The sequence below is a fragment of the Streptomyces sp. BV286 genome, assembly GCF_019090165.1.
Classification (GTDB): Bacteria; Actinomycetota; Actinomycetes; order Streptomycetales; family Streptomycetaceae; genus Streptomyces.
On the sequence record NZ_JAHRIB010000130.1, the window covers coordinates 1 to 55,341 of the forward strand.

The 55,341-nt window shown below is 69.3% G+C and carries 58 protein-coding genes and 1 pseudogene (1 of these 59 only partly in view); 24 read left to right on the plus strand and 35 right to left on the minus strand.

The window, feature by feature from the left end:
* Window positions 1-563: pseudogene (locus tag KUF83_RS17505) on the minus strand (hypothetical protein); the annotation flags it as partial.
* A 332-nt stretch (window positions 564-895) separates the two neighbouring features.
* Between KUF83_RS17505 and KUF83_RS17510 the strand changes: the two are divergent.
* From KUF83_RS17510 to KUF83_RS17525, 4 genes are all read left to right on the plus strand, one after another.
* Window positions 896-1,543, plus strand: a complete 648-nt coding sequence (locus KUF83_RS17510) for a hypothetical protein (protein ID WP_217455639.1) — start codon at window positions 896-898, stop codon at window positions 1,541-1,543.
* Window positions 1,540-2,607: a hypothetical protein gene (locus KUF83_RS17515; RefSeq protein ID WP_374106088.1), complete on the plus strand. Its 1,068-nt coding sequence runs from the start codon at window positions 1,540-1,542 to the stop codon at window positions 2,605-2,607. Before KUF83_RS17510 ends, KUF83_RS17515 begins: the two co-directional genes overlap by 4 nt.
* Before the next feature lie 115 nt (window positions 2,608-2,722).
* Window positions 2,723-3,742, plus strand: a complete 1,020-nt coding sequence (locus KUF83_RS17520) for a hypothetical protein (RefSeq protein ID WP_217455640.1) — start codon at window positions 2,723-2,725, stop codon at window positions 3,740-3,742.
* Window positions 3,743-3,998: 256 nt separating this feature from the next.
* On the plus strand, window positions 3,999-4,337 hold the full coding sequence (locus KUF83_RS17525) for a hypothetical protein (protein WP_217455641.1): 339 nt from the start codon (window positions 3,999-4,001) through the stop codon (window positions 4,335-4,337).
* Window positions 4,338-4,448: 111 nt separating this feature from the next.
* On the opposite strand, the gene KUF83_RS17530 is transcribed toward KUF83_RS17525, so the two are convergent.
* The 9 genes from KUF83_RS17530 to KUF83_RS17570 form a co-directional block, all read right to left on the minus strand.
* Window positions 4,449-4,931 carry a pilus assembly protein TadG-related protein gene (locus tag KUF83_RS17530; protein ID WP_254643996.1) on the minus strand — a complete coding sequence of 161 codons (483 nt, stop codon included), beginning with the start codon at window positions 4,929-4,931 and terminating at the stop codon, window positions 4,449-4,451.
* 8 nt (window positions 4,932-4,939) lie between these two features.
* Window positions 4,940-5,389, minus strand: a complete 450-nt coding sequence (locus tag KUF83_RS17535) for a TadE/TadG family type IV pilus assembly protein (protein ID WP_217455751.1) — start codon at window positions 5,387-5,389, stop codon at window positions 4,940-4,942.
* Between the two features lie 12 nt (window positions 5,390-5,401).
* On the minus strand, window positions 5,402-5,782 hold the full coding sequence (locus tag KUF83_RS17540; protein ID WP_254644009.1) for a TadE family protein: 381 nt from the start codon (window positions 5,780-5,782) through the stop codon (window positions 5,402-5,404).
* A gap of 139 nt (window positions 5,783-5,921) precedes the next feature.
* Entirely contained in the window at window positions 5,922-6,173 is a 252-nt protein-coding gene (locus KUF83_RS17545; RefSeq protein WP_217455642.1) for a hypothetical protein, read from the minus strand.
* A gap of 104 nt (window positions 6,174-6,277) precedes the next feature.
* The gene (locus KUF83_RS17550; RefSeq protein WP_217455643.1) at window positions 6,278-7,204 is read right to left on the minus strand and encodes a type II secretion system F family protein; all 927 of its coding nucleotides are present in this window, start codon (window positions 7,202-7,204) and stop codon (window positions 6,278-6,280) included.
* On the minus strand, window positions 7,201-8,181 hold the full coding sequence (locus KUF83_RS17555; RefSeq protein ID WP_254643997.1) for a type II secretion system F family protein: 981 nt from the start codon (window positions 8,179-8,181) through the stop codon (window positions 7,201-7,203). The genes KUF83_RS17550 and KUF83_RS17555 overlap by 4 nt, the downstream gene beginning before the upstream one ends.
* Before the next feature lie 7 nt (window positions 8,182-8,188).
* Window positions 8,189-9,499, minus strand: a complete 1,311-nt coding sequence (locus KUF83_RS17560; RefSeq protein WP_217455644.1) for a CpaF family protein — start codon at window positions 9,497-9,499, stop codon at window positions 8,189-8,191.
* Window positions 9,496-10,347: a hypothetical protein gene (locus KUF83_RS17565; protein WP_217455645.1), complete on the minus strand. Its 852-nt coding sequence runs from the start codon at window positions 10,345-10,347 to the stop codon at window positions 9,496-9,498. Before KUF83_RS17565 ends, KUF83_RS17560 begins: the two co-directional genes overlap by 4 nt.
* 22 nt (window positions 10,348-10,369) lie before the next feature.
* Window positions 10,370-11,107: a hypothetical protein gene (locus tag KUF83_RS17570; RefSeq protein ID WP_217455646.1), complete on the minus strand. Its 738-nt coding sequence runs from the start codon at window positions 11,105-11,107 to the stop codon at window positions 10,370-10,372.
* A gap of 505 nt (window positions 11,108-11,612) precedes the next feature.
* On the opposite strand from KUF83_RS17570, the gene KUF83_RS17575 reads away from it, so the two are divergent.
* Entirely contained in the window at window positions 11,613-12,350 is a 738-nt protein-coding gene (locus tag KUF83_RS17575) for a hypothetical protein (protein WP_217455647.1), read from the plus strand.
* Window positions 12,351-12,441: 91 nt separating this feature from the next.
* On the opposite strand, the gene KUF83_RS17580 is transcribed toward KUF83_RS17575, so the two are convergent.
* The 9 genes from KUF83_RS17580 to KUF83_RS17620 all read right to left on the minus strand — a co-directional run bounded on the left by KUF83_RS17580 (window position 12,442) and on the right by KUF83_RS17620 (window position 22,362).
* Window positions 12,442-13,041 carry a hypothetical protein gene (locus tag KUF83_RS17580; RefSeq protein ID WP_217455648.1) on the minus strand — a complete coding sequence of 200 codons (600 nt, stop codon included), beginning with the start codon at window positions 13,039-13,041 and terminating at the stop codon, window positions 12,442-12,444.
* 191 nt (window positions 13,042-13,232) lie between these two features.
* Window positions 13,233-13,775: an SMI1/KNR4 family protein gene (locus tag KUF83_RS17585; RefSeq protein ID WP_217455649.1), complete on the minus strand. Its 543-nt coding sequence runs from the start codon at window positions 13,773-13,775 to the stop codon at window positions 13,233-13,235.
* A 46-nt stretch (window positions 13,776-13,821) separates the two neighbouring features.
* Window positions 13,822-14,025 carry a hypothetical protein gene (locus KUF83_RS17590; RefSeq protein WP_217455650.1) on the minus strand — a complete coding sequence of 68 codons (204 nt, stop codon included), beginning with the start codon at window positions 14,023-14,025 and terminating at the stop codon, window positions 13,822-13,824.
* Window positions 14,026-14,114: 89 nt separating this feature from the next.
* Window positions 14,115-14,720: a hypothetical protein gene (locus tag KUF83_RS17595; protein ID WP_217455651.1), complete on the minus strand. Its 606-nt coding sequence runs from the start codon at window positions 14,718-14,720 to the stop codon at window positions 14,115-14,117.
* Entirely contained in the window at window positions 14,717-19,258 is a 4,542-nt protein-coding gene (locus KUF83_RS17600) for a DUF6531 domain-containing protein (protein WP_217455652.1), read from the minus strand. Before KUF83_RS17600 ends, KUF83_RS17595 begins: the two co-directional genes overlap by 4 nt.
* A gap of 198 nt (window positions 19,259-19,456) precedes the next feature.
* Window positions 19,457-20,458: a hypothetical protein gene (locus KUF83_RS17605; protein ID WP_217455653.1), complete on the minus strand. Its 1,002-nt coding sequence runs from the start codon at window positions 20,456-20,458 to the stop codon at window positions 19,457-19,459.
* A gap of 82 nt (window positions 20,459-20,540) precedes the next feature.
* Entirely contained in the window at window positions 20,541-21,080 is a 540-nt protein-coding gene (locus tag KUF83_RS17610; protein ID WP_254643998.1) for a hypothetical protein, read from the minus strand.
* Between the two features lie 166 nt (window positions 21,081-21,246).
* Window positions 21,247-21,894 (minus strand): hypothetical protein, encoded by a 648-nt coding sequence (locus KUF83_RS17615; protein WP_217455655.1) that lies wholly within the window; start codon window positions 21,892-21,894, stop codon window positions 21,247-21,249.
* Between the two features lie 177 nt (window positions 21,895-22,071).
* Window positions 22,072-22,362 (minus strand): GntR family transcriptional regulator, encoded by a 291-nt coding sequence (locus KUF83_RS17620; protein ID WP_217455656.1) that lies wholly within the window; start codon window positions 22,360-22,362, stop codon window positions 22,072-22,074.
* 168 nt (window positions 22,363-22,530) lie between these two features.
* Between KUF83_RS17620 and KUF83_RS17625 the strand changes: the two genes are divergently transcribed.
* The 10 genes from KUF83_RS17625 (at window position 22,531) to KUF83_RS17670 (ending at window position 29,596) form a co-directional block, all read left to right on the plus strand.
* A complete protein-coding gene (locus tag KUF83_RS17625; RefSeq protein ID WP_217455762.1) occupies window positions 22,531-22,821 on the plus strand; it encodes a hypothetical protein in 291 nt (96 codons plus the stop codon).
* The gene (locus tag KUF83_RS17630) at window positions 22,818-23,039 is read left to right on the plus strand and encodes a hypothetical protein (protein ID WP_254643999.1); all 222 of its coding nucleotides are present in this window, start codon (window positions 22,818-22,820) and stop codon (window positions 23,037-23,039) included. Before KUF83_RS17625 ends, KUF83_RS17630 begins: the two co-directional genes overlap by 4 nt.
* A gap of 223 nt (window positions 23,040-23,262) precedes the next feature.
* Window positions 23,263-23,937 carry a hypothetical protein gene (locus KUF83_RS17635; protein WP_217455657.1) on the plus strand — a complete coding sequence of 225 codons (675 nt, stop codon included), beginning with the start codon at window positions 23,263-23,265 and terminating at the stop codon, window positions 23,935-23,937.
* Window positions 23,934-25,019 carry a hypothetical protein gene (locus tag KUF83_RS17640; protein ID WP_217455658.1) on the plus strand — a complete coding sequence of 362 codons (1,086 nt, stop codon included), beginning with the start codon at window positions 23,934-23,936 and terminating at the stop codon, window positions 25,017-25,019. The genes KUF83_RS17635 and KUF83_RS17640 overlap by 4 nt, the downstream gene beginning before the upstream one ends.
* Window positions 25,020-25,242: 223 nt before the next feature.
* A complete protein-coding gene (locus tag KUF83_RS17645) occupies window positions 25,243-25,818 on the plus strand; it encodes a hypothetical protein (RefSeq protein WP_217455659.1) in 576 nt (191 codons plus the stop codon).
* Window positions 25,819-25,874: 56 nt separating this feature from the next.
* Window positions 25,875-26,522 carry a hypothetical protein gene (locus KUF83_RS17650; RefSeq protein ID WP_217455660.1) on the plus strand — a complete coding sequence of 216 codons (648 nt, stop codon included), beginning with the start codon at window positions 25,875-25,877 and terminating at the stop codon, window positions 26,520-26,522.
* A gap of 72 nt (window positions 26,523-26,594) precedes the next feature.
* Entirely contained in the window at window positions 26,595-27,275 is a 681-nt protein-coding gene (locus KUF83_RS17655) for a hypothetical protein (RefSeq protein WP_217455661.1), read from the plus strand.
* Window positions 27,272-27,604: a hypothetical protein gene (locus tag KUF83_RS17660; protein WP_217455662.1), complete on the plus strand. Its 333-nt coding sequence runs from the start codon at window positions 27,272-27,274 to the stop codon at window positions 27,602-27,604. Before KUF83_RS17655 ends, KUF83_RS17660 begins: the two co-directional genes overlap by 4 nt.
* Window positions 27,601-28,989, plus strand: coding sequence for a hypothetical protein (locus tag KUF83_RS17665; protein ID WP_217455663.1), 1,389 nt, complete (start codon window positions 27,601-27,603; stop codon window positions 28,987-28,989). Before KUF83_RS17660 ends, KUF83_RS17665 begins: the two co-directional genes overlap by 4 nt.
* Window positions 28,990-28,996: 7 nt before the next feature.
* Window positions 28,997-29,596, plus strand: a complete 600-nt coding sequence (locus tag KUF83_RS17670; RefSeq protein ID WP_217455664.1) for a hypothetical protein — start codon at window positions 28,997-28,999, stop codon at window positions 29,594-29,596.
* On the opposite strand, the gene KUF83_RS17675 is transcribed toward KUF83_RS17670, so the two are convergent.
* The 4 genes from KUF83_RS17675 to KUF83_RS42615 form a co-directional block, all read right to left on the minus strand.
* Entirely contained in the window at window positions 29,579-30,130 is a 552-nt protein-coding gene (locus KUF83_RS17675; protein WP_217455665.1) for a hypothetical protein, read from the minus strand. The two genes, KUF83_RS17670 and KUF83_RS17675, sit on opposite strands and share 18 nt — an antisense overlap.
* A gap of 186 nt (window positions 30,131-30,316) precedes the next feature.
* On the minus strand, window positions 30,317-30,709 hold the full coding sequence (locus KUF83_RS17680; RefSeq protein WP_254644001.1) for a hypothetical protein: 393 nt from the start codon (window positions 30,707-30,709) through the stop codon (window positions 30,317-30,319).
* Window positions 30,706-30,987, minus strand: coding sequence for an Arc family DNA-binding protein (locus KUF83_RS17685; RefSeq protein ID WP_217455666.1), 282 nt, complete (start codon window positions 30,985-30,987; stop codon window positions 30,706-30,708). The genes KUF83_RS17680 and KUF83_RS17685 overlap by 4 nt, the downstream gene beginning before the upstream one ends.
* Before the next feature lie 312 nt (window positions 30,988-31,299).
* On the minus strand, window positions 31,300-31,422 hold the full coding sequence (locus KUF83_RS42615) for a hypothetical protein (RefSeq protein WP_302828522.1): 123 nt from the start codon (window positions 31,420-31,422) through the stop codon (window positions 31,300-31,302).
* A 190-nt stretch (window positions 31,423-31,612) separates the two neighbouring features.
* On the opposite strand from KUF83_RS42615, the gene KUF83_RS17690 reads away from it, so the two are divergent.
* The 5 genes from KUF83_RS17690 to KUF83_RS17710 all read left to right on the plus strand — a co-directional run bounded on the left by KUF83_RS17690 (window position 31,613) and on the right by KUF83_RS17710 (window position 34,999).
* Window positions 31,613-31,906 (plus strand): hypothetical protein, encoded by a 294-nt coding sequence (locus KUF83_RS17690; RefSeq protein WP_217455667.1) that lies wholly within the window; start codon window positions 31,613-31,615, stop codon window positions 31,904-31,906.
* Window positions 31,907-32,049: 143 nt separating this feature from the next.
* A complete protein-coding gene (locus KUF83_RS17695; protein WP_254644002.1) occupies window positions 32,050-33,300 on the plus strand; it encodes a hypothetical protein in 1,251 nt (416 codons plus the stop codon).
* Between the two features lie 13 nt (window positions 33,301-33,313).
* Complete coding sequence (locus KUF83_RS17700; protein ID WP_217455669.1) at window positions 33,314-33,733, plus strand: hypothetical protein; 420 nt, start codon at window positions 33,314-33,316, stop codon at window positions 33,731-33,733.
* 46 nt (window positions 33,734-33,779) lie between these two features.
* Window positions 33,780-34,388, plus strand: a complete 609-nt coding sequence (locus KUF83_RS17705; RefSeq protein WP_217455670.1) for a hypothetical protein — start codon at window positions 33,780-33,782, stop codon at window positions 34,386-34,388.
* Window positions 34,385-34,999 (plus strand): hypothetical protein, encoded by a 615-nt coding sequence (locus tag KUF83_RS17710; RefSeq protein ID WP_217455671.1) that lies wholly within the window; start codon window positions 34,385-34,387, stop codon window positions 34,997-34,999. Before KUF83_RS17705 ends, KUF83_RS17710 begins: the two co-directional genes overlap by 4 nt.
* 264 nt (window positions 35,000-35,263) lie before the next feature.
* On the opposite strand, the gene KUF83_RS17715 is transcribed toward KUF83_RS17710, so the two are convergent.
* Window positions 35,264-35,569 (minus strand): WXG100 family type VII secretion target, encoded by a 306-nt coding sequence (locus KUF83_RS17715; RefSeq protein ID WP_217455672.1) that lies wholly within the window; start codon window positions 35,567-35,569, stop codon window positions 35,264-35,266.
* 399 nt (window positions 35,570-35,968) lie between these two features.
* Between KUF83_RS17715 and KUF83_RS17720 the strand changes: the two genes are divergently transcribed.
* A complete protein-coding gene (locus KUF83_RS17720; RefSeq protein ID WP_217455673.1) occupies window positions 35,969-40,564 on the plus strand; it encodes an FtsK/SpoIIIE domain-containing protein in 4,596 nt (1,531 codons plus the stop codon).
* A 143-nt stretch (window positions 40,565-40,707) separates the two neighbouring features.
* On the opposite strand, the gene KUF83_RS17725 is transcribed toward KUF83_RS17720, so the two are convergent.
* Window positions 40,708-42,654, minus strand: coding sequence for a serine/threonine-protein kinase (locus KUF83_RS17725; RefSeq protein ID WP_217455674.1), 1,947 nt, complete (start codon window positions 42,652-42,654; stop codon window positions 40,708-40,710).
* 349 nt (window positions 42,655-43,003) lie between these two features.
* Window positions 43,004-43,876: a menaquinone biosynthetic enzyme MqnA/MqnD family protein gene (locus tag KUF83_RS17730; RefSeq protein ID WP_217455675.1), complete on the minus strand. Its 873-nt coding sequence runs from the start codon at window positions 43,874-43,876 to the stop codon at window positions 43,004-43,006.
* A 357-nt stretch (window positions 43,877-44,233) separates the two neighbouring features.
* On the opposite strand from KUF83_RS17730, the gene KUF83_RS17735 reads away from it, so the two are divergent.
* On the plus strand, window positions 44,234-44,437 hold the full coding sequence (locus KUF83_RS17735; RefSeq protein WP_033319512.1) for a cold-shock protein: 204 nt from the start codon (window positions 44,234-44,236) through the stop codon (window positions 44,435-44,437).
* A 197-nt stretch (window positions 44,438-44,634) separates the two neighbouring features.
* Here KUF83_RS17735 and KUF83_RS17740 read toward each other — a convergent pair whose 3' ends face one another.
* Together KUF83_RS17740 and KUF83_RS17745 are read right to left on the minus strand one after the other, a co-directional pair.
* Complete coding sequence (locus tag KUF83_RS17740) at window positions 44,635-46,551, minus strand: long-chain fatty acid--CoA ligase (protein ID WP_217455676.1); 1,917 nt, start codon at window positions 46,549-46,551, stop codon at window positions 44,635-44,637.
* A 216-nt stretch (window positions 46,552-46,767) separates the two neighbouring features.
* Window positions 46,768-48,087: an acetyl-CoA C-acetyltransferase gene (locus KUF83_RS17745; RefSeq protein ID WP_217455677.1), complete on the minus strand. Its 1,320-nt coding sequence runs from the start codon at window positions 48,085-48,087 to the stop codon at window positions 46,768-46,770.
* A 122-nt stretch (window positions 48,088-48,209) separates the two neighbouring features.
* Between KUF83_RS17745 and KUF83_RS17750 the strand changes: the two genes are divergently transcribed.
* A complete protein-coding gene (locus KUF83_RS17750; protein ID WP_217455756.1) occupies window positions 48,210-49,511 on the plus strand; it encodes a 3-oxoacyl-ACP reductase in 1,302 nt (433 codons plus the stop codon).
* Window positions 49,512-49,649: 138 nt separating this feature from the next.
* Entirely contained in the window at window positions 49,650-50,528 is an 879-nt protein-coding gene (locus tag KUF83_RS17755) for a MaoC/PaaZ C-terminal domain-containing protein (protein ID WP_254644004.1), read from the plus strand.
* Window positions 50,529-50,542: 14 nt separating this feature from the next.
* On the opposite strand, the gene KUF83_RS17760 is transcribed toward KUF83_RS17755, so the two are convergent.
* From KUF83_RS17760 to mqnP, 7 genes are all read right to left on the minus strand, one after another.
* Window positions 50,543-51,202, minus strand: coding sequence for a TetR/AcrR family transcriptional regulator (locus tag KUF83_RS17760; RefSeq protein ID WP_217455678.1), 660 nt, complete (start codon window positions 51,200-51,202; stop codon window positions 50,543-50,545).
* A gap of 72 nt (window positions 51,203-51,274) precedes the next feature.
* A complete protein-coding gene (locus KUF83_RS17765; protein ID WP_217455679.1) occupies window positions 51,275-51,577 on the minus strand; it encodes a DUF4229 domain-containing protein in 303 nt (100 codons plus the stop codon).
* A gap of 123 nt (window positions 51,578-51,700) precedes the next feature.
* Complete coding sequence (locus KUF83_RS17770) at window positions 51,701-52,234, minus strand: GNAT family N-acetyltransferase (RefSeq protein WP_217455680.1); 534 nt, start codon at window positions 52,232-52,234, stop codon at window positions 51,701-51,703.
* Window positions 52,235-52,306: 72 nt separating this feature from the next.
* Window positions 52,307-53,470: an aminofutalosine synthase MqnE gene (gene mqnE / locus KUF83_RS17775; RefSeq protein WP_217455681.1), complete on the minus strand. Its 1,164-nt coding sequence runs from the start codon at window positions 53,468-53,470 to the stop codon at window positions 52,307-52,309.
* 41 nt (window positions 53,471-53,511) lie between these two features.
* Window positions 53,512-53,976, minus strand: a complete 465-nt coding sequence (locus KUF83_RS17780; protein WP_217455682.1) for an Lrp/AsnC family transcriptional regulator — start codon at window positions 53,974-53,976, stop codon at window positions 53,512-53,514.
* Between the two features lie 73 nt (window positions 53,977-54,049).
* Window positions 54,050-54,724, minus strand: coding sequence for a UbiX family flavin prenyltransferase (locus KUF83_RS17785; protein ID WP_217455683.1), 675 nt, complete (start codon window positions 54,722-54,724; stop codon window positions 54,050-54,052).
* 128 nt (window positions 54,725-54,852) lie between these two features.
* Window positions 54,853-55,341, minus strand: the 3' portion of a protein-coding gene (gene mqnP, locus KUF83_RS17790; protein WP_217455684.1) for a menaquinone biosynthesis prenyltransferase MqnP. Its footprint extends 414 nt past the window's final position; only the last 489 of its 903 coding nucleotides appear in the window; its start codon lies beyond the right edge, outside the window; it ends in the stop codon at window positions 54,853-54,855.

Sequence of the window (55,341 nt, forward strand, 5' to 3'; positions counted from 1 at the left end):
GCCGCGGCGCTCGCGGCGGCCTGCTCCTGCTGCTGCCCCAGCAGCCCGCCCGGTGTCTGCTGCGCCGCCGCGGCGGCCGGCCGCTGGTTCCCCTCCAGCTGCTGCCCGAGCTGCGACAGACCCGGGGTGAAGCTCGCGGCGGTCGCGCCGACCAGCAGCAACGCGGCGACGAGCTGTCGTGCGAGCAGTTGGCTGGGCCCGGCCCCGGGCACCCGGTTCGGCAGCCCGACGCCCGACAGCGCGGCCTTCACCTCGACGAGCACACAGGCGGTGAACTGGGCCCAGGCGAGCCAGACGACGACGGTCAGCGTGTTGATGAACGTGTCGACGCTGATCTCTTTCTGGAGCCAGTCCAGACTCGGCGCGCCGCCCGGCAGCGGCCATCCGATCAGCACGGCCAGCGCCCCGGGCACCCCGATCAGCAGCACGAGCAGGGCGACGAAGGCGAGGAGCGCCTTCAGGAAGTCCCCGAACGAACGGCGGCGCCGGGGCAGGGGCTGCGGCGTCCGATTCCTCGGACCCGGCGAGCTTCCCGTCGAGTTGGAAGTGGTACGTCGCGCCATGGCGGGTGTCCTGATGTCGTGTGTGGAGGGAGGGACAGCGGGGGTGCACTGAGCCTACTTAGATCCTATTCAGCGTGTCGAAGGGCTTGGAGGGACGGAGTGCCTTCGGCGCCACCACTTACGCACCGTCCATCCCGTAAGCCGGAGTTGTCCGTCCTGGCGCAGGTCTCGGCGGACGCGGGAACGGGCCCGTTCGCAACTGTCACGCACGGACCTCACGATCCCCACACAATCCCCCATCGCCCCACCGAGGCCCTCTACTCCCCCCTGATAGCTTCGTTCCCTGTTGCACACATGCCTCATACACACATGTCTTACAGGGGAGTACACCCGTGGCCCGCCGCACCGTCACCACCGCCGCCGCGTTCGCCGCCACCGCGGCACTGCTGCTCACCGCTTGCGGCGGGAGTGACACGTCGTCCCCGGACGACATCGAAGGGGCGGGCAAGGGATCGGGCGGCAGCCCGTCGGCCTCCGCGTCCTCGCCGGCCGGTGCGGACCGCCCGACGACCAGGCTCCCGAAGAACTTCCGGCTGACCTTCGAGGACTGGACGAGCGACGACCCGCAGACCCGGGCCGTCCTCACCGACGCCAGAGAGCAGCTCCGCGCGGGTTACGCGGCGATCATCGCGAACGAGCCCGACGGCGGTGAGGCCCTCGCCTTCTACGACACCAGGACCGGCCTGTCCCAGGACCGTCAGTGGATCAGGAGCTACACGGACAAGAACCTCACGGTGTTCGGCAAGCTGCCCGCGTTCGACCCCGAGGTCTCCTTCACCGGAAACAAGAAGGCGGCGTCCCTCACCTACTGCACCGACGAGAGCAAGGCGTACTCCAGGAACCGCGAGACCGGCGAGGTCGCGGGGAACCCGGCGGGCACGGACCCCCGGATCCGCTACACCGTCAGCCTCGCCAAGAACGCCCGGGGTGTCTGGCAGAACCTGTCGACCCGCTCGGAGAGGGGCGCCTGCACGCGATGAGGTATCCCCGCGGATGGTCGTCGCCGGTGGTCGCCTCGCTGGCGGTCGCGTCGCTCGCTCCGGTACTTCCCGCCTCCGTACCGGCCCACGCCGTCGGGCACGGCGGGGTCAACGGGGCGGCCGACGACGACCGGAACATCTCCGCCGCGGCCGACCGGTCGCGGATCCGGGTCACCCAGGTGAGCGGCCCCACCGGCGGGGAACGGGGCGCCCTCGCACCGACGGACGTGAACTGGAAACCGCCGCCCTGCTGGTACGAGCCCGTCTTCACCCCCGCCCAGCTGAAGGGCTTCTCGGAGACCGACGGCAGCGGTGACGTCAGCCTCCGCCAGGGCTGGATCGGATCACGCCTGTGGACCGACCACTTCAAGGACGAGAAGGACGCCCGCAACTACTTCGCCACGCCGTCGACCGCGCAGGGCTACAAGAACTACAACCTCGGCAAGGACGGCTACTTCTGGCGCGGGGTCGCGCCTGACGTGAGCTCCGTCGACGACACGTCGAAATGCGGTCGGCTGATGTTCTGGCAGGACGCCGGTGAGATCCCCGACGTCCCGGACGCCCCCACGCCGGAGACCCTCGCCGACTACGCGTACGACAAGGTCAAGGTCCCCGAGACCGAGGTCGAGCTGAGGCCGGCGGCCAAGTCCACGGTCAACCTGCCCACTTGGGTGTGGCTCGACAAGGGGACCTTCCAGGACGTCAGGGTCCGGGCCGAGTTGCCCGGCACCGGCCTGTGGGCCGAGACGACGGCGAAGCCCGTCGCCCTGCACCTGGAACCCGGCACCGAGAACGCGGAGACCTACCCCGCCGGCAGTGACTGCGAGATCGACGAGGACGGCTCGATCGGCACCCCGTACAAGAAGGGGGACGCCGGCGGCACCCCGCCCTGCGGCATCAAGTACCTGCGTGCCACCGGCGGCGATCCCTACCGGCTCGCCGCCTCCGTCACCTGGCAGATCACCTGGGAGGGATCGGGCGGCGCGGGCGGCGACCTCCCCGACGGCACCTTCGAGACCGCCCAGGACGTGAACGTCCAGGAGATCCAGTCGATCAACCGCTGACGCGTGACCGCCGCGCGGCAACGGCCGTTCCCCTTCCCGAACACCCTCAAGGCCCCGCCAGAACACCCGACTGCACCCAACAACACCCGACAACAGAAGAAGAGACGCGCACACCATGGCATCCCCGCACCCGGCCCGCGCCGCACGTACGACCGGCCTGACCCTGCTCGTACTCGGCGTGACCTCCGCCGTCGCCCTCACGGGATGCGGCGGCGGCACCACGGACGAGAAGGGCGACGCCGGCACGGACACCCCGGCCTCCGCCTCACCCAGGGGCGCCGTGACGCGCGCACAGGCGGCGAAGATCGTCGACAACTACGCGGCGGTCAACAGCAAGGCGAACAGGACGCGGAACACCAGGCTGCTGAGCACGGTCGAAGGCGGCCAGCTCCACGAGCAGAGCAAGGCGGACCACAAGACCTTCGGCACCTGGACGAAGGAGGACCAGAGCGCCTACGCGAAGCCCTTCTCCTACCGGGACCGGACGTACTACATCCCCGCGGGCGAGGACTGGTTCGCGGTCAGGGCCATGGCTGACGGCTCGAAGACACCGGCCCTGCTGGTCTTCGACAAGGAGGGCGGCGCGTGGAAGCTGATGTCGGCGGTCCGCACCGACACCCCGATCCCGGCCGTCGACACCGGCAACTCCGGTCTCGCCACCGCCGTGAGCCCTGCCACCCGCGTCGGAAAGCTGGCTCCGAACGACGTGAGCGCGGCGTTCGAGGACCTCTACGAGACCGGCGGCACGAAGGCCGGCGCCGGCATCTCCCACACCACGGCCCCGGCCGAGGCCGCCCTCAAGCTCCACAAGGAGCGCGACAAGGGCGGCCTGAGCAAGTGGGCGACGAAGAAGTACTTCGCCAAGAAACCGGCGCACACCACGACATACGCGCTGCGACTGGCCGACGGCGGTGTCCTGGCTGTCGTCCCGACCGCCCACACCCAGGAAACACTGCTCAAGCCGCAGTACATGAGCAGCTTCCAGATCACCCCGAACAAGGAGGAGTCCGTCTACAACCCCGAGAAGCGCCCCCTCGTCACGGACACGTTCCAGGGCACGACACTCACCACGCTCCCCAAATCCGGCAAGCCTTCGGTGATCGCGTCTGCGTACCGGATGACGGACTCGGAGTAGGGGGGTCGGGGGCGGTCGGCACGGACCACCCCCGCACCCGATACGTGACCTTCCGGACGGCGCCGCCTCCGCCTCCGCGAGGTGTCCCCGGAACCACCGACCAGGTCGTGCTCGTCTCTGGTGCCAGTCCCGTCCTTGATCCGGCCGAGGCGTTCCACGACATCTTCGACGCCGTGACGGGTACCTTCCGTTTCGTGTAGGCATCACTCGTACGGACATGGGCCGCCGAGCCACGGACACCACAGGGGGATCGCACATGGGCAAGCCCGACCTCGCGCTGCCGCTCAGTGAGCTGGAGGACTACGGCACCCGGCTGCGTGACATCAAGTCGCGGATGAACCACACCAAGAAGCTCTTCGAGTCCTACCGGGACGACATCGGTGACGGCGGTGTCTACGACAAGCTGGAGGACTTCGAGTCCAACTGGGAGGACGGCCGCGAGGACATCAACCAGCAGCTCGAGGCCTTGGCCCAGATGTCCGAGGCGGTCGTCCGTGAGTTCAAGAAGCTGGACGACGACCTGGCGAAGCAGGTCTCCGAGGGTGTGAAGTCCGACGGCGGCAAGCAGGAAGGCGGCAAGGGCGGCAACAAGTAGCCGCCCGGAGGATGTCTCGGTCGGCCCACGACTGCCGACTCGGGACTGCCGGCCCGCGACTGCCGGCCCGGTCCGCCGGGCCGCCGCCCGGCCGCCCCGCGAGGGGCCGCCTCAGCCGACCTCGTTCTCCGCCACCGCCCGGCCCCGGACCGTCACGTCACCGCCGTAGAACATGCCCGTGAAGACCGGCGAGTAGGTGAGCTGGACCTCCACCTCGACCTGGTCGGCGGTCGCGGCGACACAGTGCGTCGCCGCGATGTCCGGGCCGGTCATGCCCATCTCCTGGGCGAAGGCCTTCACGCGGGCGCCGCAGTTCTCGAAGAGGATCGGCGCGCCGCCGCCCTCGTTCTGGTACAGCTCCTCGAGGTCGACGTCCTGGGCTGCGTAACGGGCGGCCTGTTCTGCGATGTCGGCGGCGCGTTCGCGCTTGGAGATGGACAGCCCGCCGTCGATGACGAACGCCGACAGGGACAGGAACACGAGCGCGAAGATGATCACCGCGCCGGCGCCCGAGCCCCGGTCGTCGAGGCGTGCGCGCCTCGCGTCCACCCACGTACGTACGACGGCTCCGCGGAGCCGCATGCGTCCGGCCATCGCCGTCCTCACGCCTTCCTCTTGAAGGGGTCCAGCGGCGAGGTGAACGACGCCGTCAGCCGGGTCGGTACGTCCAGGCCGAGCATGGCCAGACCCCGCACCTCGCAGCTGACCTCCACGGTGAACAGGTCCGCGTCCTCGAAGCCGGCACTGGTCTTGTCCACCGAGACCGGGCCCGAGCAGACGTCCGCCAGGTCGGCGTCCGCGGCCTTCTGGGCCTCGGCCATCGCGGTCCCCTCGTCCCGCTGGAGCGACCCGGAGCGCGCCGCGTCCCTGGCCGCCCCGTCCATCGCCCCCCGCCCGTCGACCAGTTGCCCGAAGGCCACCAGCACCAGGATGAAGAGGATCATCACCGGGGCGAGGATCACCACCTCGACGGTGGACAGCCCGCGGTCACCGGCCGCCGCGAGGGCCCGCTCCCGGACCCGGCGGCTCACCGGGCGCAGAGCGCCGCGCATGAGAGGGCGCATCTAGTTCCCGTCCTCCTCGACGAACCGCTCCACCGGTCCCACCGACTGCGCGTGCACCGTCAGATCCAGTCCGGGGAACACCGACGGCACCTTCGCCGTGATCTCCACTCCGACCGTGTTCTGGTCCGGCTGGAGCATCGTCACGTCCGGGCCGAGCACCAACTGCGGCCCCAGCTGCGCGATGTAGCTGTCGACGACGTCCTGCGCCTCGCCACGCCACGCGCCCGGCGACTCGTCGGCCGTGGCACGGGCCTTGCGGGCGCCGGCCTGGGCCGCCGCCTGGGCCACGTGGTCGGCGAAGAAGTACAGCGCGAACTGCACCGTCGCGAAGATCATGAAGAAGAGCACGGGCGTGAGCAGCACGAACTCGATCGCGGTCATGCCGGAGTCGCCGCGGGCGGAGGCGGCCTCCACCCGGCGGCGTATCCAGCGTCGTACGCTCACCAGTTTCCCCGTATGCGAGAGATGCGAGAGATGCGAGAGTTATGAGAGGTGCGGGAGAGAGAGGGCAGGGACCGGATCAGCAGGTGCTGCCCGCGTCCGCGCCCTTGATGCACTCGCCGACCTTGTTGGCACCGTCGCTGAGCGCGGCGTTGATGATCGCGGCGACCACCCCGACGATCGCCACGACGACCGCCGAGATGATGACCCACTCCACCGCGGACGCACCGCGGTCGAGTTCGCCGGAGCGGGCGCGCTGCACCCGGCCCTGGAGGAAGGTGATCAGAAAGTCCACCCCCGGGATCCCGGTGCTGTAGTTCCGTCCGTTCATGGTGAGTTGTCCTCTCGAGACTGTTCGGAGCAGTCGGTGCGGTTGGTTTCGGTTCGCTTCGAAGATGCAGTTGTGGTGGCCGGTTCCGGTGCCGTTGCCGTCGCTCAGACCTGGAACACGCGCATCGCCGCCGGGAAGATCAGGAAGACGAGGAACCCGGCGCAGAGCAGCAGCTGTGCCACGAGCATCGACTGCGACTTCTCGCCGGCGCTGCCCTCGATCTCGGCGAGTTCGCGGTGCCGCATCGTCTCGGCGCGCGAGGCCAGCGACTCGCGCACCTTCGCGCCGTCGTCCGCGACGAGCGCCAACGACGCCGACAGGTCCTTGAGTTCCTCGACGCCGAGGTCCTCGCCGAGCGAGCCGAGGGCCTGCCACTGGCTGATGCCGGTGATCCGGGCGTCGGCGAGGGCGTTGCGGATGCGCTGGGTGGCCCAGCCGTCGGAGACCTCGGCGGCCGCCATCAGGGCCTCGGGGAGGCCGCGGCCGCCCGCCAGGCTCATCGACACGAGGTCGAGGTACGCGCCGATCACGCGCCGCAGGTCGCGCCGCTTCTCGGCCGCGTCCCGCCGCACCTCCAGATCGGGCAGGAAGAAGAAGACGAGCGCGAAGAGCAGCGCCAGCCACACCGGGACGACCGGGCTGCTGCCGAAGCCGAGCGTCCAGACCACGGCGAACATGAACGGCCCGAAGAACAGTCCCGCGGCGCCCAGCAGCACCTTCGTCGCGAGGAAGTTCTCCCAACTCCGGTCGAGGACCGCGAGGTCGGCCCGCAGCGACCGCTGTTCCCAGCCCTGCTGCAGGTAGAACTCGGCGACCCGCCGGCCCACCTGGGCCCGTACGCTGCCGAGCCGCCCGGCGTCGGCGGTGCGGTGCGCGGACTCGTACGCCGCTCCCCGCGCGCGCATCGCGTCGATGCGGGCGACCTGGGCGACCGCGCTGCGCTTGGACGGCATCAGGGCGCGGACGAGGGCGAAGATGCCCAGGCCCAGGACGGCGCCGACCAGGACGGGCATGGTCAGGGTGGAGTTCATCGGCGTACCCCCTCCTCCGGCAGCGACTGGGACTGTGACGGCGACGGCATGCGCGGGCGTACGAACTGGACCGCCGACTCGTCCCGTACGAGGAACCGCTCCGGTGTCTCGATGGTGGACAGCTTGCGCAGCCACAGGAAGCCGAGCGCGAACAGGCCGCACACACAGGCGAGTACGAGCTGGCCGACCGCCGTGCCGTACGGCTCGACGAAGTCGCGGTTGAAGATCGACAGGCCGAGGACGAAGGCGACCGAGACCGCGACGACGATCTGCACCGAGCGGCGGGTCGACGCCCGCTGGGCCATGACGCGCTGACGCATGTCGACCTCTTCGCGCGCCGACTTCGCGAGCGCGCCCAGGACCTGGCGCAGACCCGGGCCGCGCAGGCGGGCGTTGAGGATGAGGGCGGCCACGATGATGTCGGCGGACGCGTCGTTGATCTCGTCGGCGAGCTGCTGGAGTGCTTCCGGCAGCGGTGTGCGGGAGCGCAGGCGGTCGACGAGGGCGTCGAGGTGCGGGCGCAGCACGGGGGCCGAGGCACGTGCGGAGGCGGGGATGGCCTGTTCGAGGCCGACCGCGCCCGCGATGGTGTCGCGCAGCGACTCGGTCCAGGAGGCGAGGGCCTCCACGCGGCGCATGGCGGCCTTCTCCTCGGAGGCGCCGCCGAAGAGCTTGTCCCAGAAGAAGACGAGGATGGCGGTCGCGATACCGGCGACGGCCCACCGGGTGAGCAGCAGGACGACGATGCCGGCGCCTGCCGCGATCGAGCCGCGCCGGCCGGCGAACCGGACGATTTCGGAGGCCCGTTCGCTCGCCTTCTGCTTCTCGTGGTCGGGCTTGGCGGGCAGTCCGCGGACCGCCACGGCGAACAGGGCGAGGCCGCCGCCGACGGCGATGCCGCACGCGAGCGCGTACAGGACCGTCGTGGAGAACAGCCCGCCCATGGAGCCGAGCGAGTCGAGAGCGGCGAGAGTCATGGTCGGTTCACCCCCAGTTCCCGCCGGGCAGGCGATAGCCGTGCTGGATCAGGTCTTCGAGGCAGGCGAGGGGTGCGTGCGGCAGCACACGGCCGTCCGGAGCCTCGGCGAACACCTCGCTGGACAGGACGCGTCCGTCGACGCCGTTGACCTCGCGGATCGAGGTGACGACGCGCTGAAGGCGGCCGCCCGACTCGAAGTTGTTGCGCCGCTGGACGAAGACGACGAAGTTCACCGCGCCCGCGACGAGCATCTGGCTGGCCTCGATGGGGAGGCGTTCGGTGGCCTGGAGCGCGTAGGTGGAAATACGGTTGAACACCTCGTGGGAGCTGTTGGCGTGGATCGTGGACAGCGAGCCGTCGTTGCCCTGCGACATCGCGTTGAGCATGGTCACGATCTCGTCGCCGAGGACCTCACCGACGATGACGCGGGAGGGGTTCATACGCAGGGACCGGCGGACCAGCTCCGCCATCGAGATCATGCCCTGGCCCTCGGAGTTGGGCAGCCGCTCCTCGAACGCCACGACGTTCGGGTGCAGGTCGGCGAAGGTGTCGAGGCCGAGCTCCAGTGCGCGCTCGACGGTGATGAGGCGCTCCTGCGGCGGGATCTCGTTGGCGAGCGCGCGCAGCAGGGTCGTCTTGCCGGCGTTGGTCGCGCCCGCGATCATGATGTTCTTGCGGGCGCGGACCGCGCAGGCGAGGAAGTGTCCGACCTCGGGGGTCAGCGTCCCGTTCCCCACCAGGTCCGACATGAAGACCTTGCCCATGCGCGCGCGGCGGATGGACAGGGCGGGCCTGCGCGTCACGTCCATGACGGCGGACAATCGCGAACCGTCCGGCAGCCGCAGGTCGAGCTGCGGGTTCGCGGAGTCGAAGGGCCGGGAGGAGAGGCCGGAGTACGCGCCGAGGATCTGGATCAGCTCGATGAGCTCCTCGTCGGTCTCGGCGACGGGATCGCCCTTGACCTCCTCGCCGTTGGCGTAGCCGACGAAGACCTGGTCGTACCCGTTGATGTCGATGTTCTCGACCTCGGGGTTGTCGAGCAGCGGCTGCAGCCGCCCCACGCCGAAGAGCGCGGCGTGCACGGCGGCGGCGTACTGCTCCTCGGTCTCGGCGTCCAGGGGCGTACGGCCGGAGTTGATCTCCGTCCGGGCGTAGTCCTCCAGGATCTGGGCTATGACGGCCCGGGCGTAGTGCCGTTCGTCCTCGTTGGACATCGGCGTGACGCCGGAGACCTGGTCGAGACGGCGCTGCTCGGCGATCCGGTCACCGGCGTCCTGCCGGAACCGCTTGACCAGCTGGTGGTCCACAGCGGTCATCGGCCGGCTCCGGCGGTGGCCTGACTGCCCGGACCGCCGGCCGGCCCGGACCAGGCCGCGCCGAACTGCTGGTAGAGGTCCGAACTCACCTTGCGCGCCGAGCGGATGAGCAGCGACTTGTCGAGCCGTCCGCGCTTGCGGCCGGCCAACTGGTCGGCGCCTGCCGGGTCTTCGGCGATGGTGCCGACGACGCGGGCGCCGGTCTGGGCGGCCACCAGCATGTCGTTGACCTGGTGGACGATCTTGGCGGAGTCGCCCGGGTCGGTGATGAGGACGACCCCGATGAGGGGTGTGCCGAGCGCGGCCGCACCGCGCGGACCACCGTGCAGTTTGGCGGTGAGGACGGCGGCCCGGTCACGTACGCGCGCGATGGCCTCGGGCTCGGTGCGGGAGATGAGGAGGACGAGGGCCGCCTGCGAGAACATCTCGACGGCCGGGGTGTCGCCGGTGATCCGCCCGCAGTCCGCTATGACGTCGGCGGGTGCGTGGGGCGAGTCGGCGAGTTGCGCGAAGGCACGGCCGAGGGTGGGCCACAGGCCCGCGAGTCCGGCGGCCTGTTCGGCGTTGCCGAGCCCGACGAGCACTTCGAGTCCGCCGCTCAACGGCTGTACGTGGTCCCAGAGTTGGTCCGGTACGAGGCCGCGGCGGGCGGTGGCGGCGATGGACAGCATGCCGGTGTTGGGGTTCAGCGGTCCGCCGTGCGCCGCGGCGCTGCGGTACACGAGGTCGCCGCCGGCCGGGTCGGTCTCGGCGAGCAGGACGCGGCGCGGCCAGACGGCGGCGAGGGCGACGGCCGCCGTGGTGACGCCGGGGGAGCCTTTGTCCGCGGCGAGGGCGATGAGGGCCATGGTGTGTGTGACTCTCTTGCCGCTAGTTGCCGGGGACCAGGACGAGGGCGACCTGGTTCGCCGCGGCGGCGCGGGCCAGCGCGGCCGCGTCGCTCTCGTCGACGGTCACGGTGATGCGCTTGTTGGTGCTGCTGATGGTGGCGTCGCCGCTGTCGTCCGGCACGTAGGTGACGCGTGCGTCGGAGACGATCGGGGTGCCGCCGGTGCCCGCGGAACCGGAGGAGCCGGAGGAACCGGTGTCCGTGTCGTCGTTCGAGGAGGACGAGCCGGAGTTGCCGACCTGGTAGGCGGCCACGAGGTCGCCCTGCTCGATGGTCTGCGGGTACTGGCCCTCCTTGAGGGAGAGACCGACGACGGCCTTGCCGGGTTCGAGGTTGGCCTTGCGGGCGAACATCTCGCCGATGACGAGGGTGCCCCCGTAGATCGTGGACTTGGCCTTGAGGTTCTTCAGGGCCTCGAGCTGGTCCCACCTGACGTAGTTGACGCCGGAGTCCTCCGCGACCAGTACCGACTCGACCTTCTTGCCGACGGACTGGCCGGGCTGGATGTCGGCCGTCACCTTCACGACCTCGATACGGTCCCCGGCGCGCAGCACCAGCATGGTCGCTCCGAGCGCACCCACGAGGATCAGCAGCACCGCGAGCGCGGCCAGCGCGGGTTTGCGCTCGCGAGGCGGTGAAGGAAGCCGCTCCCCCGTCGTCGGCTGAACCGGCGCGGAGGAACGGTTGTTGCCCGCCCCCGTACGCTCTTGGATCTTCACGCAACCGCTCCCCGTACACCCAAGAAGGTTTTGTCATTCAGGACACTTGGAACACTCCACCCTCACCGGGGCGTACCGCTCGACCTGGTCGAATAGCCATGGCCGGAACGAGTGTCAAGTCATCGCACCGTATCAGCAGCACATAAGCCCCTCAAGGCGCGCCCGGGACCGCAAAGCTCACACGTCCCGACGTTATCCACGCGCAACGCGGGGTGTTCGGTTCCCGGTTGGGAACGGGGCTGCGTGAGGCGGATTCCGCTGTGCACCAGCGAATCATCGACCCGGCCCCGACATGGGCTTCGTCACGCTGTGCTCATCATCCCTGCACGACTCGCTCACAGCGGTGGGATGCGACCGTGGGATGATCTTCAGCCACGCGTCACACCACGTCCCAACGCGGTTACGCATCCCACCTCCCCACTCCCCACTCCCCACTCCCCTCAGCCGTCCACCCCCTTCCCCCACCTTCACCCCACCCTCATCCCACCGAGGAGCCCGTCCCCCCATGAAGCGAACCGCCCTCGCCTCCACCGCTCTCTCCGCAGCCGTACTGGCCGGCCTGACCGCCTGCGGAAGTGGTGACTCCGAGTCGGACGGCGACTCCGGCGGCAAGTCCGGTGCCTCGGCGACGGCTCCCCAGAAGAAGGAGACGGGCCCGGCGGAGCGCGTGGCGAAACTCGCGGTCACGGCGGACGAGGTCAAGGGCTACGAGGTCGAACAACCTGCGGCCGACGACGAGTTCGTCTTCGCCAAGTCCCAGGACGAGGTCACCGTCGACAAGAAGGCCTGCGCCCCGCTGGCGTACGCGATGAACCAACTCCCGCTGGGCGAACCGCGGGCGGACCTCACGCGAACCGCCGCGAAGAACGGACTCGCCAACGGCCTCACCTACGTCACCCTCAACACCTACGCGGACGGCGGGGCGAAGACGGCCATGGCGGACCTCACCGAAGCCGTGTCCTCCTGCGGCGGCGGCTTCACCGCCAAGGCGAACGGCAACAGCAGCCCGTACGACTCCGTCGCCGCCGAGAAGGCTGACGGGGCGGGCGACGAGTCCCTCGCCTTCAAGTCGACGATGACCGTCCTCGGCGCCACGCACACGATGCACTCGGCGGCCGTGCGCCGCGGTGACGTCGTCGCCGTCTACTTCGCGGTGAACGGCCGAGCGATCGCGGAGTCCCGCCCCAGCGACACGAAGCTCGACACCCCGGTGGTGAGGGCGCAGAACGCGAAGTTGGGGTGAGTTGTGTGTGCGGGCGGCGGGCGCCGGGTTCTGCGGGGAGGGCGGGCTGCGGCGGCAGACCCGTCCACCCGGCACCAGGAGGAGCCCCGGTTCAGAACCCCCAAGGGTCGGGGTGCGGGGTGAGGGACGGGTCCTCGGACCAGATCAGGCGTGCTTCGAGGTCGTCGCCCAGTAGTTCGGTGAGGCGGTCCACCGCCCAGCCGTTCCAGTGGACGGCGCCGGGATGGTCGGGCACGCGGAAGGCGGGTAGGTCGGCCGGCAGGGCATCGGGGCGAAAGAAGGTCGTCTTCATCTGCCCCGTGCCCTTCTTCGGCTTCGACGACCTGCGTGCATCGACGCAGTCGACCACCTTGTCCACGGCATAGAGGTGATATTCGCGCCCGTCTCCCTTGCCTGTTTCTTCGGGGACTACCCGCAGGAACTTGCCCGCGCCCCTCAGCCCTTCCTGCAAGGAGTCGACGATCCGACTGCTGAACACGGGAGCTCCGGGGTAACCACACGGGAATTCCGCAGGCCGCAGTCGCGGATTCCCGACCCATTCGGCATGCAGTTCATCCGGCAAGTCCTCAGGGGATCCCGTGCGCAGCCAACGAATCAGTTTCCGGTGCGCGTACTCCTCAAGAGACAGCGTCCGGAACTGTCCCGTACTCGGCAGCAACCGGTACACGGAAACGGGCTTGTCGGTCATCATGGTGCCGTCCAGACTGCGCGCTCGAAGAAGGTACGCCGGTAGAAGGCTCACCTCGGCCTCTGCGGCGTGGGTTCCCGTGAGGAATGCCGTTCGCCGCGTCCTGGTCCAGACGGTCGATCGATCGACTCGAGGGCTCCAGGTGCGGACGGATGCCGCCGCGCCCTGGCATCGCCGACCGGATCAGATGGAAGTCAGCGCCGCCGTCGGGCGTCCGGGGCAGGATAGCCCTCGAAAACGGGCTCGTCTCTGATGAAGTCGCCCGGAAAGACGTCCACTCGATGGGCCCCGGACAACACTGCCACCAGAAATTCGACGATCCCGCCGTCGAAGTGCGGCCACTTCAGGTTTCTTGCCCCGTTGGCCACGATGGTCCATGAATCCGGTGCATCTTCCGGGCGGGTGACCCAGTACACGATGTCGCCGTTGTCCGTCTTCCCGACAGGTAGCAATTCATCGACCTCGTAAGGGATACCCACTCCGCTTTCCCGGAGTTCGTCGAGGATCTCAGCGGCCCGGTTCGCGGACTCGACCAGACGCGTGGGGTGGAAGGGCGAACTGGGCTGCAGGATGTACAGAAAGTCATTGAACGAGCCCGGACCGTACCGTTCCACGAGCCACTTGTAGTCGCCGGGCAGCGTCACCCCCAGGGCATCCTCGACCTGGGACCAGTCAACGTCGGTCTCGGCACCGCCGGGTGGCGGAACAAGCCGCAGGAGGTCGTCTCGTACGGTCACAGCATCCCCGATTCACTTCCCAGATGACGTCGCAGTTCCCGTCGACTCAGGTCGGCTGGTCCCGAGGTACGGGACACTCCCGCTCGGCGTCCCAGGGCACCCAGGACAGAGCGCGATCCCCGCTCGCACGCCGGGCGGCCCAGTCGAGCAGGATCGGGATCACCACTTCCTCGCCTCCCTGCTCCGCCGGCAGCGGCACCTCGGCCCGGTAATGCGACTCCGGGCCGCCCTGCCGGCGCTCGAAGACCATGGTCAGCGTGGTCGGGCTGAACCCCGCGGGTTCATGTAAGGCAACTCGATCCTCCGGTAGCCGGACCACTCACCCGGAGGAGCCCCGGTTCAGAACCCCCAAGGGTCGGGGTGCGGGGTGAGGGACGGGTCCTCGGACCAGATCAGGCGTGCTTCGAGGTCGTCGCCCAGTAGTTCGGTCAGGTGGTCCACCGCCCAGCCGTTCCAGTGGACGCCTCCGCGGAATTCCGGCAGCCGGAAAGCGGGCAGGTCGACGGGGAGTGCGTCGGAGCGGAACACCGCCTTCTTGATCTCACCCGTCATCCTCTTCGGCTTGGACGACCGCCGGGTGTCCAGGCAGTCGACCACCGGCTCCACCAGGTAGAGAAAGTACTCGTCCGACCCGTCAGATCCATCCGTTCCGGCGCCCTCGACGGAGACCGGGACGAGCTCTCCCGCCGACGAGAGTTCACCCCGCAGCGCTTCGGCGATGCGACCACTGAGGACAGGAGCACCGGGATACCCACACGGGAACTCCCCCTTGCGCAGCCGCGGATCACCGTCCCACGAACCGCTGAGAGCGGTCGGCCTGTCGGCGTCGGACCCGCTGATCTGCCAGCGGATGACCTTTCTGAGCGAGCTGCCGAGCAACAGGGTCCGGAACTCACCCATGCTCGGCAGTAGCCGGTACACGGAAACGGGCTTGTCGGTCATCATGGTGCCGTCCAGACTGCGGTCGGTGAAGGTACGCCAGTAGCAAGCTCACCTTCGACCTCTCGCCCGATGGTGCGCAACTCGCTGCGAAGCTCGTTACGGATCGCACGCGCGCCGAGCCCGCGGGCTGTCCTGTCCTCCACCACCTGCTCCAGGCGCTGGTTGACCCGCTGCAGGAAAGCCTCGCGGTGGGTGAAGTTGTGCGGCGTCGGGTGCCCGAGAGGAATGCCGTTCGCCGCGTCGTTGACATCGACTCCGTATCGACCGAGCAGGTCACGGCTTCTGGCTCCCGGGACCCAGTGGCCCGCGGTACCTCCGGAGGGAACGATGTGCGCCGCGGCCTGGCCACGGCTCACCGGCCGCCCCTCGCGCCGCATGTTCCGCCGCAGCCGCCGTGCGTTCTGCCGGCACGTCAGCAGGCCGAGGTAGTCGATCCAGAGGAGCGGGTTGAGCACATAGCCGCGAGGATTGGGTCCGGCGTCCATGCCCAGCGGGTCCGGGCTGAGATAGGTCGCTGTCGCGGGGTCGTAGTGCCGGAAGTAGTTGTAGTGGAGCTCGGTTTCGGGGTCGTGGTACTGGCCCGGGAAGCGGAGAGGTGTGCTGGTTCCGGCGCCCTCGCTCCCTGTGGTGAGCCCCCACAGGGTGGCGATCCCCCGCCAGGCGATGTCGCCGTCCTCGGAGACGAGTTCGGTCGGGGTGCCGACCAGGTCCGTGACGATCGCGAAAAAGCGTTCGTCGACCAGGCGTTGGGGGTCGTCGGCGGATATCCGGCGTTCCGTCTGGGCGAGCGGCCGTACGTCGTCGCGGTCCCAGGTGAGAGTGACCTCCTCCGCCTGGCCGACGGCTCGGGTCGTCTGCTCGACCAGGTGCGGCCCGTCCCAGGTGAAGCGGGTCTCCTCGACGACGGTCGAGCCGTCGGTGCCGAGCCGCTGTTTGGCGGTGCGCCGGCCCAGCGGGTCGTAGAGATAGCGCCAGACCGTTCCGTCAGGGGTGACCACCGAGGTGAGGCAGTCCTCCGCGTCCCAGGTGTATCGCCAGATGTCGGGCTTGCGGGACAGACGGGTCTTGCGGCGCAGGACGACGCGGCCCGCGGCGTCGTACTCGTAGTGGACGGAACCCGCACGCGTCACACGATTGCCGTCGTACGCGCGTTCGCCTCGTGCCTCGTGGGCGGGCTGCTGGTCCGGCCACATGGCGCGCGTCTGGTTGCCGGACTCGTCGTACGCGTAGGTCTCGGTCCAGTCCGCGGCTCGGACGCCGGTGACGCGGCCCGCCTTGTCGACGTCGAAGACCCGTCGTCCGCGGGTGTGGTCGTCCAGAGCCGTGACGCTGCCGTCGGCCCGGTAGGTGAAGGTCTCCTGCTTCAACTGCCTGCCCGGGGCGGCCAGTGTCCGCCCGTTCAGACGATCCACAGCGTCCCAGGTCTGGGTGAGGGCGAGTCCGCGGTCTCCGAGCCGCCGGACGGTCTCCCGGCCGAGGGCGTCGTACGTGGAGGTGACGGTGCGGCCGTCCGAGGTCAGCAGCGTGCGGTTGCCCGCCGCGTCATAGGCGTACGTGGCGGTGGCTCCGGCCGGAGTGAGACGGCTGACGGGCCGGCTCAGAGCGTCGTACGTCGTGGTCAGTGCTCGTCCGTCGACGACTTCGGCGGTGACCCGTCCGGCCGGGTCGTACCGGCGGGCGAGGGTCGCGTCCGGACCGGTGGCCTGCAGGAGACGGCCAGCGGGGTCGTGCGTGAACACGGTCGTGCGGCCGTCCACCGTCCTCCCGGTCTGGTTGCCCACGATGTCGTACGTGTAGGCCGTCGTCTGCCCGAGGGGGTTGGTGCGGCTGAGGAGCTGTCCGGCCGCATCGTAGGCGTAGACGAGTGTCCGGTCGTCGAAGTCCGTCTCGGTGCGGGGGCGGCCGACCGCGTCGTACGTGTAGTCCCAGGTGAGGCCCCGGGGGTGGATGACCCGGGTGAGCCGGAGCTCGGTGTCGTGCGTGAACGTGTGGCGGACCCCGTCGGGCGTGGTGCGGGTGGTGAGCAGGTCGAAGGCGCCGTAGGTGAGGCGGGTGACCTGGCCCAGTGCATCGATGTGGCTGACGCAGTTGCCCTCAGCGTCGTAGGTCCACGCCTCGCGCGTGCCGTCCGGGTCCGTACGCGACGCCTGATGTCCCTCGACGGTCCAGCTGAGGAACGTGGTGGCACCCAGCGGGTCGGTGAGGGTGCTGTTCCGCCCGAAGGAGTCATAGCCGATGTGTGTCACCGCTCCGAGCGGATCCGTCGACGAAACCGGCTGTCCCGCCGCGTTGTTGACGAATCGCTGTACCGCGCCCATCGGGTCGGTCAGAGAGGTCAGGGCTCCCGTCCCGTCACGGGTGAAGACCACGGTCGCGCCCGTGGGATCCGTCACGGACCTGCAGTTGCCCCGCTCGTCCCACTCCTGCCGGACGACCGAGCCGTCGTAAGCGGTGAGCTGCACCGGGAGGTTCGACTCGTTGAAGACGGTGGAGGAGGTGGCACCGTCGGGCAGGTGGACGGCGGTCAGGTTGCCCGCCGCGTCCCACTCCATGCGTGTGGTGCGGCCCAACGGGTCGGTACGGGAGCAGAGTTGATTCCGGTCGTTCCATTCCTGGAGCGTGACATTGCCGAGCGGGTCGGTCTCGGCAGTCAGCCGGTACGCGTCGTCGAACTGGTATTGAGTGGCGTACCCGAGGGAGTCGGTGGCGATCGTGCCACGTGTCTCTTCGTCGTACGCGAAGGTGTAGTCCAGCATCCCGTCGGTACCGCGGCCCGCCGTGCAGCGATCGGCATCGTCGTACGTGAAGCGGTACCAGATGTCGTTGCGGTCCTCCCAGCCCGTGATGCGGTGCCTGTCGTCGTAGCTGAACCGCAGCGGCAGGCCGGACGAGTTGTAGACCTCCGTGAGGCCGCCCTGGGTGTCGTAGCCGTAGCGGATCAACGTGGGCCGCTCGGTGTCGCTGCGCAGGGTCAGCTCGGTGATGCGACCGTCCTCGCAGGTCACACCCACGCGATAGCCGCCATGATGGGTGATCTCGTCGGGGGTGCCGTCGGCGGCGTACGAGACCGAGATCGTGTTGTCGTTGCGGTCGTGGATGGCCGCCAGTGGCAGGTCGGCCGACGGTCGGCCGGGCAGCGGCCGGAAGCGGAGGGTCTGCCCTGTCTCCGGCCGGTGCACGGCGAGTTCCCCGTCGGCCCAGCTGAGCGGCCAGTGCGGGCCCACTACCGGGAGCACGGGCACGTCCGGCTCGGGCACGGGGTACGTGAGGACCATCCCGTCATCGACGAGGAACCGTACTCCGCTCTCATCGAGCAGCAGCCGCTGATCGAGGGTCGAGGTCCAGCTCCGGCCCAGGAGACGGCCGCTGCGGACACCGGTGCGGTAGTGCCGCTCAAAGAGCAGCGGCAGCATGCCGTCCAGCGCGACATCGGTGGCGGACATGACCATCTGCCCGGTGGCCATGTCGATCGGGTCACCGCGGGTGAGCAGCTTCTTCATCTGTCGGCCCATGGACTGGGCGCCCTTGCCCAGCCCCTTGACCCCCAGGGCCATCCCCTTGAGCCCGGTCTTGCCGAACGCCTTGAGCCCCTTGGCCAGACCTCCGAGGGTCGTCAGACCCTTCATGCCAGGTATGCAGTCCAGCGCGGCAAACGCCACGTCCCACAGGGACGCCTGTCCCTTCATGTATTTGTTGAGTGTGTCCGCCAGGACGACCAGCGCGGCGATCAGCACGATCGCGCCGAGGATCGGCCCTCCGATGATCAGCGCGATGATCCCCAGGACCGCGACAACGACCTTGCACACCGCGACGATCGTGTCCCAGTTGTCGACGAACCAGTCGCCGACCTCCTCGTACCACTTCCGGTTCTGGATGCCCGCGTCCGAGGCCTCGTCGAGCTTGCGCTTGGCCTCCCCGGCCGCGTCCTCGCGCATCTTGCGGGCATCCGCGGCCATCTTCTTCGCCGCATCCAGCGCGCTCTGCGCGGAGGTCACATCCGACTGGGCGGACGTCTGCGCGGACTCGGCACTCTGCGCGTCCCTCGTCGCGGCACGGACCTTCGCCTCGTCCGGCTTCTCGACGTCCTTGCCACCGGTCGGATCGTCCTTGTACTTGTCCGACTCCTTGGTGGCCCGGGTCACCCACGAATCGGCCGTCGACAGACGCGACTTGGCGGAGGAGAGGTCCGCCTGCGCCTCACGCCCCTTCGCGAGGGCCTTGTCCGCGAGGGCCTGGGCGCGCTCCAACTCCGGCCAGTACGCCGCCAGCGCGTCCCCCGCCAGGTCGTACGACTTCTTCAGCTTCTTGAGGTTCTTCGGGACGCCGGAGAACTCGTCCTGGAACACCTTGGCGGTCTTGCCCACCCAGGTCAGGACGGACTCCTCCTCCGCCATCCCCTTGACGAGACGGAGAGCGTCCTGCACGTCGTCGGCGAAGTCGTGCAGGCTCTTCGCCAGGTTCCGCACCCGGTCCGGATCACCCGGCGTCGGATCCTTCTCCAAGTCCAGGACGTGCCAGTCCGTCGGCCGGTACCCCGCCATCACGCAACCCCCGTCACGCCAACCTCGTCAACCTCACGTACGCACAAGTGAAGTTACTGGGTACGGGCGTTCGATGAAAAGGTCACGAGGGTGGCGCGGACGACCCGTCCGGTCCGGCGCACTCGGCTGAGACAGGAGGTCAGTCTTGTTCAGCGGGCGCTCGGCGCAGGCACGCACCTCCCTGACTGCCGCTCTCAACTACTGCAGAACGACGCGGTGGAGGTGATCCCAGTCCGACGGGCATACGAACACCAAAAGGGATCCCCCTCGCCCCACCACGATTCGCGTGGGGGTGTTCGCCTCCGCGTCAACGACATCCTCGTCCTCCGACGGGACCCAGCTCCGGGTTCCCCTGTCCCATTCCCTGCTGTCCATGGTGAGAAGGAGATCCATCTCCCGCCCGCACTCGCAGATGACTGCCTGCGGGCCGGTGACATGCCATGAGGCGAAACCGCCGACTTTCCATCCGGGAGGAATCGACAGGTCGAACTGATAGCTGACCGCGTTTTCGTCCTCCCAGTCCTGCCATTCGTCGAGCCGCGCCCGAATAGGAAACGAGAGAAGCCCGCCATATTGATGCTCAACCACCTTTTCCGGATGGAGCACACAGGGATCGGGCACGTAGTCGTCGCGACCTACAACCTCCAACTCCGGCTGCTCGGCCAGCACTTCCGTGACGTCCGCGGCTCTGCGCCGGAACAGGTGGACATCCACGCTCCGGTCCTCGCCGTGGGTATTGAACGGACACCAGAGAACTTGTAGGAGATCAGCGTCGCCTGGGAGCCCGAGTCCCGGCACATCACGTGCGTACAACTGGGCGACCGGCATCAAGGGAATGGGATCGATGTCGCCGAGCCATGGGGCGTGCCGGCCTCGGCGAAGAGTGTCGAGGATGCACAGTTCTTCCTCTGTCGGCCCCGACGGCTGTCCGGGCTTCGACGGTCGGCTCCACGCCTCGGCGAGAATCCTTCGGCGCCGGCGCACATCTGCGACACGGTCACCGAAGCGCCGCTTGTGCGGCACCGTGCAGGTAGGCCACGGCTCGTCGACGGGCCACAGAAGCGGTCCGCCGACCGAACTCTCCTCCGGGACGGGACTCCCCGGGCGTGGATGCAGCCGTGTTCCGGAGCCGCGGTGACCGGACAGCTCGGGTATGACTGCCTCGATGTCCAGGGGACGTTCCGGCGTGCTGCGGGTCACGCTCCTCCTCTGGTCCACTCCGAGCAGCGTAACCAACGGGTGAATTCCGGTTACCGAGCCACTCACCAGGAGGAGTCCCGGCTCAGAACCCCCAAGGGTCGGGGTGCGGGGTGAGGGACGGGTCCTCGGACCAGATCAGGCGTGCTTCGAGTTGATCCCCCAGAAGCCCGATGAGGCGTTCCACCATCCAACCGTTCCAGCAGACAGCCGTGGGGAACTGTGGAAAGCGGAATGCCGGCAGCTCGACAGGCAGCGCCTCCGGCCGGAACACAGATTTCTTGGGCCTGCCGATCTGGTCCGGCGGCGACGAACGTCGTTCGTCGAAACAGTCGACCACTCTCTCCACGACATGGAGAAGGTATTCGTCTCGGGCGGATCCGTCGATGTTCACCGGCGCGAAACGCCCTGCTGTTGCGAACTCGCCGCTCAGGACGTCGGCGATGTGGCCGCTGAGGACAGGGCAACAGGGATCTCCGTTGGGAAACTCGCTCTTGGGCCATCGTGGATCACCTCCCCATTCGGCGTTGAAGCCGGTGGGAGGTTCACCGGTGGAGCCACCGAGCTGCCAACGCATGAGTTCCACAGGCGAATTGTCGAAGTGGAGAAGCTGGAACTCCCGCATGCTTGGCAGCAGGCGATAAACGGAGAGCGGCCTGGCCGGGTCGTCAGGATCTGGAGGCATCTGGTGTCCGCGACCTCTCGTTCTTCCGCTCGCCAGGTGCGGCGGACGATGTCATTCGAGAAAGGCCGACCGACGGCGTCGTACGCATGGCCCGGCGTCGCCGTTCCTACTCCGCGAAGCGGAACGTCGACGTGATCGCGTCGAAGATGTCGAAGAACGAGTCGGCGAGGTCGAGCACCTGGCTGCTCCCGGCGACGAGGGCGACCTTGCCCTCCTGGCCGGGCACGGGGATGAACGTTTGCATGAGTACCGCCCGGATGGTGCGGTTGAGCGCGTCATCGGGCACCGGGATGTCCTCGATGCCGTACGTCCGCGCGGCCGGGCCGACGCCGGGGATGTCGACCGTCGTGACCTTGCGCCACGCGTCGCCCTCCTTCTTGGCCTCCCGCACGGCGAGCTGCCCCGCCATGACCTGGGGGTCGGTGGAGAGAGGCGCGCCGTCCTTCGTACGCCCGCCGACGAGGGAGACCGTGATCGACCCGGTGATCGGCGTGTCACCGCCGAAGCTCTCCGCCATGCAGCCGCAGTACAGCGCGCCAGACTTCCAGGCGTCGGCCGCGGCCTTCTGCAGGAAGGCGGTGTACGTGTCCTTGTACTTCGCCAGGTCGGGCTGCTGCCGCACGCGTTCGGCGACCATGCGGCGGATCGAGTCGTCCCGCGACTCGGGCCGCACGTCGAACTCCCACCACGACTCCGGCACCTTGATCTGGAAGCCACCGCGCTCGATGGTGAGCGTTTCCATGTAGCGGGCCATGTTGGTTGTTCTCCCCCGGTCCGAAGCAGACTGATGTGCGCGTGCGCGCAAGCCTACGAGGGCACGGTGGCTCCCGCTCCGGGGGCGACGCCCTCATCGCCACGGCCGAGGCGGATGCCGCGACCTCGTCCAGCCGGTGTGACCCCGCACGCGACGAGCGAGATACCCGCTGAGGGGCTACGCCTCCTGGCCGTCGCCCGGGGGTTCGTCGGCCTCGGGGTACGCGACGAAGGTGCCCTTGGCGGGGAGGGTGACGACGAGCCCGCGTTCGCGGAGTTCGCGGACCGCGCGGCGGGCGGTCAGGTAGGCGACCTCGTACTCCACGCCGAGATCCCGCTCGCCGGGCAGCCGGGCCCCCGGCCGCAGGTCACCCGACGCGATCCGGGCGGCGATGTGGTCGGCCACCTGCATGTAGACGTACGCGATCTTGTTGGGATCGATCGGCGAACCGCCTGTGTCTGCTGACATAACCACCACCGTAAAACAGCACTGAGCTGCAGCGATGGCCCTATTGCTGCAGACTGCTATGCACTGACATGCGCAGCAATGTAGGCTCGTGCCACGAAAGACCCCGGCGACGGAGGCAAGCCGTCCCGGGGCATGGCCGACGCTAAAACCTCAAACAGGAGCGCCAACATGCTGGACCTTATCGTCCGCTGCCTCGCCTGGATGCTGAGCATCTGCACCCCCCGTCCTCGGGGTCGCCACCGGATCGGAGTGGTCCCGCCCCTCCGGTTCATCCCGGCCCCACCGCCCCGTTTCACGGAAATCCTCGACGGCAACGCGTCCCGGCTCGTACGCCCCTACGTCCTGGGCGCCGCCGAGCACCGACGCCAACGCGAACGCCGGCGCGCCCTCTACCTCGCGACGGTCGGCATCGACGTCGGCCCGGACCACATCCACGGCGTCCCGGTGGCCGCCCGATGACTCGCCCCGCCGTGCGGATGTGCGCCCGCTGCCACCGGACGACCGATCGGCCGGTCCTGGTCCACGAGGTGCATGCGGCGACGGGCCCCGGATTCAACGTGTACGCGTGCCCCGACTGCGCCGACGACTACCCGCCCATGACCGACGTACTGGAGGTGACGAAGCCGGCCCGGGAGAACCGAGCCGGAGGCCGCCCCAGCATGGGCGCGGGGAACTGAGCGAAGCGATCCCGGCCCCGGACGCCCACCTGCGTCCGGGGCCGGTCCGGCGCCCGTCCCGGCTGCTGTGCACTCCGACACGATCGGGCCACAAGGGGCGTCCGATTGCCCCGGTTCCTCCGTGTCCGACCAGCCTTGCAAGGAAGTTCGCGGTAGCGAAACCGCGCGCCCCATGGATAACGTCGTAGCTCTTCAATGCGTCTGATTCTCACGGGGGTTCACTGTGAAGCGCCGCTCTTTGCCCGTTGCTGCCGCGCTCGCCGCGACCGCAGCCCTGCTGCTCACGGCATGCGGCGGCGGGGACGACAAGTCCAGCGACAACGACAAGATCGCCGGCGCGGGACAGGACAAGGAGAAGCCGAAGAAGTCGGCAGAGCCCGCAGGAGCGGCAGAGGACAAGCCGGACGGCGTGGACGTGTCCCTGCCCAAGGGGATGAACCTGGACCTGGTCTTCGACTGGGACAAACCGAAGGCCAAGAACGAGGCGGCGGCAATGGACGACGCCGCCAACTACCTCCGCGCCATGTACCGGGGCGTCGGCAAGCGAACGGCCAACGACGCGGCCGTCACCAGCTACTCCACCGGCGACGGACGCCGCTACGCGGAAGTCCAGATCAAGGAGTGGGTCAAGGGCGGCTGGACCGCCACGGGCCTCCGCCGTCACTACGACGCCACCACGCGCTCCACCACGAACGGCAACTCCGTGGAAGTCGCGTTCTGTTCGGACTCGAGCAAGTTTTACGCCGAAGAAGTCAAAACGGGGAAGGTCCTGAAGACCAAACCCAGCCTCGTGGACTTCAGCTATTTCAAAATCATCATGGTCAAGCTCCCCACAAGCGACAGCTTGTGGCAGGCGTCCAAGGTGTTCGTCGAGGAGGAGGCGAAGAAGTGCCAGTGAACACAGCCCGACGTACATCCCTCAGCATCGGCTCAGTTGCCCTGACGCTGACCTTCGGCACTCTCATCCTCGCGGCACCGGTCCACGCGGCGGGAGGGCCGCGCGATGGCACCGGCGCCAGCAGCAACCCACAAGGCGGTAAGGACAACAAGGGCATCTACGCCGCCGCCCGCGTCCAGTACTCCGGCGCCGTAGCCAAGAGCGGCGGCACCGGCAACGTGACGTCCGCCGACGTCAACTGGACGCCGCCGTCCTGCTGGTACGCCCCCTACCTCGGTGCCAAGGACTTCAAGAAGGAGATGTCCAAGAACATCGAGGACGCCAAGAACGCGCCCGGCATGACCGGTCACGCGGGTGCGGCGATAGGCGAGATGGAACGCCACTACGAGGACGACTACGGCTGGACCGACACCCCCGGCTACAAGGACTACAACGTCGACAAGGACGGCGAGGGGATGTTCTGGGCCGGGGTCGAGAACCCGAACGAGCCGGACTACCTCAAGCGGACCGCGTGCTCGGACCTGCCCTTCTGGGTGGAGAACGGCGAGCCCCCGCCGCCCCAGCACGAACAGGCCATCACTCCGGAGATGCTCGCCGCTCTCGCGTACCAGCACATGGAGCTGCCCGGCACCAAGGTGTCGCTCGCTCCCGAGGCCATCGCCAAGGTGAACCTGCCGACCTGGGCGTGGCTCGACGAGGCCGCGTTCGACGAGGTCCAGGCGACGGCGGCCATCGACGTCCCCGGCTTCAACATTCAGGCGACCACGACCGCCACCCCCAAGTCCCTCACCCTCGCCCCGGGTACCGAGGACGCCACCACCATCCCGGCCGACGGCGAATGCCCCATCGTCGACGGCAGGATCGGCGAGCCCTACGCCAAGGGGAAGGCCAAGGAATCCCCGCCCTGCGGCATCGTCTACCGCCGCTCGTCCGGTGGCGAAACGTTCCCCATCAAGGCCGCCCTCACCTGGGAGATCAGCTGGACGGGCACAGGCCAGGCCGGCGCGGTAGGCCTGCCCGACGGCACGATCGAGGCCGTCCAGAACATCACGGTCGAGGAAATCCAGTCAGTCAACCGCTGAGCGGAGCAACTGTCGACCGCCGCGCGGAGGAACCGTCGACCGACGCGCGAAGCAGTCGGCAACCGCTGGGCTGAGCACGTGATGCGCGGCCGGTTCCCCCACGGAGCCGGCCGTCGCTCCCCTGCCTCCCTCACCTTCACTCCCGACAACCGCTCCGACGCGGAATGTCGTATCGCGCGGACCGGGATGACGACGCACGGACCAACTTCCTTCGGAGCCAAGCATGTTGATCGTGGAGACCGACTCCGATCCGGCCGTGTGGTTTCACATGCCCCTGCGGGACACCAAGGCGGAGTTCGCGCACTGGCTGGGCCTGCAGCTCAAGGCGAACGCCTTGGTCCACCGGCGCCGGCTCACCTGGCGTGAGAAGCGGCGGACGAGGAAGCTCCTGGAGAGCTCGGCCGTCATGCTGCGCGACAGCGTCAAGGCCGATCAGGCGTTCCTCTTCGGCCCGATGCCGCCACAGGTGTCGCCGCTGGTCCTCTTCACCAAGCAGTTCGCCTGCGACGAGGAACACAGCCACCGGCATCTGAGCATGTTGGCCGAACCCGACCCCTCAGCCACCAGCCTGCGCGTGGAGACGACCCCCTTCGTCTCGTCCCACTTCGGCGAGGGCCTGCGCTGCGTGCGCAGTTGGACCCGCCCGGACGGCGGCCCGATCATGTACGTCGCCTACGCCTGGAACGACGCGGCCCGCGACATCGACCTGGTCCTCAAAGGCCACTACGACGACCCCGAGATCCTCGAAGCCTCCTTGGAGGCCATCGACGACTTCGCCAGAAGCATTTGGATCGCCTGAAAAGACTCCGCGGACACTCGCACACGCGGACCGGGAAACCCTTGGGGGACTACGACATGGCAGGGTCGGCCAAACCCCGTCGGCGGAGGGCGGCCGCCCCTTCGCTGCGGTACGAGCATCGCCCGGGCAAGCGGTCCAGGAGCAACGAGCAGGGTTCCGGAAAGGGCGAGAAGGCCTTCGGGTGTCTCCTCTTTCTGTCCTTCACCGCCTTGGTCGTCCTGCTCGCCGTTGCGGACATGTTCTGGGGCGACGAAACCTGGGAATGGTCGGCCGACACGTGGCCTGGTGGCGCATACAGCTTCGCGGCCTTCCTGGGGGCGTTGGTGCCGTGCGTGGCGACGCTCTTCGTGATGTCGGCATCCCGTACGAAGTGGAAGTCCTGGAAGTCGCACAAGGCCCGGTCGTTCGGCTTCACGCTGCTGGCCGTCATGTGCGGCGCGGCGATGCTGCAGCTCGTGTCGCTGATCTACAACGCCCAGAACACCGGCAAGTGGGGCCGCGGCCGGGACCGCTCCCCCAGCTGGGTCTTCAGCAACTACCCCTGGCTGTGGGCGGTCGGCCTGTCGTCGACCATTGTCATGGCAGCGCTGCTGATCACCTGGGCCGTGGCACGCCACAAGCGCAAATCGGCCACCACTGACGCTGCCGACGCAGACGCCCACGGCGGTACTGGCGCCGCCATCTCCACGCTCGAACCGAATTGACGCCGTTTGTCGCCTCTCGCGGAGAAGTTCGCAGTGGCGAAAACCCGCTCCTCACGACTAGCGTCGGTCGGCATGCGACAGACCGTACCGGCCGACCGGACCACCGATGGCGAGAACGTCTTCGGCCTGATCACGCCCGAGGACTGGTATCGCATCCCGCTCCAGCCGGCGGAGCAACGGGAAGCCTCCGTGAGCGCTTTGATCAAGAGGCAGTTCACTGGTGTCGACGACCAACCGGTACTGCGTCGCCAGGCGGAGGAGCAGTTGCTGGGGGCCGCCGAGGCAGGCGTGCAGCAAGGCGGCGTGGTGCTCTACCTGTCGTTCCTGGAGGCGGCGGGCATCCCGCTCTCCGCATCCCTGCTGATCTCCCGTGTCCACCAGCGGTTCGACAGCCTCGACGCGGTCTCCGCCCTCCGGGGCAAAGGCGAGACGTCGCACGTACGTCTGCCGGCCGCCGGGCGCGCGGCCCGTCGGCGACGGTCGGAGCGGACGCGGGAAGCCCGTCGACTGGGCACCGAGTTCGAGGACACCATCGTGGAGTACTTCGTCCCCGTACCGGATCGGGACGAGGTACTCATGCTGACCTTCAGCACCCCGCTGGAGCCAATCGCGGACGCGATGGCGGAGCTCTTCGACGCGGTCGCCGGAACTCTGAGCTGGCAGAAGAAGGCTGCGGAGACTCAGTCAGGTCGCGCCGATCAGACAACTCAGACGAGTCGAACGACTCAGGAATCACGGGGGCAACAGGGATGACCGAGGGGCGGCTCAGGGTCTCCACCGAGGATCTGCGCACGGCCGGGGTGGGACTGCGGACGGTGGCCACGGAGTTGGAAGGGCTCGACAAGCTCCTGGACGCCTACGACCGGCGGACGGTCGGGCACAAGCTGTTGCAGGAGCGGCTGCAGGAGTTCTCCGACGGCTGGAACGACAACCGCGAGAAGATGATCGAGGAGATCAAGGGCCTCGGCGAGGTGGCCAAGACGGCGGGCGAGGCGTACACCCAGATCGACGACGAGCTCTACAAGGCGCTCGTCGGCGAGAAGAACGGCAAGGGCAAGAACACCGGCAAGGACAAGAAATGACGCGCCCCGCCGACCACCGCTGGGAGGTGCTGGGTGAGAGCGAGGACCCGGTACCGGGTGACGTGTACGACCTCACCGCGCTCGCCAAGCGGTTCACGGCCACGGCGAAGACCATCTCGGACTCCGCCGCCGCGCTGCGCCGTCTCGGGGACCAGAAGAGCTGGGACTCCAAGGCGGGCCGGGAGTTCGCCGAGAAGGCCGACGACACCGCGAAGACCGTGAGCAAGGCACACGGCCGCTACGAAGAGGCCGGCGCCGCGCTGAAGGAGTACCACACCGAACTCACCACGATCCAGGACGAGGCGGACGGGCTGCTCAGCCAGGCCGAGACGAAGAGCGGCGATCTCACCACCGCAAAGTCCAAGGCCGACAGCCCGCCCAAGGACACCGACAAGGCCGGGCAGAAGACGCTCGACACCGCGGTCACGACCCTCCAGGGCGATCTGGCCGAGCTGCGCGGCAAACTCTCCACGCTCAAGGGCCGTCACAACACGGCGGGCAATACCGCCGCCAAGCGCATTCACAAGATCACCGAGGGTGACGACCTCAACGACTCGTGGCTGGACGAGCTGCGCGACACCCTGAACATCGTCGCCGACATCGCGGGAGCCGTCGCCGCCGTCTGCGGGTTGGTGGCACTGCTTGTCGGCTGGATTCCGATCATCGGGCAGGCGATCGCCGGCGTCCTGGGCACCATCGCTCTGATCGCGACCGCCATCTCCCTCGTCTGCCACCTGCTGCTCGCCATCAACGGCGACGGGTCGTGGGGAGACGTCGCCATGGACGTACTGGGGCTCGCGACCTTCGGGCTCGGACGCGTCTTCTCCGCCGGTGCCAAGCTCGCCGCCACGGCCGGCCGCAGCCGGGTGTGGACGGCGGCGACCCAGTACGTACGCGGATGGAACCCGACCCTCGGCTCTGCGGCCCGGCGGGCCCTGGTCGTGGAGATGGTCGGAGCGCGAGCCGGTGCCACCGGGGCCGCCGCCGCGCCCAACGTGAGCCTGGGCGCCGCGTTCAGAGGCCTGCCGCGTTCCTTCGCCGACGACCTCAGCACGGTCCGGGGCAACTGGAGGGACCTGTTCAAGGGCAGTGACAACCTCGCGGCATTCCGCGACGCCTGGAACGCGGGTGGCATACGCGGCTTCGGCAGCATGTACGCGGGGCCGGGGATGGTCGACGAGCTGGCCCGCATCAAGAACATCGACCCCGCGGACCTGAACTTCGTCGGCACACCCGACGCTTTCAGGCAGGCCATGCAGTACAACTCGTGGGCGATCGGGGCAACGAGTACCGCAGCGGTCGCGGACGCCAAGAGCTTCATCGGGCTCTTCGGAGACCCGGACATCGATGTGACCGGCCCCGATGCGTCACTGGCCGGAAGGTAGCCCCCGGATGCACACCGCAGACACGGCTTCCGCGGACTGGCACCAGTGCCGAGTCACGTTGCCCGCACCGCACAACTGGATCGTTCTCGATCTCACCGTCCGAGCACCGGACACGTGGGCACAGTCCGTGGCCGAGGAGCACTTCACGGCTGACGTACCCGCTGAACGGTGCACGGCGTTCGCGGAGGACGTGCTCTGGTACTGGAATGTGGCGAGGCGCCAGCAGGCACTGTGCGCAGCGCTCCACACGCCTCCGGACAGTGGGGTCGTCGCGTTCTACTCCGTACGGGAGTTGAGCATCCCGTCGGAGTCACTGCGCGTGGACGCGTTGCGCGCCGAGGCCGAGCGCGCCGAGGGACCGTACTTCAGGCCTCCGGACATCACCGAAGTCGAGCTTCCCCTGGGTGCCGCGCTACGGGTGCACCGTCTGGAGCCAACCGCTCCCGAGTCCGCCGGCGGGTCGGTGCTGGAAGGCGTGGCCCACTACGTCCTGCCCCGGGCGCACTCCACAGCCCTGGAGTGCCGACTCCTCTGGAAAGGCATGGGGCTCGGCGAGGAACTCGCCAAGATCGCCGACGAGCTGGCGGCATCAGTCCGTCTTGTCTGAACCGCCCCGAACACGTGAGTTCAGGCGCAGCCCTCCCAGGGTCCCGAGGCCGAACCGCTCCCAGGGAAGCAGCGCCACAGGGGCCCAGCTGAAGCCGACGGCAAAGAAGCTCAGCAGGGTGGTGAGCCACTCGGGAAGGATCCAGCCGAGCTGGGCGGCGAGCAGCGAGACAACAACCAGGTAGACGCTGAACACGACGATGGCGAAGGCCTTGAACAGGGCTTCACCCGGTCCGAGCCTGGGCTTCTCCTCAGTACCCCGGACCGCCGCGAAGGCGAGCAGGGGCAGCATCAGACCCAGCAGGCCACCCATGCCGATACCGCCGATGCCCACGGCGTTCCGTCCGTCATCGGGGACCGCTGGCGACATGAACGAGTCGTCGGCCAGGCCGATGGTCAGGGCGACGCCCGCATAGGCGCCGAGTGTCATGGTCGCCAGGACGAGCAGCAGCCCCGCACCGAACGCGATGTTTCCTGCCGTCGACCGCCGCGGACTCTGCGCCCGGGGCTCCCCGGCCCCTGATCCAACAGACATGGACTCTCCCATTCCTCGCGGGGTCCGGACGAGGATAACCGGCTGGGTGGACGAACGGAGGAGCGCCCGGCACGGCTCCTCCGACCGTGAAAGACGGGCCCGCCGACTCCCCGAGTCGGGAAAAGGCGGCCCCGGCACGCGTGTGCCGGGCCCGCGTGCACCCGGCCCGCGTCAGCTCGCGGCTCGTCAGCGGTTCAGATCCATGATTCCGGCGCCGAGCCCTTCGTAGGCCTCAGGCACAACGGTGGCGACGAGCGCCCCCTCGGGGAGCATGTGGCTCGGCCGCGACGCGTGCACGGCAGCACCGACGCCGAAGGGGACTCCGCCGCGGCACAGATCGGCGATGGTCACAGCCATCGCGTAGTCGTCGTCGATCACATGCAGTACGTCGACCAGCAGGCCCGCATGACCGACGATGCCGGTGCGTTCGCGCTCAGCTTCGAGGAGACAGAGGACGGGCACCCACAGGCGCACGTCGCCACTGGCCGATGCCGCGTAGATGAGGCCGGAGACCTGCTTGTTGCCTCCCATCGCGAGGAGGGTCGAGGTGTCGAGGACGTAGTGCTCGGTCTCGCTCAAGAGGACGACTCCGCCTCAGGAAGGGCGGCCCGGTGTGCGGCGGTGGCCTCACGCATCTTGCGGCGCATCTCGGCGGACTCCTCGTCCGTCACGTAGTGCCCGAACCGCTCGGCGAGCAGGGCCCGCGTGCGGTCGGCCCGCTCCCTGATCTGGTCAGGGGTCAGCGTCTGAGCAGCTATGTCCTGCATGAGGGCCCGAAGGCTGGTGCCACGCGCTTCGGCCACGGCGGCCAACTGGTCACGGACTTCGGCGGGCACACGGATCATGACATCGGCCATGGAGTGAGTATACGTGGCGTATACGCCTGCGGGGATGCGCGGCGACATCCGTAGCTCTCGCGAAGTGTCACCGCCATGCCGTACTCCCGGCGCCTCCACCAGCCCTCAGGGCCGGGCATCCACTCGGCCGCGATCAGGACACGACGGGGTGGACGATTTGCTCCACCGAGCCGCAATTGCCCATGCTGCGAAAGCAATCCCACCTGGCGATGCCGCTAGCCCCACCGATACCGTCAGTCACTCCGGCTGCAGTCTTGCCCTACCGGGAGTCGACCATGGATCGCTGCGCTTTGCCCGTTGCTACGGCACTCACTACGACCGCAGCCGCAGCCGCAGCCGCAGCCGCAGCCGCTCCAGGCAACTCGGGATCAACGCCGACGACTCCGTCGACAAGGGCAGTGCCGAGAGGGCCGACCAGACCACTCCCTGCGGCAACGATGTCTCCACTCACTCGAAGACGGCCCGGACAACTTCAAGGCCTCCAGCCGCCCGAGAGAACACCGGGGCAGGCCCAACAGGGAACAGGACACCCTCCCAGCCGCGCCTTGAGACGGCTCTGGGCATCGCGATGCACCGAGCATTTCGTCACGACCGGAACCGTAAATCCCTGAGATCGGCATAAGAAATGTCCAAATCCGACTTGGTTGTCGACTTCGACCTGCTCGACAAATCAGTCAAACAACTCGACGCGATTCAGCGTGAGTTCAAGAACCTCGGCGAGTGGAAGGATGACATCAAGTCGGTCGTGGGAGCTCCTGCGCTGAAGGAAGTAATGACCGATTTCATCGACAACTGGGACGACAACCGAAAGAGCTTGCTCGATTCGCTGGAAACCGTCGGGAAACTGGTGGAGGGGACTCGGGACGCGTTCAAGAAGCTCGACGACGATCTGGTCAAGGCTGGAAAAGGGAAAGGGTAGCCCACCCTGCACCCAAGTAAATCGGCGTATCTTTTTGTCTGTCACATGGGGGAAGAATGGCAAGGCCGAAGGACTGGCATCCACTTCGCGAGGGTGATCCCGTGCCAGGCGATCCCGAGGGGGTCCGTGGCCAGGTAAAGCACATGAAGAAGATCGCCGAGTACCTGCGCACGCAGGCTGCTGCGCTCACCTCCATGGCCGAAGCCGACAACCTCAAGGGAAAATACGCTGAAAAGCTGGGCGAAGAGGCTCGTGGCCTGGGACGAAAACTCGACGAGGCGGAGGACCGATACCGTGAGGTGAAGGGACACCTTTCCAGCTGGGCCGATGAACTGGAAGAGCTGCAGCGGAAGGCGGACAAGGCACTTGCCGATGCCCAGGACGCCCAGCGCACCATCGACCGTCACGAAACGCAAGGCAGCGACAGAGCAGCCTCGGACAAGAAGAATGAGGAAGGCGGCGGATCGCCGGAAGAGAATCCTGAACTCAAACAGGCCAAGGAGGACTTGGAGGACGCACGAAAGCGGCTCAACACAACAGCTGGTGACTACGACGAGCGTGCCGGCCACTTCGCGGGCAAAATAAGATCGTCGATCGACGACGACATGAAGGACAGCTGGTGGAATGACGTAAAAGGGTGGGTCGCCGACGCCGAATGGCTCGACAAGGTCGCCGACTGGGCAAGTTGGGCGGCAACACTCGTCGGCATCGCCGCCATGTTCTTCCCTTTCCTCGGCCCTTTGGCGCTGGCTCTGACCGCGGTCGTGGCTCTCATCCACCTCGCGCAGGCACTCACCGGGAACGGCTCATGGTTCGACGTCATCATGGACATCGGCGCACTCAAGATGGCACGAAACGGAGTCAAAGCGGCCAAGGCCGTCAAGGCCCTTCAGGAGAGTTCCCGCAAGGCAGCGGCAGGATTGGCCAAGGACAAAGCCAAGTCTCAAGCGGCACAGGCCAATGCAGGGGCACGGAAGACGGCGGTCCGCAATGAGCGGAAGCGCGGTGGCACGTCAAGCAAGAACCGCGAGGCTGCCAGGGCACGTCGCTTGCGCATGGAGGGACAGAACCGCAGCGCCGGCAAGAGCGCGTCCGATGACGTACGCAACGCCGATATGCCTCAGATCACCCCACAGGAAAAGGCTGGTGCGCTGGGCGACAAGGCCCTCGGCCAACAGATCAAGGACATCAAGAAGTGGCGGGACGAGTATCCGGACAACAGCACACTCGCCGACAATGCGCGCCAGGCCGAGCGACACAAGGACACGGTTCAGGGATCATGGGCGGTCGCTACCGGCCTGGATGCTGCTGACAAGAGCGCGGACTACGTCACGGACGACGGATACAGCAGAATGAAGGACGGCATGACCGCGCCCGTAGGATCGCAATGGTGAAGGAAGCCCACAGATGACCACCGACCCTCACTCCGGGGAAGCAGACCAGGCCACTGTGCGAGCACGGCGTTTGCCGTACGGTGTGGCGTCCGTCAAGGTGATCTTCGTTCTGGCGCTTTGCCGTATGTTCGCCGCCCCGATGACCAAGGAACTTCTCGGCGAGGAGCTGCTCGCCATGCCGACCTGGGAGTGGTCGGTGTGCGCGCTCACTCCAGGAATCCTGATCTATCTGACGCGACGTCCGGCGGACTGGGCCCAGCTGACGGCAGAGCGCTTCTTCCTCAGGATCGCGCTCAGTTTCTATTTTCTCTACGCATTGGCCTTCGCGGTCTTCCAGGGTGTAGGGATCCTCTGGATCGCTGTCGCCGCGAGCATCGGAGGCTTCGCAGCCATCACGTACCTGAATCGCAGGGAGCAGAACCGTGCCCATTGAACCGTCTTCGACGGCAGGGAGCACTCAGCCGGTGACGGGGTATCGAATGCTGCTCCCCGACCAATGGGCCCAAGTTCCCCTGAGGCACGGCACCGAGGAAGCCATCCGCCGCATTCTTGACGACGCCTACACCCGTATCCCCAAGGATGCGCCACCGGACAAAATCGGACCCTACAAGCGCGAATTGGAGCGGCGCTTCCGTGGATCCGTGGCCGAGGCCCAGAAGGGCAAGGCCCTGGACCTCTACCTGCCGGTGAAGCCCATGAGCGGCAACTTCAGCCTGGGTGCCTCGATCGTCGTTTCGGAGACTCTCCTACCACGCCGCACCGAAGAGAAGAGCAAGACAGAACCAACTGAGCTGGCCGTGCAGTTGCTGTCACGCGACGGAGTGGAAGGAGCAGACCTGAGCTCGGGAGAAATCGACGGTGCCCTCGCTGTCCGCCGCGAGCACGTGGTCGCTGCGGACCTCGAGCGAGGCGCCGAACTCGCCTCCCGCCGCGTCGAGTACATCGTGTCCGTTCCGGACGACCCCGACCGCTGGTTCGTGGCTGCCCTGTCGACCATCGGTGGCGGAGACCCACGGGACGAACTGGCCGAGGCGCTCGTCGAGTGGTTCGACGCGGTAATGGCGAACTTCCGCTGGAGGCGTGGATGACCGAGTTCTGGCCCATCATCGACATCGAGTACGTCGATGCGTACCCCTGGGTCATCGTTCCGCCACGCGCCGGCCCTTCCGCCCCCTTCGAGGAGTGGGACGACATCCAGGCCTGGTGCCACGAGCGCGCCGAAGACCTCTGGCTGGACCGGGAACTCGATCCGGGGCCGAACGGTGTGGACTTCGTGGGAGGCACCCTGGCGCGCTGCGCCGAGGCCTTCTGCCCTCCCGGTTCGGAGCACTGGCTCTTCCTGCACCTCGACCACCCGACGGACACACCGCTCCCGGTCTGTGCCGCGATCGGGCCGGCGCAGGGGCCTCGCGAGGAGACTCTCCGAGCGCTCACCCTCGCGGATGATCCGCACGCCGTCGAGCGGCCGGTCGTCAAGTCCTTCAGGTCCGGGAGGCTCGGTGAGGGCGTGACCGTTTTCCGCTATGTCCCTCAGGACGATTCGCCACACCTTTTGGCCTGTGTCCGGTATGCCTGGCAGGTGGCGGAACACGGTGCCGACGTCGTCATGTGGACTGCCACCGATGACGTCGCCCGCCTCACGAGCGCTTCGGAGGACCTGGAGGAACTCGCGCGGTCCCTGGCGATCTGGATTCCCTGACCGGCACTCAGTCGGCAGCCGCCAGAAGCAGCCCGTCGTCCCGAAGCAGCCCGCCGTCCCTAAGCGCGACACCGGCGCCGATCACAGCGACGGGCGATCCCTGATCAGCTCCGTACGCGAAACATCGTGCCGGTCTCGTTGCCGCCCTCGCGTTTCCCTCGGAAAACGTTCGTGGCGGGGTGTGCGCCTGACGCCCACCCCGCCACGACCAGGCAGTCCAGAGCCACCCGAGGGTGACTCGAACCACCCCAGAAGGTGCGGACCTCAGCCCTTGACACCCTTGGCCAGCTCGTCGTCCAGGTCCTGGTACGCCTTCGCGGCGCTCGTGAGGAACTTGGACATGCCCGTCAGGCCGTCGATCGTGTCCTTCGCGCCCTTCTTGAACTCCGTGAAGGAGTCCTCGAAGGCCTGCGAGCCCTTGCGGGTGGTGTAGCCGTCCTTGACGAGGCCCTGGATGTAGCGCTCAAGGGAGTCGAGCTTCTCGTCGATCTTGTCCTTGGCGTCGGTCAGCTTGGTAGCCGCCTTGTGCATCTCGTCATATGTGATATCTGCGTCTTTGCCGCCGGCCATGTGGCGTCCTCCGTCACAACTCGACTTGCCGCAGGGCCAACCCCCGTGGCTCCCGTTGCGGATGATGCGATCGTCCGCTGAGCATGCAGCTTACGCAGAGCGCTTGCAGCCGCACACCCCGGATCCTTCAAGAGCCTTCAGGGAACCAGCACATACGCCGTTGCCTGTGGGAAGGGCGGAGCGGATATCGTCACGGGGCGGTCCTGGGCAGGAATCGGGACGGCCGGCAGCAGCTCGGGCCGGCCGGCCGACGGTCCGGTTCAGCCGGCAGCGAGCTCGGCTCAGCCGCAGACAGTTCAGCGAGTAAGAAGCTCAGTTCAGCTCAGTGCAGCTCATTTCAGTGGTCACTGGGGCGTGGTCCGTCGAGGCCGTCGCCCAGGGGATTCGGGGAGGACGATCGTGCGCCTGACTCTGACCGTCGTCGATCCACTCGGCGGCGCCGGTGCCGACGTGGTGCTCGACGCGGATCCTGAGTCCTCCATGGGGGACATAGCGAAGGAGCTGGCCGCACACGTCGGTCACGGCGGTGGGGCGCAGATCATCCCCATCGGCCAGCACGGGCAGCAGGCGGCGAGCGGCGGTGCGCCGATCGCGTACGTCGACGGGCATCCCGTCGACCCGGCCGCCACCGTGGGGACCTCGCCGCTGCGCGAGGGCGCCGTCGTCAGCCTGTACGACCCGGCCGGCTGTCTGCCCGGCGAGCCGACCGGGCTCGTCGAGCTGCGGGTGGCGAGCGGGCCCGCCGCGGGCTCCGTGCACCGGCTCGGCATCGGGCGCTACGACATCGGCAGCGGCCCCGCCTCCTACATCCGCGTCGAGGATCCCGAGCTCGCGGCGCGCGCGCTGACGTTGTCAGTTGCAACGGACGGAACATGCCAGGTCGCCCTGCACGGGGACGACAAGGACAAGGAGGCCGTCACACTCGACGGCGAGCCGGTCGAGGGGAAGGAGTGGCCGCTCGGCGCCCAGATCGCCGTCGGCAACACCCTTTTCGAACTCGACCGCTACTCCCCGCCGAACGCCGCGCTGAAGTGGTCCGACGACGGAACCGGCCTCGACTACAACCGGCCGCCCCGGCTCCAGCCGCCGGAGCGCCAGACCCGGTTCAAGCTGCCCGCCAAGCCGCGTGACTTCGAGGCCCGGCCGCTGCCCTGGCTGATGGCGCTGACCCCGCTGGTCGGCGCAGTCGTGGCCGTGATGATCTTCGGGCGCTGGTACTACCTGATCATGGCGTTGCTGAGCCCGATCATCCTGTTCGGCAACTACTTCATGGACAAGAAGCACGGGCGCAAGTCCCATGCGAAGCAGGTCAAGGAGTACAAGGAGCACAAGGAGCGGATCGAGAAGGACGCGCAGGACGCCCTCGTCGACGAGCGCCTCGACCGGCGCCAGGCCGTGCCCGACCCGGCCACGGTGCTGTCGATGAGCACCGGCCCCCGCACGCGGCTGTGGGAACGCCGCCGCACCGACCCCGACCACCTGGTCATCAGGGTCGGTACGGGGCAGCTGCCCTCCGAGGTCGTGCTCGACGACCCCGAGCAGGACGACCACAAGCGCGAGGTCACCTGGAAGATCGAGGACGCCCCCGTCGCCGTACCGCTGTGCGAGCGCGGGGTCGTCGGCATCGCGGGGCCCGGTGACTCGGCGCAGGCGATCGGGCGTTGGGTCGTCGCGCAGAGCGCCGTGCTGCACAGCCCGCTGGACGTGCAGTTCTACGTCCTCACCGAGAACAGCGCCCAGACCACCTGGGACTGGGTCCGCTGGCTGCCGCACTCGCGGCCCTCCGGTGCCCAGGACACCAACGTCCTGATCGGTACGGACGCCGAGACCGTCGGCGCCCGCATCGGCGAGCTGACCCAGCTCCTCGACGCCCGCCAGAAGGCGGCCAGGGAGAACGGCCGCCAGACCAACTTCACCGATCCGGACATCGTGGTCGTCTGGGACGGTTCACGGCGGCTGCGCTCCATGCCCGGCGTCGTACGGCTGCTGCGGGAGGGCCCCACCGTCAGCATGTACGCGATCTGCCTCGACGCGGAGGAGCGGTTCCTGCCCGGCGAGTGCCAGGCCATCGTCATCGCCGAGCCGAAGCCGCAGGAGCGCCCGGAGCGCGGGGCCCCCTCGGCGGACTCGGGCACGCCGGCCGGTCGCGGCTACCAGGCGGGCGCCAACGGCTTCCCCTCCTTCCAGGCCTGGCACACCACCACCGCGGACGACCAGCAGGAGGGTGAGCAGAAGCCGCTCGAACTGCGCCTGCGCGTCGAGCAGACGGGCACGGCCCGGGTCAGGAACGTACGGCCGGACTTCGTGTCGGCGGCCTGGTGCGCCCGTCTCTCCCGGTCCCTCTCCCCCATCCGCGACATCAGCGGCGAGACCGAGGACTCGGCGCTGCCCGGCTCCAGTCGGCTGCTCGACGTGCTCCAGCTGGAGCCGCCGACCAGTGACGCGATCTCCGCGCGGTGGCGCATGGGCGGGCAGTCGACGATGGCCGTCGTCGGTGAGTCCTACGACGGGCCCTTCGGCATCGACATCCGGCGGGACGGGCCGCACGGTCTGATCGCCGGTACGACCGGTTCCGGCAAGTCGGAGCTGCTGCAGACCATCGTGGCGGCGCTGGCCGTGGCCAACACGCCGGAGAACATGACGTTCGTGCTGGTCGACTACAAGGGTGGCGCCGCCTTCAAGGACTGCGTCAACCTGCCGCACACCGTCGGCATGGTGACCGACCTCGACGCCCACCTCGTCGAACGTGCTCTGGAGTCCCTCGGCGCCGAGCTGCACCGGCGCGAGCACATCCTGGCCGACGCCGACGCCAAGGACATCGAGGACTACCAGGATCTCGTGCGGCGCGAACCGTCGCACCGGCCGTTGCCCCGACTCCTCATCGTCATCGACGAGTTCGCCTCGATGGTGCGTGACCTGCCCGACTTCGTGACGGGCCTCGTCAACATCGCCCAGCGGGGCCGTTCGCTCGGCATCCACCTGCTGCTCGCCACACAGCGGCCGAGTGGTGTCGTGTCGCCCGAGATCCGCGCCAACACCAACCTCCGTATCGCGCTGCGCGTGACGGACGGCGGCGAGTCGAGCGACGTCATCGACTCGCCGGAGGCCGGGCACATCTCCAAGAACACGCCCGGCCGCGCGTACGTACGCCTCGGCCACGCCTCGCTCGTGCCGTTCCAGTCGGGGCGCGTGGGCGGGCGGCGGCCCGGCGCCGCCGACCCGCGACTCCTCGCGCCCTGGGCGGGACCGCTCGCCTGGGCGGACCTGGGACGGGCCGCACTGGTCAAGCCCAAGGTCGAGGCACGGGAGGAAGAGGAGATCACCGACCTCAAGGTGCTCGTCGACGCCGTTCGGGACGCCAACACCTCGCTCGGCATCCCCTCGCAGCACAGCCCGTGGCTGCCCGCGCTCTCCGAGACCCTGCTGCTCGACGAGGTCGAGGTACCGGCCGTCGCCGCCCTGGCGCCCGGCAAGCTGCCCCCTGCCCCGTTCGGCGTCGAGGACCTGCCGGCCGACCAGGCCCGCCGCCCGGTCGCCGTCGACTTCTCGTCCTTCGGGCACCTCATCGTGGGCGGTGCGCCCCGCAGTGGCCGTTCGCAGATCCTGCGGACCCTCGCCGGGTCGATCGCCCGCACCCACTCCTCCAAGGACGTGCACCTGTACGGCATCGACTGCGGCAACGGCGCGCTCAACGCGCTGACCCGGCTGCCGCACTGCGGTGCCGTCGTCGCCCGTAACCAGACGGAACGGGCCGTACGGCTGGTCACCCGCCTCAAGGGCGAGTTGACACGGCGTCAGGACCTGTTGTCCGACAAGGGGTTCGCCGACATCGGCGAGCAGCGCGCGTCCGTCGCCGAGGAGGAGCGGCTGCCGCACGTCGTCGTGCTGCTCGACCGGTGGGAGGGCTGGCTGCCGACGCTCGGCGAGTACAACCACGGTGAGCTGACGGACGAGTTGCAGACGATGATGCGTGAGGGCGCGAGCGTCGGCATCCACCTCGTGGTCACCGGTGACCGGCAGGTGCTGCTCGGCCGGATGGCCTCGCTCACCGAGGAGAAGTACGGTCTGCGGCTCGCGGACCGTTCCGACTTCTCGATGCTCGGCATCAACGCGCGCAAGGTGCCGGAGGAGATCCCGCCCGGCCGCGGCTTCAAGAACGAGTCGGCGATCGAGACGCAGTTCGCGCTGCTCTCCGACGACACGACCGGTCAGGGGCAGGCCGCCGCGCTCGCCACGATCGGTGAGGCCGCCGCGGCCCGTGACGCCGAGGTCCCGCGTGCGCGGCGGCCGTTCCGGGTGGACTCGCTGCCCTCCCGGATCGGGTTCACCGAGGCGTGGGAGATGCGCGACCCGGCGGTCGCGCAGTCCAGGCTGTGGGGTCTGGCGGGGATCGGCGGCGACGACATCATGGCGTTCGGTCCGGACCTGTCGCAGGGTGTGCCGACGTTCGTCGTCGCCGGACCGGCGAAGTCCGGCCGCAGCACGGCGCTGCTGAACCTGGCACGTTCGTACCTCCTCCAGGGTGTACGTCTGGTCATCGCGGCCCCCCGCCCGTCGCCGCTGCGTGAACTCGACGGCCAGGACGGCGTGTTGAAGGTGTTCACCGAGGACGACATCGAGAGCGACGACTTCAACGAGGCCATCGAGTCGGCGAGCCCCGAGGAACCCGTCGTGGTCATCGTCGACGACGGCGAGGTCCTGGAGGACGCGGACTGCGAGCGGGAGCTGAAGCGGCTCGTGCAGCGCGGCGCCGACCGCGGTCTCGCGCTGGTCATCGGCGGCGACGAGGAAGAGGTCTGCGGCGGCTTCTCCGGCTGGCAGGTCGAGGCCAAGAAGGGCCGCCGCGGCATCCTGCTGTCCCCGCAGGACTCCGGCGCCGGTGAACTCATCGGCATCCGCACGACCCGCAGCATGGTCGGCGGCCCGGTCACGCCCGGCAAGGGCATGCTGCACCTGGGGAACGGCGAGACGATCACGGTCACCGTGCCGCTGTAGGGCCGGTCACCGGGGTGCGGGCCGGGCGGGCGCGTCCGGTCGGGGTGGGGCGCGTCGGGGCGGGGCGTCGTACGCGATGCCCCGCCCGGCTCGTCCCGGCCCGGCTCAGCCCGACTCAGCCCCGCCCGGCCCGTCCCCGCCCGCTAACCGACCTTCGACATGCGGGCCACCGGGTCGCCCGCCTCCGCGTTGTCCGTCTCGTAGCGCAGGTCGTCACCGGCCGGGATCAGCCGGACCTCGTGCCGGCCGGTCGTGCACCGGGACGTGGTGGACGGCTTGGACACGCTCGTGGCGACCAGTTGCCGCTCGGTGACCTTCTTGAGGACGAGGTCGGTGTCGCAGGTGCCGCCGATGAGGTCGGTCTGCCGGAAGGTGCCGACGCGGTCACCCTCCCCCGCCTGGCGGACCGTGACGCGGAAGGTGCCCATCGGGAGGCTGCCTTCGAGGGCGAAGGCGTTGCCCTCCCAGGTGCCGAGGTAGGACTTGGGTACGGCGGAGAGCGCGCTGCTCTCGGCGGAGACACTGGCAGAGGCACTGGAGGAGGCACTGGCGGACGGGTCGGCGGAGGGGCGGGCGGAGGGGCGGGCGGTGGCCGCGGGCGGCGAGTCGGCGGCTCCCGAGTCGCCGCTGTCGTCCGAGTCGGCGGTGCCCGGCAGCAGGTCGAACCCGAAGACCGAGCCGAACGTCACCGCCGCCAGGGCTCCGGCCACCGCGAGGGCCACCGTGCAACTCAGCTTGCGGCCACGGCCGTTGGCGGTCGGCGCCGAGGTCGCGGCCACGCTGACGGACAGCTTGCCCGCGCCCACGCCGACGGTCGGGCCGGCACCCGCACTCGTTCCGCCCCCGCTCCCGCCCTCACCCCCGTCTCCGTCACGTGGTTCCGGGACGTGTGTGGGGGCGCCGGGCGGAGATGGGTGAGGCCCGTGGGGCCCCTGGGGCCCGCTGTTCGCATGGGGCGAGTAGGACGACGCGTACGACGGATCCGGAGGGCCGAAGACACCGGGTGCTGTTCCGGGTGCGGTCCCGGGGGCCGGCCCAGGTGCCGCCCCGGAGGTCGGCGTGGGCGCTGTCCCGGAGGTCGGCCCGGCCTCTGCGCCGAAGGTCGGCGCAGGGGTCGGCGCGGGCCGGTCCGGTGTCGTCCCCTCCCCCACCGACGGGCTGCTGAAGCCCACGAGCCCTGACGGTGCCGTCTCCGTCGCCTCCAGGTTCAGCAGCCGTACCGCGCTGCGGCTGACCTGTTCCACGAGCGGCCCCGGTAGCCATCCCGCCGCCACCAGCCGTGCCGCGCCCTCCGGGGCGAGAGCCGTGGCGAGAGCCTCCGGGGTCGGGCGCGCGGACGGGTCCTTGGCGAGGCACCCAGCCACCGCCTCCCGCAACTCACCGGACAGCGCGCCCAGTTCGGGCTCCTCGTGGACCACCTTGTAGAGGAGCGCGGCCGAGGAGTCGCCGGGGAACGGCGACGAGCCGGTCGCCGCGTACGCCAGTACCGCGCCCAGCGAGAAGACGTCGGCCGCGCCCGTCACCCCCTTGCCGAGGATCTGCTCGGGCGACATGTAGCCGGGCGAGCCGATGGAGACGCCCGTCGAGGTGAGGGAGGCCGTGCCGTCCGTCGCGCGGGCGATGCCGAAGTCGATGAGGAGGGGTCCGTCGAGGGTCAGCAGGACGTTGGACGGCTTGACGTCGCGGTGGACCAGGCCCAGGCCGTGCACGGCCGACAGCGCCTCGGCGAGTCCGGCGCCGAGGACCCGTACGGAGTGGTCGGCGAGGGCGCCGGAGTCGGCGACGGCGGCGGTCAGTGTGGGGCCGGCGGCGTAACCGGTCGCCACCCACGGGACGGAGGCGTCCGGGTCGGCGTCGAGGACCGGCGCGGTGTACGCGGCGCCCACCCGCCGGGCCGCCTCCGCCTCGCGGCGGAACCGGGCGCGGAACTCCTCGTCGAGCGCGAAGTGCGGATGCACGATCTTGACGGCGACCGTACGGCCGCCCGCGCTGCGGCCCAGATACACGCGGCCCATTCCGCCGGAGCCGAGCCGGCCGAGCAGCCGGTAGGGCCCCACGACGGTGGGTTCATCGACTTCGAGCGGCCGCATGGCAACCGCACCTCCCCCGTTTACCCGTACCCGTCGTCCCCCGTACGTGCTGCGCTCCCAGCAGAGTAGTGCCGTGCGTCCCCGCCGGGCTCTCGGCGTTCACCACTCGCTGTCCGGGCACGTTGTCCGGGTGCGTTGTCCGGGCACGCGGTGCGCCGCTTCGGAGGCTGTATCGGCTCTCCCTGTTACCGGCGGAAATGCCGGGCCCCTCAGGAAGCGCCGGGAGGCCGGCAATTCGCCCCCTCGAATTACCCGTACCCTCCCCGCCCCCGTACGTTCCCTTTCATCCCGCGAGATTCCGGTTCGTCCCGCCGGATTCCGATTGCTCCCCGGGTCTCCGGCTCCTGCCTCAGGGCTCCAGCAGGTCGACCTTCACGTCCGGCGCGAACCCGGTCGTGGCCCCAACCTTCCGCGCGAACTCGGTGACCGCTTCCAGCTGGGGCCCGCCGAAGCGGAAGTCGAGCGTCGTGAAGTAGCGCTCCAGGACGCTCTCGTCGAAGGCCTCCCAGCGGGCCGCCTGCTCGGCGACCTTGCCGACCTCCTCCAGGGACAGGTCGCGGGAGGCGAGGAATGCCTCGTGGACCTTGCGGGTGAGGACCGGCTCGCGTTCCAGGTAGTCGCGGCGGGCGGCCCACACCGCGAAGACGAAGGGCAGGCCCGTCCACTCCTTCCACAGGGTGCCCAGGTCGTGCACGGCGAGGCCGTAGCGCGGGCCGTCGAGCAGGTTGGCCCGCAGGGCGGCGTCGCCGATCAGGACCGCCGCGTCGGCCTCCCGCATCATCAGACCGAGGTCGGGCGGGCAGGTGTAGTACGAGGGCTGGACGCCGAAGCGCTCCGCGAGGAGGAGCTGCGCGAGGCGGACGGAGGTGCGCGAGGTCGAGCCGAGGGCGACGCGGGCACCGTCCAGCTGGTCCAGCGGGACCTGGGAGACGAGCACGCAGGACATCACCGGGCCGTCGCAGCCGACCGCGATGTCGGGGAAGGCGACCAGCTCGTCGGCGTGCCTCAGGAACTCGACGAGGGTGATGGGCCCGATGTCGAGGTCACCCCGCACGAGCTGCTCGCTGAGCTTCTCCGGGGTGTCCTTGGTGAGCTCGAAGTCGAGGAGCGTGCCCGTTCTCGCGAGCCCCCAGTAGAGGGGCAGGCAGTTCAGGAACTGGATGTGGCCGACGCGCGGCCGGGAGCGGCGGGCGTCGGGACGCCCCTCGGGAGAATTGTCCACATCGCGAGGCTAGCCCCCATGAGGTACGGTGCATGCCCCGGGTCCCGGAGCCGGGCTTTAAACGCCTTCTCCCTGCGGTGTCAACCCCCTGTGACACCGCGTGATACCGCTACGTCAACCCCTCCGGCGACCTCGCCAAACTTCCGGGTGACGTGATCTTGCCCTCTATTGCTTTCGGCTGCCCTCGTGGGTACGCTCATCCGCAAGTTGCAGTTTGGTTTCCCTTGCAGTACAGAGCCTGCGGAGCATGTGACCGCGGGCTCTCGTCGTTTTCAGATGAATGCAGTTGTTAACAAGCTTTTGTTTACACCTTGCAGGTTCTGGAGCAGGGCAACCCTTTGGGCCCAAGGAGGGCTTATGGCTACCGGAACCGTGAAGTGGTTCAACGCTGAAAAGGGCTTTGGTTTCATCGCCCAGGAAGGCGGCGGCCCGGACGTCTTCGTCCACTACTCCGCGATCAACGCGAGCGGATTCCGCTCTCTCGAAGAGAACCAGGCGGTTACCTTCGACGTGACCCAGGGTCCGAAGGGCCCGCAGGCGGAGAACGTCACCCCCGTCTGATCCTTCGGCCGAGTCCTGGCTCCCTGAGCCAGTCCTCCGATCCGGAACCTAGAGCAGTACCCAAGGAGCCCCGACGCCGTCAGGTGGAGGGGCTCCTGCCTTTCCCGGACCCGGGCCGGCACGACACTCGGGCCACCCCGGGCCGACCCGACTCGGGCCACCCCCGGGCCAGGCCGCCCCCGGCCCGGCCCGTGGTTCTAGTCCCCGCCGAGCTCCCCCTCGTACATCTCCTCGATCTCCCGGGTGAACTCCCGGGTCACGACGGCTCTGCGGAGCTTCATCGTCGGGGTCAGGTGCCCGGCGGTCTCGGTGAAGTTGAGGGGCAGGACGGTGAAGCGGCGGATGGACTCGGCGCGGGAGACCAGGCGGTTGGCGTCGTCGACCGCGCGCTGGAGGACGGCGAGGAGTTCGGGGTCGGTGGCCAGCGTGGCGACCGGGACCTCGGTCTTGCCCGCCATGCGGCACCAGTGGGCCATGCCCTCGGCGTCGAGGGTGACCAGTGCGGTGACGTACGGGCGGTTGTCCCCGACGACGACGCACTGGTTGATGAGGGGATGGGCGCGGAGCCAGTCCTCCAGGGGCGCCGGGGCGATGTTCTTGCCGCTGGTGGTGATGAGGATGTCCTTCTTGCGGCCGGTGATCGTCAGGTAGCCGTCGTCGTCCAGCTCACCGATGTCGCCGGTGGCGAACCAGCCCTCCTGGTCGGCCGGGACCACCCCGCCCGCCTGCGGGTCCCAGTAGCCGCGGAACACCTGGTCGCCGCTGAGCAGGATCTCGCCGTCCTGGGCGATGCGGACGCGGGTGCCGGGCAGCGGCCAGCCGACCGTGCCGAGTCGGGGCCGGTGCGGGTAGGTGAGGGTCGCCGCCGCGGTGGACTCGGTGAGGCCGTAGCCCTCGAAGACCTGGATGCCGGCGCCGGCGTAGAAGGAGGCGAGGCGGCGGCCGAGCGGGGAGCCGCCGCAGACCACCTGGCGGACCCTGCCGCCGAGGGCCGCGCGGATGCGGCGGTAGACGAGCGGGTCGTAGAAGGTGCGGGCCGCTCTGAGTTTCGCGCTCGGGCCGGAACCCGTGCCGTGCTGCTGGGCCTCCAGCGCCTCCCCGTAGCCGCGTGCCACCCGGGCGGCACGGTCGAAGGAAGAGGCGCGGCCCATCTTCTCGGCGGTGGCGCGGCCGGTGTTGTAGACCTTCTCCAGCACGTACGGGATGGCCAGGAGGAAGGTCGGGCTGAAGCCCGCGAGGTCGGCGAGCAGTTCCTCCGTACGGATGCTCGGCGCGTGGCCCATGCGGACGCGGGCGCGCATGCAGGCGACGGCGACCATCCGGCCGAAGACGTGGGAGAGCGGGAGGTAGAGGAGCGTGGACGCCGGGTCCTTGAAGGTGGACTTGAAGACGGGGTGGAGCAGTTCGACGGCGTTGTCGACCTCGGCGAAGAAGTTGCCGTGGGTCAGCGCGCAGCCCTTGGGGCGGCCCGTGGTGCCGGAGGTGTACATGATCGTCGCGAGCGAGTCGGGGCCGAGGACGCCACGGCGTACGGCGACCTCCTGGTCCGGGACGTCGCGGCCCAGCTCGGCGAGGCGGTCCGTGTGCCCCTTCTCGAAGACCCACATGTGCCGGACGTCGGGCAGCCGGTCCCGCTCCGGGCCGAGCGCGGCGGCCTGCCCCACGTGCTCGACGGCGATCGCCACCGCGCCGGAGTCCTGGAGGATCCAGCGCGTCTGGAAGACGGACGAGGTCGGGTAGACGGGGACGGTGACGAGGCCCGCGGCCCACGCGGCGAAGTCGAGAAGCGTCCACTCGTAGGTCGTGCGCGCCATGATCGCGAGCCGGTCGCCCGGCATCAGGCCCTCCGCGATCAGGCCCTTGGCGACCGCCAGCACCTGGTCGGCGAACTCGGCCGCCGTGACGTCCGTCCAGGTGCCGTCGGCGCCCTTGCGGCTGAGTACCGGGTCGTCGGGCACCTGGTCGGCGTTGTCGAAGGGGATGTCCGCGAGCGAGCCGTGCGTCACGGGCAGGATCAGCGGCGGGACCGAGACCTCCCGTACGACCCCGTCCAGCCGCCGCACCTCGGGCTCGGGGAGGGCAGGCTGGTGGTGGGAAGAGGGATCGCGGGACACGGGCGGCTCCTTACTCTCGCGCTCTCCCCATTACGGACCGGCGAAGTGGCAGGTTCACCTGGAAAGTGAGGGGCTTGTGTGCGGAAGAGTGAGAGGTTGGTGCGTGTTCGGACGGCTGTTCATCTTTTGCCCAACATAAGGGCACATCAGGGGCGTTGTTCACGGCCTCTGCGAGGGCGCCTCGCGGGCCGTCTCACGGACTGCCTCACGGGCTCCTCAGGTCCGTTCGAGGATCGCTGTGACGCCCTGGCCGCCCGCCGCGCAGATCGAGATCAGTCCGCGGCCCGGGCGGTCCCGCTCGGCGAGCAGTTTCGCCAGGGTCGCCACGATCCTCGCCCCGGTCGCCGCGAAGGGGTGACCGGTGGCCAGTGACGAGCCCGCCACGTTCAGCCGGGCCCGGTCCACCTGACCCAGCCCCCGCTTCTCCCAGGCCGCCAGCGTGGCCAGTACCTGGGACGCGAACGCCTCGTGCACCTCGACGAAGTCGAAGTCGCCGAGGCCCAGCCCGGCCCGCTCCAGCATGCGCGGGACCGCGTGGGCCGGTGCCATCAGCAGACCGTCCTCACCGTCCGCGCCCTCACCGTCCGCGCCCTCGCCGGCCGCGGTCGCCGTCACGAAGTCCACGGCGGCCGTCTCGTACGCCGTCAGGTGGGCGAGCGGCGTCAGTCCGCGCCCCGACGCCCACTCCTCGCTCGCGAGCAGCACGACGGCCGCGCCGTCGGTCAGGGGTGTCGAATTCCCGGCGGTCATCGTCGGGTTGGGGTGCTGCACGCCGAACACGGGCTTCAGGGAGGCCAGTTTGCCGACGGTGGAGCCGGGGCGGAGGTTCTGGTCCCGGTCCAGCCCGCGGAAGGGCACCACCAGGTCCTCGAAGAAGCCGCGTTCGTACGCGGCGGCCAGCCGCTGGTGGCTCGCGGCGGCCAGTTCGTCCTGCGCCTCGCGGCTGACGGCCCACGCACGGGCGGTGACCGCGGCGTGCTCGCCCATGGACAGGCCGGTACGCGGTTCGGCGTTGCGCGGGATCTCCGGGACGAGGTGGCCGGGGCGGATCCGGGCGAGCGCCTTCAGCCGGGCGCCCGCCGACCCGGCGCGCCGGACCTCCAGCAGGATGCGCCGCAGTTCGTCGTTGACGCCGAGCGGGGCATCGCTGGCCGTGTCCGCGCCGCCCGCGACGGCCGAGTCGGTCTGCCCGAGGGTGATCTTGTTGGCCGCCGCGATCACGGCCTGCAGGCCGGTGCCGCAGGCCTGCTGGATGTCGTACGCGGGGGTGCGGGCGTCGAGCCGGGAGCCGAGCACCGTCTCGCGCGCGAGGTTGAAGTCGCGGCTGTGCTTGAGAACCGCTCCGGCGACCAACTCCCCGACCGCGCCGGGCTCTTCGAGCCGGAAGCGGTCCACGAGGCCGTCGACCGCCGCGGTCAGCATCTCCTGGTTGGAGGCGGTGGCGTACGGGCCGTCGGAGCGGGCGAAGGGGACGCGTGTGCCGCCGACGACCGCGACGCGGCGCGGCATGCGCAGGGGTTCCAGGGGGCTGCTCATCTCGACCTGCTCCTCACCCGTGACGTAGGCTTACCTCGGGTAACCTTACTCCAGAGTAAGCATGGAGCGGGTACCGAGCGAGCGTGCGACCGAGCACATCCGACCGAGCTGGGAGCTGGACCATGGCCGACCGCTATCTGAGCCTCACCGGCACCGCACCCGGCCGCTTCCTGACCCGGCGGCTCGGCCTGCCCCAACCGGCGGCGCTGCGGCGGTGGAGCGCCGAACAGCCTTCCCTGTCAGGACAGTTGCTGCATCTCACCGCGGGCAAGTCCGACCTGGACCTCGCCCCCGTCCTGGCCGGCGCCGGGCCGGAGCCCGGCCCGGAGAGACCCGTCGCGGTCGTCCTGGACGCCACCGGCGTCCGTGGCGTCGAGGCGCTCGCCGAGGTGCACGCGGCGCTCCATCCCGCCCTCCGGTCGGTCGCCGAGAGCGGGCGGATCGTGGTGCTCGGCGCTCCCCCGGACCCCGCCGACCACCACCAGGCGGCCGTGCAGCAGGCACTCGAAGGGTTCGTGCGGTCCCTCGGCAAGGAGATCGGGCGGGGCAGGACCGTGAACCTCGTCCGGCTCACGGACGCGCGCTCGGCCGAGTCGACGCTCCGGTTCCTGCTCTCACCCAGGTCCGCGTACGTCAGTGGGCAGGTGATCGAGGTCGGCGGCGGCGAGGTGACCGCGCCCGAGGACTGGGACAGGCCCCTCGCCGGGCGGACCGCCCTGGTCACCGGGGCCGCGCGCGGGATCGGTGAGGCCGTCGCCCGGACGCTCGCGCGGGACGGGGCGCGGGTGGTGTGCCTGGACGTGCCCGCGGCCGAGGCCGAACTGACCGCGGTCGCCGGGCGGCTCGGCGGTGTCGCCCTTCCGCTGGACATCACGGCGGACGACGCCGGGGCGAGGATCGCCGACGCGCTGCCCGGCCACCTGGACGTCCTCGTCCACAACGCCGGGATCACGCGTGACCGCAGACTGGTCAACATGCCCGCGGAGCGCTGGAGTTCGGTGCTCGACGTCAACCTCGCGAGTGTGCTGCGCACGACCGACGTGCTGCTGTCGGCCGGCACGCTCGGGGCGGGCGGGCGCATCGTGGCGACCGCGTCCATCGCCGGGCTCGCGGGGAACGCCGGACAGACCAACTACGCCGCTTCCAAGGCGGGGATCGTGGGACTCGTACGGTCGCTGGGGCCGCGGGCGCTCGCGGAGTACGGGGTGACGGTGAACGCGGTCGCGCCCGGGTTCATCGAGACGCGCATGACGGCCGCGGTGCCGCTCTTCATCCGTGAGGCGGGGCGGCGGATGAACTCGCTCGCGCAGGGCGGAGCGCCGGTGGACGTGGCCGAGACGACGGCATGGTTCGCGAGCCCCGGATCGGGGGCCGTCAACGGACAGGTCGTCCGGGTCTGCGGCCAGAGCCTGCTGGGAGCGTGAGCGTTCCGCTCGGGGGGCCGATCCGCGGGTCGGCTGCGGCCGGCCGCGCCCACCCGGCAGAGCCGCACGATGTCACAGCCGTCCCCTCCCGGGGCGCTGTCCTTGGCGTGGGCCGTCTGCGGAGCAGGAGAGTCAGTGATGGATGACCTTTCGGATGCCATGAACACCCATGCCCTCACCGGGTCGCCGTCGCTGTGGCCGATGCTCGCCCGGGGCGCCCTTCTCTCGCCGTTCAAGCGGCCTCGGACGGGGGCCACCGCGCCCCGCACCCGTCTGGTCGTCCCCGGTGTCCGGATCGACCTGGGCAGGCTCGCCGCGTACGAGCGGGTCTGCGGATTCGGGGTGGGGGCGGATCAACTGCCCCTGCCCTATCCGCACGTTCTCGGATTCCCGGTCGCGATGCGGCTGATGAGCGAGCGGGCGTTCCCGCTGCCGCTGCTCGGGCTGGTGCACACGTCCATCACGATCACCCAGCACGGGGCGCTCACCGCCACCGGCGAGTACGAACTCGCCGTGCACGTCGAGGGATTGGTCCCCCACAGGCGTGGCACCGAGGCCGTCGTCGTGACCGAGGTGCGGACGGGCGGGGAGCTCGTGTGGGAGTCGCGCAGCACCTATCTGGCACGCCACGGCACCACCGAGGGAGGCACCGGCGGCTCGTCCGCCCTCCGGAGCGTCCGTGAGCGCGAGCCGCTGCCGGTGCTCGCCGAGTGGCGGCTCGCGGGGGATGTCGGGCGGCGGTACGGGGCCGCGTCCGGGGACCGCAATCCGATTCACCTGCACCCCCTCACCGCCCGGCTGTTCGGGTTCCCCCGGGCCGTCGCGCACGGCATGTGGACCGTGGCGCGCTGCCTCGCCGAGCACGGGACGCCCCCGACGGCCATGCTGCGGGCGGAGTTCAAGGCACCGGTACTGCTGCCGGGAACCGTGTCGTACGGGTCCAGGAGCAGCCGCTTCGAGCTGCGCGGCCCGGGCGGCCGGCTCCACCTGACGGGAGAGGTACTGCCACTGCTCTGACCGGGATCTTCCGCTCAGGGTCTCGGCGGTGCTCCGGGGGCCTCCGACCAGGGCCGGCCCTCCATCAGGTCGCCCAGGCCGGCCCAGGCGAAGTTCATCAGGGTCGCGGCCGCCTGCCGGGCGGACACTCCGGGGGTGGCGTTGGCCCATGCGGCGAGGGACTCGGCGGCACCGACGAGGGCTTCCGCGAGGCCCGCGACCTCCCGCTCGGGCAGGGACGGGTCCCGGTGGGCCTCCCGGGCCGCGACCACGATCAGCTCGGTGACGAAGGCCACGATCTCCTCGCGCATCGAGGTGACCTCGGCGGCGAACGGCTCCCCGTGCGTACGCGCCTGGAGGTGCAGCACCGCCCAGCCGTCCGGGTTCTGCGCGGTGTGGGTGAAGAACGCCCGCAGCCCTTCCCAGAGTTGGCGGTCGGCGGGCAGGTCCGGCCGGACTCCGGCACGTACGGCCGCGGTCAGGGCGGCCGCCTCACGGCGGATGCACGCGGTGAAGAGGTCTTCCTTGGAGTTCAGGTACAGGTAGACCAACGGCTTGGAGACGCCCGCCAGGTCGGCGATCTCGTCCATCGACGCGGCCCGGTAGCCCCGCTGCCCGAAGGTCCGCACGGCGGCGTCCAGCATCTGCTGCTCGCGCACGGCACGCGGCATCCGTTTGCTCTTCACTGCACCCATACAGGAAAGAGTATGTTCTGCCGGCGGCTGCGTCGGGGCGAGGTGCGGCCGGCCGTCGTCTTCAGGACGTCTTCAGGACGTCCGGCCCTGGGCCCGTGCCACCTCGTCGACCACCGCGTCCTCCTGGCTGCGGTTGGCCTCCAGGTTGGACTTGACGCGGTCGACGCGCTGCACGATGCGGATCGAGGCGCGGTCGCGCTCCTTGCGGAGGGCCACGAAGCTGATGGGCGCCGAGAGCAGCAGGGCGAGCAGGACGATCCACATGCCGTTCGAGTCGCCGAGGCCGCGCGGGGCGACGCCGGAGTAGACGAGGCCCCAGACGACCACGAGGCAGCCCACGAAGATACCGAGGCGCATCAGTGTGTAGCGGAGCATCTCAATCCACTCTTCTCGTTCCGGACTTCCCGAAGGGCACCGTCCAGTGAAGCACGGTCGGGCCACGATCTTGCAGGGGGGTGCGCTGTGTGCGGGTCCCCCGGCGGCGGCCGCCGGGCCCCTTCAGTGGATGCGGCCCAGGGACAGCAGCATCGTGATGTCGTCCCGCTCCTCGCCCGGCGCGACCCTGATCGCGTCCGGTACGCGGCCGACCTCCTTGTAGCCGCACGAGCCGTAGAACCGCTCCAGGCCCTCGCCGCCGCGGCAGGTGAGACGTATCGCCTCGATGCCCTCCATGCCGCGGGCGGCGTCGGCGGCGGCCGCGAGGAGGTCGCGGCCGTACCCCTTGCCCTGGTGCCTCGGGTGGACCATCACCGTGTAGAGCCACAGCCAGTGCGTCATCAGGCGGTGGGTGTTGCAGGTCAGGAAGGCGGTCGCCGCGACGGTTCCGTCCTCTTCGCGGCCGACCAGCAGGCGCGTGCGGCCCTCGGCCATCGCGACGAGGTGCTTCACGAGTTCCGGCCGTATCGTCTCGCGCGACACGGGGGGTACGAAGCCGACGGAGCCGCCCGCGTTGGACACGTCGGCCCACAGGTCGGCGATGCCGTCCCGCAGGGCGGGGCCGACGGAGGGGTCGAGCTCGAACGTAAGGGCCATGCGGCCAGGTTACTTATTACCCTGGCCGGGGCTCAAGTGACGCCCGATGCGCGGACAGGCGCGGACGAGGCCTCAGAGGCGCATCGGCTGCGGTGTCTCCCTGCGGTCCGCCGCCGCGGGCTCGTACTCGCGGATGATCTCGTACCGCGTGTTCCGCTCGACCGGGCGGAAGCCGGCGTCGCGGATCAGGTCGAGCAGGTCCTCGCGGGTCAGCTTGTTCGGGGTGCCGTAGTTGTCGGCGTCGTGGGTGATCTTGTACTCGACGACCGAGCCGTCCATGTCGTCCGCGCCGTGCTGGAGCGCCAGCTGGGCGGTCTGGACGCCGTGCATGACCCAGAAGACCTTGACGTGCGGGACGTTGTCGAAGAGCAGCCGGGAGACCGCGAAGGTCTTCAGGGCCTCCGCGCCGGTCGCCATCTGCGTACGCGCCTGGAGGCGGTTGCGGACCTTGCCGTCCTTCAGGTCCACGAAGTCGTGCTGGTAGCGCAGCGGGATGAAGACCTGGAAGCCGCCGGTCTCGTCCTGGAGCTCACGCAGCCGCAGGACGTGGTCGACGCGGTGGCGCGGCTCCTCGATGTGCCCGTAGAGCATGGTGCACGGGGTCTTGAGCCCCTTCTCGTGCGCCAGGCGGTGGATGCGCGACCAGTCCTCCCAGTGGGTGCGGTGGTCGACGATGTGCTGCCGGACCTCCCAGTCGAAGATCTCCGCGCCGCCGCCGGTGAGGGCTTCGAGACCGGCGTCGATCAGCTCGTCGAGGATCTCGGAGGCGCTGAGCCCCGAGATCGTCTCGAAATGGTGGATCTCCGTGGCCGTGAACGCCTTCAGGGAGACGTTCGGGAGGGCCTTCTTCAGCTCGCTGAGCGACCGCGGGTAGTAGCGCCACGGCAGGTTCGGGTGCAGGCCGTTGACGATGTGCAGCTCGGTGAGGTTGTCGCCCTCCATCGCCTTCGCGAGACGGACGGCCTCCTCGATGCGCATCGTGTACGCGTCCTTCTCGCCCGGCTTGCGCTGGAACGAGCAGTAGGCGCAGGACGCGGTGCACACGTTCGTCATGTTGAGGTGACGGTTGACGTTGAAGTGGACGACGTCACCGTTCTTACGGGTGCGCACCTCGTGGGCGAGCCCGCCCAGCCAGGCCAGGTCGTCCGACTCGTAGAGCGCGATGCCGTCCTCACGGGTCAGCCGCTCACCGGCCCGGACCTTGTCCTCCAGCTCGCGCTTGAGCCCGACATCCATGCTTCTGCCTCTCCTAGTGACGAACCCTGTCAACCGTACGCCTAGGCCCCCGGCTCCTCCTCGGGCAGCCCGCCCACGCGGTTCTCCCACTTCGTGGAGAGCACGATGGTCGTACGGGTCCGGGAGACGCCCTTGGTTCCCGACAGCCGCCGGATGGTCTTCTCCAGACCGTCCACGTCGGATGCCCGCACCTTGAGCATGAAGGAGTCGTCACCGGCGATGAACCAGCAGTCCTCGATCTCGTGCAGGTCCTTCATCCGGCGGGCCACGTCCTCGTGGTCGGCGGCGTCGGAGAGCGAGATGCCGATGAGGGCGGTGACGCCCAGGCCGAGTGAGGCCGAGTCGACCGTCGCCCGGTAGCCGGTGATGACACCGGCGGCCTCCAGGCGGTTGATGCGGTCGGTGACGCTGGGTCCCGACAGTCCGACGAGGCGTCCCAGCTCCGCGTAGGAGGCCCGGCCGTTCTCCCGGAGAGCCTGGATGAGCTGCCTGTCCACCGCGTCCATGCGATCGATAGCCTTCCGCTGAGGTCCTGAAGTGATGGGTGAGTACCGCTGAGTTGCTCGTGTACCGCTGTGTTCAGGTGGTGCGGGAGCCGCCGCCGAGTTCGCCCGTCCAGCGGCGGTAGAGGGTGTGCCCGACGCCCGCCGCGTCCAGCACCCGCCCGGCGACGAAGTCCACCAGGTCCTGGATGTGCGTGGCCCCCGCGTAGAACGCCGGGGAGGCCGGCAGCACGGTCGCGCCCGCGTCGTCGAGCGTCACCAGGTGCCGCAGCGTCTGCCCGTTGAGCGGGGTCTCCCGCACGGCGACGACCAGCGTGCGCCTCTCCTTGAGCGTGACGCTCGCGGCCCGCTGCAGCAGGTCCTTCGAGAGGCCGAGGGCCACTCCGGCGACACAGGCCGTGGACGCGGGCACGATCAGCATGCCCTTCACCGGGTACGACCCCGAGGACGGCCCCGCCGCCAGGTCCCCGGCGCTCCAGTGCCGCACGTCGTCGACGTCCACCGCGAACGTGCCGGGCTTCCCGTCGGCCCCCCGGCCGAGCCACTCCCGCAGGTCGTCCTGCCAGTGGGCGTCCCGGAAGGAGATCCCGGTCTCGTCGAGCAGCGTGAGCCGCGAGGCCCTCGAGACGACGAGGTCGACGCTCTCACCGGCCGCGAGAAGCGCACGCAGCACGGCAGCCGCATACGGCGTTCCGGACGCGCCGGAGACCCCCACGATCCAAGGCCGACGCTGCGATTCCCCTGCGTTCACACCTTGAGCCTACCGGCGAGTTCCCCCATGGTCCGGACCGGTGGTGCGCCTACGCGTCCGTGGGACGGACCTGGGGTGCCGGGCGCCGCTCCGCACGGCCGCGGCCCGGCGGCCGGGCCGCGCCGTCCTCACACGGTCAGACCGCGAACCAGCAGGTCGAGCAGCGCGCACACGAACAGGGCGATCCCGATGAAGCCGTTGACGCTGAAGAAGGCGCGGTTCACCCGGGACAGGTCGTGCGGGCGGACGATGGAGTGCTCGTAGAGGAAGGCGGCCGTGACGACCACCAGGCCGAGCCAGAAGAAGGCGCCCGCGTCGGTGGCCAGCGCGTACCAGACGAAGAGGCCAGTGGTCACGGCGTGGCAGCCCCTCGCCCCCCAGATCGCGGCCGGGATCCCGAAGCGCGCCGGCACCGACCTGACGCCGATCTCCCGGTCGGTCGTCACGTCCTGGCAGGCGTAGATCAGGTCGAATCCGCCGATCCAGATACCGACGGCGAGCCCCAGGATCACCGCGTCCCACGACCACTCGCCGGTGATGGCGAGCCAGCCGCCGATCGGGCCCATCGCCTGGGCGAGACCCAGGATGGCCTGCGGGAAGTTCGTGAACCGCTTCCC

Excerpts from the sequence above, each read along its gene's own strand:
- KUF83_RS17515 (WP_374106088.1), top strand. The coding sequence starts at position 1,540 with ATGAGGTATCCCCGCGGATGGTCGTCGCCGGTGGTCGCCTCGCTGGCG.
- KUF83_RS17520 (WP_217455640.1), top strand. The coding sequence starts at position 2,723 with ATGGCATCCCCGCACCCGGCCCGCGCCGCACGTACGACCGGCCTGACC.
- KUF83_RS17525 (WP_217455641.1), top strand. The coding sequence starts at position 3,999 with ATGGGCAAGCCCGACCTCGCGCTGCCGCTCAGTGAGCTGGAGGACTAC.
- KUF83_RS17530 (WP_254643996.1), bottom strand. The coding sequence starts at position 4,931 with ATGGCCGGACGCATGCGGCTCCGCGGAGCCGTCGTACGTACGTGGGTG.
- KUF83_RS17535 (WP_217455751.1), bottom strand. The coding sequence starts at position 5,389 with ATGCGCGGCGCTCTGCGCCCGGTGAGCCGCCGGGTCCGGGAGCGGGCC.
- KUF83_RS17540 (WP_254644009.1), bottom strand. The coding sequence starts at position 5,782 with ATGACCGCGATCGAGTTCGTGCTGCTCACGCCCGTGCTCTTCTTCATG.
- KUF83_RS17545 (WP_217455642.1), bottom strand. The coding sequence starts at position 6,173 with ATGAACGGACGGAACTACAGCACCGGGATCCCGGGGGTGGACTTTCTG.
- KUF83_RS17550 (WP_217455643.1), bottom strand. The coding sequence starts at position 7,204 with ATGAACTCCACCCTGACCATGCCCGTCCTGGTCGGCGCCGTCCTGGGC.
- KUF83_RS17555 (WP_254643997.1), bottom strand. The coding sequence starts at position 8,181 with ATGACTCTCGCCGCTCTCGACTCGCTCGGCTCCATGGGCGGGCTGTTC.
- KUF83_RS17560 (WP_217455644.1), bottom strand. The coding sequence starts at position 9,499 with ATGACCGCTGTGGACCACCAGCTGGTCAAGCGGTTCCGGCAGGACGCC.
- KUF83_RS17565 (WP_217455645.1), bottom strand. The coding sequence starts at position 10,347 with ATGGCCCTCATCGCCCTCGCCGCGGACAAAGGCTCCCCCGGCGTCACC.
- KUF83_RS17575 (WP_217455647.1), top strand. The coding sequence starts at position 11,613 with ATGAAGCGAACCGCCCTCGCCTCCACCGCTCTCTCCGCAGCCGTACTG.
- KUF83_RS17580 (WP_217455648.1), bottom strand. The coding sequence starts at position 13,041 with ATGATGACCGACAAGCCCGTTTCCGTGTACCGGTTGCTGCCGAGTACG.
- KUF83_RS17590 (WP_217455650.1), bottom strand. The coding sequence starts at position 14,025 with ATGGTCTTCGAGCGCCGGCAGGGCGGCCCGGAGTCGCATTACCGGGCC.
- KUF83_RS17595 (WP_217455651.1), bottom strand. The coding sequence starts at position 14,720 with ATGATGACCGACAAGCCCGTTTCCGTGTACCGGCTACTGCCGAGCATG.
- KUF83_RS17600 (WP_217455652.1), bottom strand. The coding sequence starts at position 19,258 with ATGGCGGGGTACCGGCCGACGGACTGGCACGTCCTGGACTTGGAGAAG.
- KUF83_RS17610 (WP_254643998.1), bottom strand. The coding sequence starts at position 21,080 with ATGCGGGAGTTCCAGCTTCTCCACTTCGACAATTCGCCTGTGGAACTC.
- KUF83_RS17615 (WP_217455655.1), bottom strand. The coding sequence starts at position 21,894 with ATGGCCCGCTACATGGAAACGCTCACCATCGAGCGCGGTGGCTTCCAG.
- KUF83_RS17620 (WP_217455656.1), bottom strand. The coding sequence starts at position 22,362 with ATGTCAGCAGACACAGGCGGTTCGCCGATCGATCCCAACAAGATCGCG.
- KUF83_RS17625 (WP_217455762.1), top strand. The coding sequence starts at position 22,531 with ATGCTGGACCTTATCGTCCGCTGCCTCGCCTGGATGCTGAGCATCTGC.
- KUF83_RS17630 (WP_254643999.1), top strand. The coding sequence starts at position 22,818 with ATGACTCGCCCCGCCGTGCGGATGTGCGCCCGCTGCCACCGGACGACC.
- KUF83_RS17645 (WP_217455659.1), top strand. The coding sequence starts at position 25,243 with ATGTTGATCGTGGAGACCGACTCCGATCCGGCCGTGTGGTTTCACATG.
- KUF83_RS17650 (WP_217455660.1), top strand. The coding sequence starts at position 25,875 with ATGGCAGGGTCGGCCAAACCCCGTCGGCGGAGGGCGGCCGCCCCTTCG.
- KUF83_RS17655 (WP_217455661.1), top strand. The coding sequence starts at position 26,595 with ATGCGACAGACCGTACCGGCCGACCGGACCACCGATGGCGAGAACGTC.
- KUF83_RS17660 (WP_217455662.1), top strand. The coding sequence starts at position 27,272 with ATGACCGAGGGGCGGCTCAGGGTCTCCACCGAGGATCTGCGCACGGCC.
- KUF83_RS17665 (WP_217455663.1), top strand. The coding sequence starts at position 27,601 with ATGACGCGCCCCGCCGACCACCGCTGGGAGGTGCTGGGTGAGAGCGAG.
- KUF83_RS17670 (WP_217455664.1), top strand. The coding sequence starts at position 28,997 with ATGCACACCGCAGACACGGCTTCCGCGGACTGGCACCAGTGCCGAGTC.
- KUF83_RS17675 (WP_217455665.1), bottom strand. The coding sequence starts at position 30,130 with ATGTCTGTTGGATCAGGGGCCGGGGAGCCCCGGGCGCAGAGTCCGCGG.
- KUF83_RS17685 (WP_217455666.1), bottom strand. The coding sequence starts at position 30,987 with ATGGCCGATGTCATGATCCGTGTGCCCGCCGAAGTCCGTGACCAGTTG.
- KUF83_RS17690 (WP_217455667.1), top strand. The coding sequence starts at position 31,613 with ATGTCCAAATCCGACTTGGTTGTCGACTTCGACCTGCTCGACAAATCA.
- KUF83_RS17695 (WP_254644002.1), top strand. The coding sequence starts at position 32,050 with ATGAAGAAGATCGCCGAGTACCTGCGCACGCAGGCTGCTGCGCTCACC.
- KUF83_RS17700 (WP_217455669.1), top strand. The coding sequence starts at position 33,314 with ATGACCACCGACCCTCACTCCGGGGAAGCAGACCAGGCCACTGTGCGA.
- KUF83_RS17705 (WP_217455670.1), top strand. The coding sequence starts at position 33,780 with ATGCTGCTCCCCGACCAATGGGCCCAAGTTCCCCTGAGGCACGGCACC.
- KUF83_RS17710 (WP_217455671.1), top strand. The coding sequence starts at position 34,385 with ATGACCGAGTTCTGGCCCATCATCGACATCGAGTACGTCGATGCGTAC.
- KUF83_RS17715 (WP_217455672.1), bottom strand. The coding sequence starts at position 35,569 with ATGGCCGGCGGCAAAGACGCAGATATCACATATGACGAGATGCACAAG.
- KUF83_RS17725 (WP_217455674.1), bottom strand. The coding sequence starts at position 42,654 with ATGCGGCCGCTCGAAGTCGATGAACCCACCGTCGTGGGGCCCTACCGG.
- KUF83_RS17735 (WP_033319512.1), top strand. The coding sequence starts at position 44,234 with ATGGCTACCGGAACCGTGAAGTGGTTCAACGCTGAAAAGGGCTTTGGT.
- KUF83_RS17745 (WP_217455677.1), bottom strand. The coding sequence starts at position 48,087 with ATGAGCAGCCCCCTGGAACCCCTGCGCATGCCGCGCCGCGTCGCGGTC.
- KUF83_RS17750 (WP_217455756.1), top strand. The coding sequence starts at position 48,210 with ATGGCCGACCGCTATCTGAGCCTCACCGGCACCGCACCCGGCCGCTTC.
- KUF83_RS17755 (WP_254644004.1), top strand. The coding sequence starts at position 49,650 with ATGGATGACCTTTCGGATGCCATGAACACCCATGCCCTCACCGGGTCG.
- KUF83_RS17760 (WP_217455678.1), bottom strand. The coding sequence starts at position 51,202 with ATGGGTGCAGTGAAGAGCAAACGGATGCCGCGTGCCGTGCGCGAGCAG.
- KUF83_RS17765 (WP_217455679.1), bottom strand. The coding sequence starts at position 51,577 with ATGCTCCGCTACACACTGATGCGCCTCGGTATCTTCGTGGGCTGCCTC.
- KUF83_RS17770 (WP_217455680.1), bottom strand. The coding sequence starts at position 52,234 with ATGGCCCTTACGTTCGAGCTCGACCCCTCCGTCGGCCCCGCCCTGCGG.
- mqnE (WP_217455681.1), bottom strand. The coding sequence starts at position 53,470 with ATGGATGTCGGGCTCAAGCGCGAGCTGGAGGACAAGGTCCGGGCCGGT.
- KUF83_RS17780 (WP_217455682.1), bottom strand. The coding sequence starts at position 53,976 with ATGGACGCGGTGGACAGGCAGCTCATCCAGGCTCTCCGGGAGAACGGC.